The following is a 57,671-nucleotide window of genomic DNA, read 5'->3' as shown; positions in this document are numbered from 1 at the left end:
GCCATCGTCCTGAGCCTGGTGCTGTTTGCCGTTTTCCATATCCTGCTGACCCGGCCGCTGTTCCGGATCATCAGCTCGATTTCGCGGGTTAACCCCGACAACCCTGGCGGCACGCTCCTGGACATGCCGCGGGGTCATCGAAACGACGAACTGGGTCTGTGGGTGAACGCCACCAACAACCTGCTGGTGGCCATCACCGAGAACCAGGAGAAACAGGCGGAAGCCGAGGCCCGGGTCAATCGCCTGTCCCGCTACGACAAACTCACCGGCCTGCCCAACCGGGAACTGTTCCTGGTTATGCTCAGCAACGCCCTGGAAGAACACCGGCGCAACGACCAGACCCTGGCTGCGTTCTGTTTCGGCATTGACGACTTCAAGAGCATCAACGAGCAGCATGGTTACCACATGGGCGACCAGCTGCTGCAAACCATCGCCGATCGCCTCGGCGGTGACGGTCCCAATGGCCCGTTAATCACTGCGCGCCTGGGGAGCGACCAGTTTGTCGTGGTTGAGCAGCACCTGCGTGATGGCTACCAGTGCGCCGCCACGTCGGAATGGCTGCTCAACGAAATCAACGCTCCCATTCGCCTGGCCGGTCGCGATGTCTCGGCCACGGCCACCATCGGTATCGCCCTGTTCCCGGACGATGCCGAACACAGCGAACAACTGCTCCAGCGCGCCGAGCAGACCATGACGCTGGCCAAAGCCGGCGGCGGCAACCAGTTCCAGTTCTATGTGGCCAGCGTCGACCAGGAAATCCGTGACCGAAAGCGGCTGGAGAAGGAGCTTCACCAGGCCCTGGTGGAAAATCAGTTCCACCTCGTCTACCAGCCCCAGATCAACCTGGAAACGCGCCGAGTCATTGGCGCCGAGGCACTGCTGCGCTGGGAACACCCCGTCCACGGCCTGATCCCGCCAGATCATTTCATTCCGCTGGCGGAACTGAGCGGCTCCATCGTGGAAATCGGCAGCTGGGTCCTGGACGAAGCCTGCGCCCAGGCGGCGCTCTGGTCCAGTGAAGGCATGCCGATCCGGATTGCCGTCAACCTGTCAGCCGTGCAACTTCGCCAGGACGACATCGTCGAGACCGTACTCAAGACCCTCAAACGGCACGCCATTCCTCCTGGCCGGCTGGAGCTTGAGGTGACCGAGACCGGCTTTATGGAGAACCTGGACAGCGCCGTGGAAAAGCTGGTGCAACTGCGTAATGAGGGGATCAATATTGCGGTGGACGACTTCGGCACAGGCTATTCCTCGCTCACCTACCTCAAGCGATTGCCGGTGCAGCACCTCAAGATTGACAAGCAGTTTATTCACGACCTGCTGGTCAACGAGGAAGACACCCGCATTGCCAATACCATCATCGACCTGGGCAAGAGCCTGAACCTGGACGTCATCGCCGAAGGTGTGGAAACCGAAGAGCAGGAATTCTACCTTCACAACCGCGGCTGCCAGCTGGCCCAGGGCTACTTTTTCAGCAAGCCCCTGAAACCGGACGATTTCGCAAGCTTTGTGGTGGCGTTCCACCGTAAAATCACCGCCAATTCGACTGAAAACTGACGACAAGGACCCTTCATGACGACAACGCTGATCGGCCTGGCGGTCATCGCCGCCGTGGTTATTCTGATCGTATCCATCTACAACCGGCTGGTCTCCCTCCGCAATCGTTTCAAGAACGGCTTTGCCCAGATCGACGTCCAGCTCCAGCGACGTCACGATCTGATCCCCAACCTGGTGGAAGCGGCCAAGGCCTATCTGTCCCACGAGCGCAACACCCTGACCGAGGTCATGGAGGCACGAAACAACGCCGTGAGCGCCCAGAAGGACGCCGCCGGCGACCCGGCCGACGGCCAGAAGATCCAGAAGCTGTCGTCTGCCGAGAACATGCTGTCCCGCGCCCTGGCCAACTTCTACGCAGTGGCGGAGAACTACCCTGAGCTGAAAGCCAATGAAACCATCCAGCAACTGATGGAAGAGCTGTCCAGCACCGAGAATCGTGTGGCCTTCTCCCGTCAGGCCTATAACGATGAGGTGATGTTCTACAACACCTTCCGGGAGAAATTCCCCAACAACATCATTGCCGGCCTGTTTGCCTTCAAACCGTCCGAGCAGCTGCAACTGGAAAACCCGGAAGCCCGCCAGGCACCGAAAGTCAGCTTCTGATTCCGGGCACACTGACCCGGCAACGACCTTATGGCCAAACTTGGATTCTTCGAGCGCCAGGAGCGCGCGCGGCGTAACACCACGCTGCTCGTGTTCCTGTTTACGGCAGCCGTCCTGCTGATCACCCTGGTGGTCGATCTGGTCGGCTATCTGGTGACCCGCAATGTCGAGCCCACCGCCCACTTCGGCGTCTGGCTGACATCCGAGCAGGGCATCTTCACATCCATCGCGGTCGTCGCCGTGATCGGGCTGGGATCACTGATCCGCTGGATTGACCTGGCCGGCGGCGGCGAGCGGGTGGCCCGGATGGTGGGCGCCCGACTTCTTGATCCCTCAAGTCAGGACCCCCAGGAACGCCAGCTTCGGAACGTGGTGGAGGAGATGGCGATTGCCAGTGGCGTGCCGGTTCCCGATCTCTACGTGATGGATAACGAAACCGCCATTAACGCGTTTGTCGCCGGGTATTCTCCGGGCGAGGCCGTCATGGTGGTGACGCACGGCACCCTCACCCAGCTGAACCGGGACGAACTGCAGGGCGTGGTGGGCCACGAATTCAGCCACATCCTCAATTCCGACATGCGCATTAACGTGCGGCTGATCGCCCTGTTGGCCGGCATTCTGATGATTGGCCAGATCGGTCAGTTCCTGCTGGGCAGCGCTGGTCGACGCCGCTCTTACAGCTCCCGCGACAACAAAAGCCAGGGGCTGGCCATCGGCCTCGGACTCGCTCTGATGCTCGTGGGCTACATCGGACTGTTCTTCGGACGCCTGATCCAGGCCGCCATCTCGCGGCAGCGGGAAATGCTGGCCGACGCCTCCTCGGTGCAGTTCACCCGCAACCCCGAAGGCATTGCCAGCGCGCTCTATCGTATCGGCGAGTCGAGCAGTTATTTCCAGTCCACCGGCCACGCCAGCGACGTCAACCACATGTGTTTTTCGGAAACGGTGCGCATGCGCTTCGCGGGCTGGCTCGCCTCACACCCGCCGCTGGAAGACCGGATCAACGCCATTGGCCCGGGACTGCTGGCGCGCTTCCGCAACCGCCGCCGAGACGATGTCCGGCAGGCTCGGCCGACGGTTGAGGACGACGCCCGGGGTTCCCTGTTCCGCGATGGCCTGCAGGACATGGTCGCGCCCCTGGCCGGACGTCACACCACGCCGGTGGCCCCACACACCCGGCTGTCCGATAGCGCAGGCGTCGTGACGACCGCCAACGAGGAATACGCCCAGCAACTGCTGCGCCAACTACCGGACAATGCCCGCACACTGCTCTACACCCGAACCGGTGCGGTGCAGTATTGTTACAGCCTGATATTCCACAGCATGTCCGCGGAAGAGCGGGAACAGGCCCTCTCCGGGATCCGCGAAGCGCGCGGCGTGCTCGGCTTTGATCCGGCGCTGATCGAGCGTTTCTACCCCACCCTTGAGCAGCTTGGCGAAGCCATCCGACTGCCGGCACTGGAACTGGCCATGCCGGCCCTGCGCAAGCTCGATCCGGAAGAGCGACGCGGCCTGGAAAAGGTCCTCACTCACCTGGTCCGAGCGGACGGACGGGTCACCCTGTTCGAGTTCGCCCTGCTGAGCTTCATCCATCGCCACCTGTCCCCGGCCGGGCGACGCGCCGACAAGGTGCGCTTTCGTCGGTTTGCCGATGTGGCCGACAGCCTGGGGATTCTCCTGAGTCTTGCGGCACGATCGGCCACAGAGTCGCCGGAAGAGGCGCAGAAGTGCTACACAGAGGCGGTTGCCGGCTTTGAAGGGCGAACAGTGGATCTGGGGCCGCTGAGGGACAACGTCTCGTCACGGGCGCTACAGGAGGCCCTGATCCGACTGCGCGCCCTGTCGCCAATGCTGAAGCCGGCAATTATCGACGCCTGCGGCCACTGCATCCTGCGGGACAACCAGGTGGTGGTCAGGGAGTATGAAATTCTGCGCCTGGTCGCGGATCAGCTGGACTGCCCGATGCCGCCACTGCCAGTGGCGGCAGTCTAGTCGCCGTCGCCCGCAGGAATAGCTCACAGCAAAAAGAAAGGCCGGCAAATGCCGGCCTTTCTTTTGGATTGCGGACTTACTGCTGTGGCTGCGACTCGAAGTATTGTGGCTGCAACCGATTACGCTCAAACAGCGTGTCGATCGGCGGTCGCTTGGTATTCTCAGGGATCTTGTGCCCCAACTTCCTGCTCAGCCCCAGGTTGATGTTCCAGAGCCCCTGATACTTCTCGTCGGTGATGGTCGCCACATCGCCCTTGGCCAGGATGATCTTGGGCCGCAGGAACACCAGCAGGTTACGCTTAATCTTGTTCTCCGATTCGGAGCGGAACAGGGCGCCAATATAGGGGATATCCCCGAGGAACGGCACCTTGCTCTTGGTGACGCTGTAGTCTTCCCGAATCAGGCCGCCCAGCACGATGGTCTCGCCATCGTCCGCCAGGACCGTGGTCTTGATCTGACGCTTGTTGGTGACCAGGTCCGAGGCGGATTCGACGCTATCGGCAATGTTCTCGGTGGTCTGCTCCACGATCAGCTTGACCAGACCGTCCTCGCTGATTGTCGGCGTGACCTTCAGCGTCAGCCCCACGTCACGCCGCTCGATGGTCTGGTACGGGTTCGACACCCCGTCACTGGTGGTGGTGGTCGAGCCGGTTACGAACGGAACGTTCTGACCCACGACAATCTCGGATTCCTGATTATCCAGGGTGATAATACTCGGCGTGGACAGCAGATTGGCGGCGGTCGAGCTGGACAACGCCTGAATCAGCAGGCCCCAGGTAATGCCGTTCTCGTTGCGTTCGCCGAAGCCGAGCGACATACCGCCGGTGGCCGGTGAAATCACCTCATTACTGGCGATGGCCCCAATGATGTCGCTCAGGCTCAGCCCGACATTGCCGAAGTTGGTGCCCGCTACCGGCGTCGAGCCGCTGCCTTCATCACCCACGGCAAACTGTACGCCCACGTCCTTACCCAGTTCATCACTGATCTCGACAATGGCCGCCTCAATCAGCACCTGGGCACGCCGGACATCCAGCGCGTTCACGATGGTATCCACTTCCTGCATGATGGACGGCTCACCGCGGACCACCAGCGCATTGAGACCCTCGTCGGCGAAAATGGCAAAGCCGGTGTTACCGCCTGAACTGCCCCCCGTGCTGGTCTGGCCCTGCTGGTTCTCCTTGGCCACTTCACCCATAACACCTTTCAGGATTTCAGCCAGCGACTTGGCATCGGCGTGCTTGAGTCGGATGACCTTGGTGGTGCCTCCGGAGGCGGACGGCTGATCCAGCTTCTTGATCAGTTCCCGCATCTTGGTGCGGAAGTTCTCGTCACCGCGGAGAATCAGCCGGTTGCTGCGCTCGTCCGCGGTGACGCTGTATTTGTTGGCGGCATCGTTAGCCTGCTTACCCAGCTCCGAGGGCGCCAATTCCTGCAGCAGGCGCACCATGTCGCCCACCCAGGCTTCCTTCAGCTGGATGACCTCCACCTCATACTTCGACGGGCTGTCCAGTTCCTTGACGATCTGTTCAATGCGATGCACGTTCGCCGAATGATCGCTGACGATCAGCGCATTGGCTGCCGCCACACCGGCCAGGTGACCGTACTTGGCCACCAGCGGCCGCAGGATGGGCACCAGCTCCAGGGCGTTGGCGTTGTTGACCTGGATGACCTTGGTGATCAGTTGCTCGGAGGGAATGGTGTCGAAGCGCTTCAGTGACTCCGCAGACTGCTTGGCGTCCACCTGCTGGACGATCTTGATGACCTCTTCGCCGGGTATCGCCGTAAAGCCGTGAACTTGCAGCACCGCCAGGAACAGGTCGTAAATCTCGTCCTTGTTCATGGGCGCCGAGGACAGGACGGTAACCTTACCCTTGACCCGCGGGTCGACCACGAAGCTGTAACCGGTGATATCAGCAATCTGCGTGACGAAGGCGCGTATGTCCGCATCCTTGAGGTTGAGCTTCCAGGTGCCCTCTTCCTGGGCATGGGCCATCATGCTCAGCGGGAGAAGCAAAGCCAGAACCAGAGCCCGGATCAATGGCGTGTTCAGATTAGTCATGCAGTGCTGGTTTCCTGTAACTGAGAAACTGACGGAAAGCACACCGGCCTTCCTTTTTATAATCGTTGTACTCTAAGACCGCCGCCAGCGGTGACAACATCCTTATTGGGGCAACGCGTAGTTTACGGTAAAACTGGCGCCATCCCGCATCACTTCCACTTGTATCTGTGGCTGGTTCCGCCAGTCCTCGAGCAATTGCCGATCCTGCTCGATATCCCCCAGCGGCTGACCGTTGATGGCTGTAATGACATCGCCTTCTTTCAGGTTCAGTGCGGACAACATCGGGTTGGAACCGTCATAAACGTATCCCTGCTGGCTGCCGGAGGCCACGGGTTTGAGTCCGTAACGCTGCAGCGCCGCATCGCCTTCGGCGGCCAGCTGGGCCTGAGCGTCCTCCACAAAGGCCTCGGGAGACATCCCGCGCGTCTCGTCCTGAACCTCCGATACCATACCCTCAGCGTCGCCGTCTTCAAAGGCCAGCGACTCCACTTCTCCGTTTCGTCGGATCAGGATGCGCAGTGGGTCGACTTCCACCAACTCGATATCGCCGGGCATCACGTCACCGACGCGATAATAAGCCGTTGAGCCATCCGTTCCTGAAACTATAGCACCGGACTCTTCGGATCGCGCCGCTACCATGACGCCTTCCAGGTGCATACGCAGATTGGTTTCCGGCGCGGTTTGCTTGACCGCTTCCGCCACCGGGGCGCCCACCGGAGGCCGACCAAAGAGATCATAAGCCGCCAGTGGCGTCTGCTCCACCGCAGAATCCAAAGACGCCGCGGTCGCCGATGCGGTGGGACCCGCCATGACCGGGTCCTGCCAGGCGATCATCCAGGTCAGACGCCCCATCACCCAGGCGAAATAGATCACCAGCCCTACCAGTAGCAAGTTCGCCACCCAGCGCGGCAGACGCCCGAATGGCGTTGTGAATGTCACCGATGCCATACGCTACCCCGCCGGCAGCACGCGCTGCCTCACACTGAAAACCACATCGCCCGGCGCCGCGTTGCCTGACCAGGGTTGATTCACCAGATCCAGCAGGCGTCGATAGAGCTGGATCTGCATCATGCCATCGGGCTGGACCTGGGCGGAAATCACCGGGTCCGGGCTTTCTGCACTGCTGATGTCCAGGGCAATCCGGCCCTGGTCGCGATCCAGCCGGGCTTGCATGGGCGGCAATACCGCCCGCTCCCGGGAGGCGCCCATGGGCCAGCTCACCTCGCCACCGGGCCAGCTCGCACGCCCCGACAGGGCCTGCAGGGCACCGTCGGTCGCCGCCAGTGAAAAGCGGTCAATGGTGACGTCACCCTGAATAATCGCGCCGCCGCTGCGCTGGATCTCGCGGCTGAACTCGGGAATATTGATACGGCCATCGACCGAGAGTGCCATGGCATTGATACCGGTCAGGTGAAACTGACCCTGGAGGTGGGATCTTGGGGTGCGCAACTGCCAGCCCAAGGGCAGGAAGTGACCGCCATCCATGAGGCCTTCGAGATGCCAGCCCGCCTGCAGGGAGTGCCCCATCACCTGCGCCTGGACCTGGCCATTCCAAAGCTGACCAGAGACTTGCTCGATCGCCACGCCGGGCGGCAAGGGAACCGAATCACGACACAGATGCCAGACCCATCCCGCCGGTAACCAGAAAATCAGGGCAGCCAGGTAAATCACGATCCCCAGCAGGGTCAGCATGACCACTTTTCCGGGTCGCAGGAAGGGTGAATCCAAAGTCTCGGCCATAGGGTGTCAGGGCATGTATGGGCGCGGAATCGCGCGAATTTTCCGGAGTCTAACAAACCCCCTGTACAAGTGCATGACACAGTCCAAAAAAAAGGCCCCGCGTCGAAACGCGGGGCCTTTTTTGACCGGGAACGGTCCGGGTATTGAACGGGGCCGGCTTACATCATGCCGCCCATACCGCCCATACCACCCATGCCGCCCATATCCGGCATGCCGCCACCGGCTTTCTCGTCTTCCGGCTCGTCCGTCACCATCGCTTCGGTGGTGATCATCAGACCGGCAACGGAAGCCGCAGCCTGCAGGGCTGAGCGAGTGACCTTGGCCGGATCCAGGATGCCCATCTCCAGCATGTCACCGTAGCCTTCGGTCGCCGCGTTGTAGCCGAAGCTGCCTTCGCCCTGGCGTACCTTGTCGACCACAACAGACGCTTCACCGCCTGCATTGGTGACGATCTGGCGCAGCGGCGATTCCATCGCACGGCGCAGGATGTTGACGCCCGCCTTCTGCTCTTCGTTCTCAGCCTGGACGCTGTCCAGAGCTTCCAGAGCGCGGATCAGGGTCACGCCACCGCCCGCAACGATGCCTTCTTCAACGGCAGCGCGGGTAGAGTGCAGCGCGTCTTCAACGCGAGCTTTCTTCTCTTTCATTTCCACTTCGGAACCGGCGCCTACCTTGATGACGGCAACACCGCCAGCCAGCTTGGCCACACGTTCCTGCAGCTTCTCTTTGTCGTAGTCGGAGGAGCTTTCTTCGATCTGCTTGCGGATCTGCTCAACGCGCGCTTCGATATCAGCCTGGGCACCGGCGCCATCGATGATGGTGGTGTTTTCCTTGGTGATGTTAACGCGCTTGGCTGTACCCAGATCGTCCAGAGTGGTGTTTTCCAGGGTCAGGCCCACTTCCTCGGAGATCACGGTACCGCCGGACAGGATCGCGATGTCCTGCAGCATTTCCTTGCGACGGTCACCAAAGCCCGGCGCCTTGACGGCGGCCACTTTGACGATGCCACGCATGTTGTTGACAACCAGGGTCGCCAGCGCTTCGCCTTCGATGTCTTCGGCGATGATCATCAGCGGTTTGCCCGCCTTGGCCACGCTTTCCAGCACCGGCAGCAGTTCGCGGATGTTGGAGATCTTCTTGTCGACCAGCAGGATGAACGGGTCATCCAGCTCGGCGGACATGCTGTCCTGGTTGTTGATGAAGTACGGAGACAGGTAGCCGCGGTCGAACTGCATACCTTCAACCACGTCCAGCTCGTCTTCCAGGCCACGGCCTTCCTCAACGGTGATCACGCCTTCTTTACCCACGCGCTCCATGGCGTCGGCGATGATCTTGCCGATGGTTTCGTCGCCGTTGGCGGAGATGGTGCCCACCTGCGCGATGTTACGGCTGTCGTCGCACGGCTTGGCCATGTCACGGATGGACTTGACGGCCGCCTGGGTCGCCTTGTCGATGCCGCGCTTCAGATCCATCGGGTTCATGCCGGCAGCAACGGCCTTCAGACCTTCGTTGACGATGGACTGGGCCAGAACGGTTGCGGTGGTGGTACCGTCACCGGCGGTGTCGTTGGTCTGGGAAGCGACTTCCTTGACCATCTGGGCGCCCATGTTCTCGAACTTGTCTTTCAGCTCGATTTCCTTCGCAACGGAAACGCCGTCCTTGGTGACGGTCGGTGCGCCAAAGGACTTGTCCAGAACCACGTTGCGGCCTTTCGGGCCCAAGGTGACCTTAACGGCGTCGGCCAGAATGTTGACGCCTGCAACCATACGCTTGCGGGCTGAATCGCCAAATTTAACGTCTTTAGCTGCCATAGTTGTCTTTCCTGTATTCGTTTATGCGTTAACCAATCTGCAAATGACGTGAGCTAACGAGTCGGCTGGACTCAGCCTTCCAGCACGCCGTAGATTTCGCTTTCGCTCAGGATGAGAAGATCTTCACCGTCGACCTTCACCGTGTTCCCGGCGTACTGACCAAACACCACGGTATCACCGACGTTGACCGCCAGAGCACGGGTCTCGCCATTGTCGAGAACGCGGCCGTTACCCACGGCGATCACTTCGCCCTGGGAGGGCTTTTCCTTGGCGTTGCCCGGCAGGACGATACCACCAGCGGTCTTCTCTTCCTCTTCCTTACGGCGTACGACAACACGATCGTGTAGCGGACGAATTTTCATTGCTCGTATTCTCCAGATAGTCAGATTGTCTTTGGCAATGAGGTTTGCTCAAAACGCCTCGGATTCGTAAGCACCTGTTTTGGCAGGCTCTTCGTCACCCTCAGCAAACTTGTGATCCTTATGTGGGGGTTTGCACCTACATTTCAACACCCACCCGGGAAAAATTTTTCACTTTTTTTCCAGCGAATCCCGCGTGTCGGAAGGCTTACGCTCTTCCTCGCGACGGTATTCCCCTTCAATGATGTCATCGCCTCCCGGCCGGGCCTGACCGAACGGGTTCTGCCCGCCCATGGTGAAGTGAACACTGCTGCGCGATGAGCCCGCTACCACCATGCGTTTGAGCGCGTAGGAGGCGAACATCTGACGGGTCCAGGGCAACAGACACAGGAAGCCGATCGTATCGGTCACAAAGCCCGGAGTCAGCAGCAGTGCACCACCGACGGCCAGGATCAGCCCCTCGGCCACTTCACGGGCCGGCAGCTCGCCGCTGTTCAGTCGCTGGTTGGCCTTGAACAACGTCGCCAGTCCCTGCTGGCGTAACAGGGCGGCGCCCACGACGGCGGTCAACAGGACCAGGCCGATGGTGGGCAACACCCCGATGATGCCGCCCACCTTGATCAGGACCACCATCTCGATGATGGGCAGCACGATGAATGCGAAAAACAGGAAACCCATGTATGGCTCCTCAGAAAAATGACTTTGCCAGCCGGGCCCTCAATGACGACGATTGGCCCTCTGGTATACTGCGCTTCGCCTTTTTGACAGCGACAAACAAAGATCAACTCACAACAAACAATTAGGGCACAGCATGAAACTTCAAGATTCCGTGATTGCAATTACCGGCGGCGGCCAGGGGCTGGGCCGTGCCATGGGTGAATACCTGGCCGCGCGCGGCGCCCGTGTGGCGCTGATCGACCTGATTCCTGAAAAGCTGGATGAGGCCGTTAAAGCCTGCAAGGCCGCCGGCGGTGATGCGCGGGCCTACACCTGCAACGTGGCCAGGGAAGAGGAAGTTGAAGCGACGTTTACCGCGATCGTCGAAGACTTCGGCCAGCTCAACGGTCTGGTCAACAACGCCGGCATCCTGCGCGACGGCATGATGGTCAAGGTCAAGAATGGCGAGATCGAAAAGCGTATGTCCCTGGCCGAATGGCAGGCGGTGATCGATGTGAACCTGACCGGCGTTTTCCTGTGCGGCCGTGAAGCCGCCACCCAGATGATCAAGCACGGCAACCAGGGCGTGATCGTCAACATCAGCAGCATCTCCCGCGCCGGCAACATGGGCCAGAGCAACTACTCCGCCGCCAAGGCCGCCGTGGCCGCGCTCGTGCCGGTCTGGGCCAAGGAGCTGGCGCGCAACGGCATTCGCGTGATGGGCATCGCCCCGGGCTTTATCGAGACCGAAATGGTGGCCTCCATGAAACCGGAAGCGCTGGAGAAAATGACCGCCGGCATTCCGCTCAAGCGCGTGGGCAAGCCGGAAGAAATCGCCTCCGCGGCGGCGTTTATCTTCGAGAACGACTACCTGTCCGGACGCATGATCGAGGTCGACGGTGCCCTCCGCCTCTGAGCCGAACGACGTCTCCCGCGAGCAGATCATCTGGCAGGTGGTCTGCTCGATTCCGCCCGGCTATGTGGCCAGCTACAGCCAGGTGGCCGAGCTGGCCGGCTTCAAGGGGCTGGCCCGCTTTGTCGGCCGTGCCATGGGCCAGCTGCCGGAAGGCTCGGACGTGCCCTGGCACCGGGTCCTGAAACAGGATGGGCGTATTGCCTTCCCGCCGGAATCCAACCGCTTCTACTACCAGTCACGCCTGCTCACGGAAGAAGGCGTGCTGGTAAAAAAAGGGCGTGTGCCCATGGCCCGGTTTCGCTGGCAGCCCTGATTCAGACGGACTGGCGCTCGCCTTCCCCGCTCGTGTCATGGGCGTCGGCCGGCGCCAGGGCGTCCAGCCGTTTCCCCTGTTTCATCATGTAGCCCGCCAGCAGGATGGCGGGCAAGCCCATGACCGCCGAAATCAGGAAGAACTCACTGTAGCCGTAACCTTCCACCACCAGCCCCGAGAAGCCGCCGATAAACTTGCCCGGCAACGTCATCAGTGAACTGAACAGGGCGTACTGGGTGGCGGTGAACGAGGCGCTGGTCATGCTCGACAACCAGGCAATCAGCGCCACGTTGGCGATCCCGCCGCTCAGGTTGTCCGCACTGACGACCACCGCCAGGGTCCAGATGTCCGGCGGGTACTGGGTAATCAGCATGAACAGCAGGTTGCTGAGCGCGGTCAGGATCGCCCCGGCGAACAGGATCGTGCGAACACCGTAACGCGCCACCAGCAAACCGCCGATACCGGAGCCGAGGATGGTCATCAGGAAGCCGAAGATCTTGGTCACGTCGGCGACGTCGGTCTTCGAGAACCCCATGAATTTGAGATAGAACGGATTGGCCATCACCCCCATGGCGATGTCGCAGATCCGGTAGGTGGCCACCAGCACAAGGATCAGGACAGCCAGCTCCCGGTAGCGCTTGAAGAAATCCATGAAGGGGCCGGCGACCGCGGCGGAAAACCAGCCCGCCAGCCGCGCCAGCTGCGGCGACAGATGAGCCCGTTTGGCGACTTCCTGCTCCACGCGATGGGCCAGGTCAGCGGCGGCCGCATGATGATTGACCTTCGGCTCGCGCACCACCAGCACCGTGACGATGCCGATACCCACCAGCAGTGCCATCACGTCATAGGCGATCTGCCAGGACCAGAATTGCGCCAGGTAGAGCGCGCCGGCCCCCGCCACCAGAAGGGCCAGGCGATAGCCGAAGATATAGGCCGCCGCCAGCGCTGCCTGCAAGCGGGGTTCGGCAATCTCGATCCGGTAGGCATCGAGGGAAACGTCCTGGGTTGCCGACGAGAACGCCACCAGCAAACCGCACCAAGCCATCAATACCGGCGATGCGGCGGCATCCACCCGAGCCATCAGGAACAGCCCCGTGGCAATGCCCACCTGGGCCAGCAACATCCAGCTGCGCCGTTTGCCGAACAGCCGGTCCAGCAACGGCAGCGAGACCCGATCCACCACCGGCGCCCAAAACACCTTGATGGAATAGGTAATCCCCAGCCAGCTGAAGAAACCGATGGTGGCCGTATCCACACCGACATCGGCAAGCCGCGCGTTCAGCGTGGAGAAGACCAGCAGGAAAGGCAGACCCGCCGAGAAGCCCAGCAGCAACATGGCCAGGACTTGCCAGCGGGTAAACGTGTAGAGCGCGTCCCGCAGGAAATCGCGCCGTTCCCTTGAAATGATGGCAGCGGCTCCGTCAGTCGCGGAAGTTATTGTACTGAAGCGGCAGGTCCAGATCGGACTCCTTGATCAGGGCGATGGCGGCCTGCAGGTCGTCCCGCTTCTTGCCGGTCACCCGGACCTTGTCGCCCTGGATGCTGGCCTGCACCTTCATCTTCGCATCCTTGAGGAGTTTGACGATCTTCTTGGCGTCAGGCGTCTCGATGCCCTGGCGCAGCGTCAGGTGCTGTTTCATCAGCTTGCCGGCGCGGCTTTCACCGTCTTCGGACAGGGCGCGGGTATCCACGTTGCGCTTGGCAAAGGCCATCCGCAGCATTTCCATCAGCTGTTCGAGCTGGAATTCCTGCTCGGCGCTGAGGGTGATGCCCTTGTCGTCCAGTTCGAAATCCGCCTCGACATTCTTGAAGTCCCAGCGGTTGCCCAGCTCGCGCTTGGCCTGGTCGACCGCGTTGGTGACTTCGTGCATATCAATTTCTGAAACAATATCAAAGGAAGGCATGACTCCGGCTCCGGAAATGCGGAAACGATCACGCAATGAAAGGCCATTGCGGGACGGGTCCGCAGGTTTGCAAATTGGGCCGAGGAAGCCCGGCAAATTCAGGCTATAATGGCCGCGATTCGAGTTTGAACAGCCCGGAGGCGCGATGCCGTCCCGCTGCTGGACGCAAGAATAACAAGTTGGCTCTAGAGCCGCACCCTGGATCGGACCTGAGAGTAGTATATCAGCATGCCTAACCTGGACCTCCCCGTACTGGTCGTCGATGATGCCAAATTCAGCAGCATGGTGGTCGCCCGGACACTGCGCAAAGCCGGCTACCGCGATGTCCGCATCGCCAACAACGCTTCGGACGCATTGCAGCTCATGGAGCAGAGACCGGTCAGCGTCCTGATTGCAGACTGGCTGATGCCGGAAATGGACGGGCTCGAACTCACCGCACGGGTGCGACAGATCGACGAGCAGGAAAACCACTACACCTATGTGATGCTGCTGACCGCCCGCGAGAGCGTCGAGGCGCTGGCGGAAGCCTTCGACCATGACGTCGACGATTTCATCTACAAGTCCGACATGAGCAAGCAACTGCTGCCACGGATTTTTGCCGCCGACCGGATGGCCGATCGCCAGAACACCCTGCTCCGGGCCAACGCCCTGCTGATCGAGAACAACCGCGAGCTGGAGTCCCGCAATATCATCGACCTGGAAACCGGCCTGTGCAATAACCTGTATGCGCGGCAACGGTTGGAGCGCAGTATCCGTCATGCCGAGTCCCGCGGCGGGGCGTCCGCCTACGTGCTGGTGGGCATCCGCAACTGGCAGAGCCTCAAGCGCCAGCATTCGCCCGGCATCATGAGCGAACTGGCCCTGGGCATCGGCCGGCGCCTCAGCCACCTGATCCGCCCGATGGATACCTTGTGCCGGGTGGGCGATAACCAGTACGCCCTGATCGCGCACTTCGAGAATCCCGAACACTGCACCACCAGCGCTTTCCGCCGGATCTACGACGGCATCAACCACAAAGCGCTGAAAACCACCGCCGGCTATATTTCCGTCGAGGCCGGCATGGTGCTGTGCCGCACCGACATGCAGGACGGCACGCCGAGCATCGAAGAAGTCGAAAAGGCCGCCATCCAGGGCCTGGTGGACGCCTACGAAACCCGACTGTTCACCGAAACATCGCCGGTTCTGCTGGAAGAAGCCTGATCGATTGCCGGTCGGCGCCTGACCCAACAATTCGTTACACTGCGACACAGATCACGAACAGACAGGCGAACGGGTCACGCTTATAGTTTGAATCGTGGATGTAAGCAGTATCCCCCCACGGCGGAGGAGTGAGCAGTCCTCCAAGTGAGCAGTCTGGAGAGTCAGATGTCCCTCCGCCGGTAAATGGGGTCAACATCCTCACGGATTAACGAATTTTTCAGGCACTTTCGTTCTTTCCTTATTTTTCAGGCGGGTCGGGTTTTCCGATCCGCCTTTTTATTTGCCCACCGTTTACCGTTTTCACTCCGCAAGACATTCCGGCCATTGAACTGATCCGCTCTCCCCGCTATTAATGCGGTTATACCCATAACAACCAATGAGCATGACCGACACACCGCCACTGGGCACCGCATCGATAGCCGCCCTGCGTCAGTACGTGCGAGCTGCCGGGCACAAAGGCATCGACACGACGCCGCTGCTGACCCGGGCCGGCCTCGACCTGTCATCGGGCCACTCGGACGACGAACGCATCGACGGCGAGCGCTTCCAACGGTTTATCCGACTGCTGGTCGAAGCGACCGACAATCCCATCCTGGGCCTGGAAACCGGGGACTTCGTGCAGCCCGGCTCCTACACGGTGCTGGGCTACATCACCATGAGCTGCGCCACGCTGGGTGAAGCCATCCAGTACATCATTCCCTACGAAAAGCTTGTGGGCGATATGGGCCTCACCCGTTTCCTGCTGGACGGCGACCGCATGCACCTGATCTGGCAGTGCGCCTACAACGATCCGTGGGTACGCCCGCAGATGATCGACAACGTGATTGCCTCCTGGATCCAATACGCCCGGTGGCTGAGCGATGACGCCGATACGTCCCCGGAAGCGGTACACCTGGAACGACGCTCTCCGGGTGCGGCGCTGGAATCAGCCTATCGGGAGCGGTGGGGCTGCCCGGTGGTGTTCGAGGCGGCGGATAATCGTGTCATCGCTTCCCGCACGTTGCTGGAACGGCCGTTACGCCAACCGGATCCCGGTCTGCGCCGCACGCTGGAAGCCCATGCCCGTAGCCAGATGGCCGCCATCACTGCCGATACCGCCCTCCTCACCCGGGTTCGGGAGGCCATCCGCCAGCAACTCCTGCAGGGCGTCAGCCGGCAGGACATTGTGGCCGGACAATTGCACATGACCGCTCGCACCCTTCAGCGGAAACTGAGTCAGGAAGGCAGCAGCTACCAGTCGTTGCTGGATGAAGTGCGCCAGTCCCTGGCGGAAGATTTCCTGTGCCATACGCGGATGGCGATTCCCGACATCGCCCTGCGGCTGGGTTTCAGTGAGCCGGCCTCCTTTCATCGCCGTTTCAAACGAAACACTGGCGTCACACCCGGCGACTACCGGACCACTCACAGCCACACCCCGGCGACCGATTAACCTTTCTTTGAAAGGCGCTCCAGAACCGGGGCCGTATCCGCTCCCAGCGTGCGCCCGGTGAAACGGGCCTCGCAAGGCGTCCGACTGAACTTGATCGGGTGGCCGATCTGACGTTGCGTGCCGCCCTGTTCCCGGGGCACGTCGATCACCATCGCCCGGGCTTCCAGCTGCGGGTGCGCTGCGGCTTCCGCCAGGGTCAGTACGGGCTCCACGCAGGCATCCTGTTCCGCAAAAACCGCCTCCCAATCGGCCAGCGGTCGCTCGGCGATGGCGCTCTTCAGCGCCTGCTTCAATTCCCGCTGATGTTCTGGGTTCTGACTCAACCCCAGGCTTTTCATATCGGCCAGGCCCAGGACATCGCACAGCCGGGCCATGAATTGTGGCTCCAGGCTGCCCACGGACAACCAGCGACCGTCCGCCGTCTCGTAGTAGTCGTAGAAACTGCCACCGTTGAGCAGCGACTGCTCCGGCCCGGGCCGTTCGCCGCCGGCCAGGTGGGCAGCGCCGGCCATGCCGTTCATCGCAAAGGCGGCATCGGTCATGCTGACATCGACAAACTGCCCTTCTCCGGTCTGCTGGCGATGGACCACCGCCGCCAGGATGCCCATCACCGCGTGATGGGAGCCACCGGCCACGTCCGCCACCTGGATGCCCAACGGCGGCGGACCGCTCTCTTTGCGACCGCAGTGACTGCTGACGCCAGCGAGGGACAGGTAGTTGATATCGTGGCCCGCCCGCTGCCGGTAAGGGCCGGTCTGACCGTAGCCGGTGATCGCGCAATAGATCAGCCCCGGATTGATGGCGCACAGCGTGTCGTAGTCGATCCCCAGCCGTTGCATCACCCCGGGGCGGAATTGCTCGATGACGATGTCGTACTCGGCCACGAGTCGCTTCACCGTCTCGATACTGTCCGGCTGTTTGAGATCCAGCGCCAGCGAGGCCTTGCCCCGGTTCAGGTAGGTGTGTGCCGTGCCCACGCCGTCCACATGGGGCGGCATCAATCGGGTCAGATCCATCCGGTCCGGCGCCTCCACACGCAGGACCTCCGCACCCATGTCAGCCATCAGCATGGTGGCGTAAGGGCCGGGTAAGAGCGTGGTGAAGTCCAGGATCCGAAGCCCATCGAGCGGTCCGGCCATAGTTGCGTCTCCCTGTGTGATTCCGCGCCCCAGATTGCCGGCCCATGGCATCGCCGCCAACGGCGAGTTCCGCCAATCTGATTGGCCGTATCTACCATACCCCGACCGCACCCTGTCCCCCAATGATGTTGCAAACCCGGAGGACCTTCTTATGATGGGCGAATCCTTACAGCATACAGGTCAACGGATGGCGAATCTGACGGTTTCCGGACACTTCGTCCTGGCCGCACTCAGCGGTGCCGAGTATCAGCAACAGGATTCCAGCGCCATGCTGCGGCGGGCCGGCATCTCGCCGGAGCTGATCCGCACGCCCGGAGCCCGCGTCAGCAGCGCCCAGTTCACCCGGCTGATGCAGGTGATCTGGGAGGCCATGCAGGACGAGTTCATGGGGATGGGACCACGCCGCTGTCGTCCCGGCACCTTCGCCACCATGTGTACGTTGATCCTCGAGCATTCGACCCTGGAGAGCGGTCTGGAACGGGCAGAACACTTTTCCCACCTGTTCGACAGTACCGTCTGCATGGGACTGGAACGGGCCAGTGACCGGGCGTCGCTGGTGCTCCACCTGGACCCACCCGTCCACGACCCGCACTATTTTCTGCGCGAGAGCATCCTGGTGATCTGGCATCGTCTGTTCAGTTGGCTGATTGGCCAGGCCATCACCCTGAAGGAAGCACGCTTTGATTACCCCGCCCCACGCCATGCCGACGAATACCGGCACATCTTCCACTGCCCGCTGGCCTTTGACGCCGACCGGACAGAACTGATTTTCGACGCCCGCTTCCTGACCGCACCGATCATCCGCGACCGCCCGGAGATGCGACGCTTCCTGAAAACCTCGCCGGCGGACCTGCTGGCACGCCCCGACGAGGGCAACAGCTACACCGGACGCATCCGCGCGTTGATCGGCCGGGATTTCTCCCAGGCCCTGCCGGATTTCGAGTGGATTGCATCAGAACTGCACGTCAGCCCGCAAACCCTGCGCCGACGGCTCAAGCAGGAAAATACGTCGTTCCAGGAAATCAAGGATCTGCTGCGGCGGGATCTGGCGATCTATCACCTGGGCCGGGGCGAGCGCTCCATCAACGAGATCGCCCATCTCGTGGGATTCACCGAGCCGTCCACCTTTCATCGGGCGTTCAAGAAATGGACCGGGATGACGCCCGGCGCCTGGCGAGAGGAGGAAGTCGGTGCCGAGTCGTAACCAACCGGCACCGCCATCCTATCCTATGATGGGGACTGGAGGCGCCGGATCAGATCGCCGAGGGTGCGGGCCAGAGCCTGAGTGGTATCCGCCTGGCCGCCCAGCTTGAGCCAGCGCGAGCCATCCCGCGGATCGTAGATCCAGCAGGTGCGGCCATCATCCGGGCAGTCCCACTTGAGCAGCGGATTAATGCCGTAGACCGGCAGGCGCGAAGAGACCACTTCCGAGCGACCGTCATCCAACTTGCGGGTTTCCTGGACCTGGAGGGCACCGGTATCGCTGGACACCTGATACACCACATCGGGTGTCTGATTGGCGTTGATCACCCGGCCATTGCCCGCGCGCCAGGCGTTCTGGGAGAGCAGGCTGTTGGCGTGGCGTTCCAGCGCTTCGCGGGGCGTGCTGGCCAGATACAGTTTCTGCAACTGCTCGACGGAATTGCCGTCGGCCGGCTCAATCTTGGCCACCGGCTCGCCCTGGGACTGGGCGGCACTGGCCACATCCCCTTCCTCTTTACGGGCCTGCTCCACCGACGTGATCAGCTCCAGGGCCTCGGTGTAATGCTCGCCTTTTTCACCCGCCTGTGTGACGTAGGCCTCCAGCGCCGCCATGGCTTCGTTGTAGTGCCCGGCCTCGTACATGACCCGGCCCCGATAGAAGGCATAATCGTCCGGCTTTTTGGTGTCCAGCGCCTGCAGGCGATTCAGGTATTCACCGGCCTGCCCCCACTGCTGGTTCTCGACCGCCTTCTCGACCGCCAGCATCAGCCGGCGCGTTTCGTGCTCTGGAGGCAGGGCCCAGGCGAGTTGGGTGAACAGCATGCTACCGACAACAACACCCATCCATCTGCTTTTCATTCCTGAATTCTCCGCAGGGAACATCACTGTTTTCAGTGCGTTGGGCCAACGCCGATTCCACCGGGTTGGCGCAGAACGCATGGCAAATTCGTCCCTAAAGTGTCTGCCATTACCCCGGATGATTCAAGGAGATGCCGCGACAAGCTGTGAAAACCCACTCAGCGGGACCGGGTCTGTGGATCAGTCAACAACGATGGTATCGCCGCTCTGATCCCCATCGTCATCACCGCCACCGGCCATCGCGGCCCGGGACAGGGTTAAGGCCAGTGAGTTTTGCCAAGGATATGTGTTCAACACGCAGGGCTCCCGAAGATGCGGATCTTGGATGTCGTGTTGATCATTCTAGGCCACGATGGCGTGGCGTCACTGTGACCTGAATTCCATTCATCGGGAGCCGTTTCGACGAATTTCAGTCGTTTTCGTCGTCCGTCTCGTCGTCCTCGTCATGACCGACGCCTGCCTGCTCGCGGATCGACTTGGGCAATTCCTTTTTCACCCGCACGCCCAGTTCGACGAACCGGTTGGCCTGCGAGATCAGGTTGCCCTTGCCGCGGGTCAGCGTGTTCATGGCGCCGTCATAGGTGCCCTGCGCGGTCTGCAGCTGGCTACCCAGCTTTTCCATGGATTCCACGAAGACCCGCAACTTGTCGTAGACCGCTCCGGCCCGGTCGGCGATCTGCCGTGCATTCTGACTCTGGCGCTCGTACCGCCAGATGTTCTCGATGGTGCGCAGGGTCGCCAGAAGGGTGGTCGGCGTGACCACGATAATCTTGCGCTCGAACGCTTCGGCAAACAGGTTCTCATCCTGTTGGAAGGCCGCCACGAAGGCCGGTTCGATCGGCATGAACAGCAGCACGAAGTCCGGCGAATGCAATCCGTTGAGCTGGCTGTAGTCCTTCTCGCTGAGACTGCGGATGTGCTGGCGCACCGCCTCGACGTGGGCCTTGAGGGCACTCTCGCGGGCGTCGTCGTCTTCGGCGGTGACCCATTCCTGGTAGGCCAGCAAGGACACCTTGGAATCCACGATCAGGTTGCGCTTGTCCGGCAGGTGGACCACCACGTCCGGGCGCAGCAACTGACCCTCGGCATCCCGGTACGAGCCCTGGGTTTCGTACTCGACGCCCTTGCGCAGGCCGGATTTCTCCAGCACCCGCTCGAGGATCAGTTCCCCCCAGTTCCCCTGGATTTTCTTGTCGCCCTTGAGCGCCCGGGTCAGGTTCGCCGCTTCCTCGGTGATCTGCTTGTTCAGCTTCTGCAGGGCGTCGATTTCGCTGCGCAACGCCTGACGGTCCCGGGTTTCGGTGGTATAGACATCCTCCACCCGCTTGCGGAAGTCCTGCAGTTGTTCGCGGAACGGGTTCAACAGCGAATCGAGATTGGTGCGGGTCTGCTGCGAAAAACGCTCGCTCTTCTGCTCGAAAATGCGGTTGGCCAGGTTCTCGAACTCCTGTTTCAGCGCATCGCGATTGCGCTCCAACAGTTGCAGCTTTTCGCCGGTAGTGCGGCGCTCCTCTTCCAGCGTCACCTCGTATTCGCGCAGCGACACCCGGGCGTCGGACAGGGAGCGGTTAACCGCCTCGTAACGGTCATTCAGCTCGGACAGATCCTGCTCCAGCTTGCGCTCGCGCTTCTGGGAACCGTCCCGCTCCGCCACTAACGTGGCCATCCGGTTATCCAGCTCCGTGGCCTTGTCACGCCAGCTTTCCCGGGCGGCCTCAAGATCTCGTTGATGGCGGTGCTGCTCCGTCGCCTGCTCCCGCAACTGGTCGCGTTCCTGCTCCAGGAGCGCCCGGTCCCGGCTGACGTGGTAAGCCTGCTCTTCGGCCGCTTCGGCGCGGGTGGTCATGGCATCCAGGCGGGACTGGGCCTCCTCGCGCACCTGTCGCAGGCGACGCTGATAGAACAGCACCAGTGCAAAAGCGGTAACCAGCGCCACACCAAGAGCGACGGTAACAAGCACCGGAAGCATTTCCCGGGGAATAGTAAGCGGCACATTCAACTCCTGTCTCTGGAAAGTGACCGTCGCGACTCACTCTGCAAGCCCGGACGTTGACGGGTAAGGCATTATCCAGAAAACCGACCGCCCGGGCCAAGGAACTTACCCGGACCCACTTCGACTAAAGGCGAAGTGACACCCTCGCAGCAGGTTGATATCCGTACACATTGGGTGATCCTGCACGCAGCCGATATGACACACAAGTCTCAAAATTCCGGAGACATGTAATAAGAGCGCATCCAGAGATGGAAGCCGCTCGTAATCTGAGCTACAACAGTCGGTATAACGATAATTAAAAAGTGCTCAAGGGCGGCCTGTCATCGCCGCACTGCCAGCGCTGCGGGGTTCACCCCGGACAAGGGATTTTCGAGACACAGCCATGTTAAAAGCACTCTGGCGCAGAACGACCGGACAGGCATGCGCCCCGGAGGACGGTGAGAGCAACACCGGGTTCAGCCTTACTGAACACCTGACCCACACCGGCCAATATCACCTCGAACGCCTGCATACGCTGGTGGAGCTGCGCTATGACCAGCGGTTCGACGATGCATCCGACAGCACCATTCGCAGCCTGATTCACTACGCGTCCCGCATCCAGGATCAGGACATCCAGCGCGAGCTGCTCCTGCTGTACCTGAATTGCCCGCCGTCGGTCCAGGCCTACCTGCGCTCCGACGACATCCTCGACGCCGATCACTACATCCGGACCCAGCACCCGCCGACCGAGTGAACGCCCCGCTGGCAGGCCCGTAACGCCAACCGGATCACAGGCCCGCAGGGGTTACAGATCGGTAAATCGGCGTAATGTCGTAATAATGTATACTTCGCCCTTCATTTTCGGACAATCCCGATCAGTCACACACGGTTTATTGCGGACAGAGGTTTGTCATGCCTATGCGCGCGCTTCGCACGCTTTCACGATGGGTTCTGGTCCCGGCTCTCGGGACACTCCTGGCCGGATGCTCCGGCTCGGCCCTGGTCAAACGGGACGATCTGAGCACACTCAAGCAGGCTGAGACCGTCCAGTCCGGCGAACTCCGGCAACTGAGCGAAGACCTCAAGGCCCACCATCGCGGCATGGTGCGCAACAACAACGAAAATACCCGGGCCCTGATCGAAACCATCCGCGAACAGATCAAGCCCCCCAGCTGCCCCAAGCGACCGCAGCCCGTTTGCTCTTCGGTCAGCAGTGGTGAGACCGCATCCTCCTCGCACTTCCAGGACATGCTGGTGGTCGGGGAACTGGAAAAAGTGCATTTCCTGGAGCCCGGCTTCACCTATGAAGCACGGGTCGACACCGGCGCCGAGACCTCGTCGCTGGACGCCCGCAACGTGACCTATTTCGAACGCAATGGCGAGGATTGGGTCCGCTTCGACGTACCGGTGCCGGGCACCAAGAACGAACTGAAAACACTGGAGCGCCCGCTCTCCCGCAATGCCCGTATCATTCAGGCCTCGGCCGACGACAGTGAGCGCCGGGCCGTGGTCGAACTGCAATTCGCCATCGGCGATCACGTACAAAAAGCCGAATTCACGCTGTCCAATCGGGAAGCCCTGTCCAATACGGTCCTGATCGGCCGCAACATCCTGCGTGACATCATGCTGGTGGATGTCGGCAAGGATTTCGCCACCCAATTGCCCGCCAAGTTCACATCGAAGGCCGGGAAAAACCAGTCCGCCAAGGAAGCGCCGCAGTGAAGTCCCGTTACCCGTTTTACATCGCCATTGCCCTGCTGATCTTTACCGGCGTGGGCATTGCCACCCTGCGTCATTTCGAACTCGGCATTCCCTGGCTGTCCGGTGAGGAACGGCCGGTCTGGCTGGTGGAAGCGCGGGTGGATTTCCGAGCCAGTGGCGATCCCGTACTGGTCAGCCTGAACCTGCCGGACGATCCGCCCGGCTTCCACGTGCTGTCGGAGCAGGCGGCGTCACCGGGATACGGCTTTTCGATCGTCGATGATCAGGGCGATCGCCGGGGCGAATGGTCGATCCGTGAAGCCAACGGTCCGCAAACGCTGTACTACAAAGCCCAGTTCATTCCCGACCCGGACGCCCAACCCAGGCCACCGGAACAGCCGCCCGAGCCCGACACCGTCTACTGGGAAGAACCCCAGGCGACCGCCGCCCACGAAGTGTTGGCGCTGGCTGCCGCCAAATCCAGTACGCCGGAAAGCATGACCCGGGAACTGATCAAACTGATTCGCTCCACCGATCCGGACCAGAACACCGCCCTCCTGCTGGCAAGCCACGACGATGTGGATGTGTTGGTCAAACTGCTCAATTATGCCGATATTCCGGCCCGGGTCTCCGAGGGCGTCAAGCTGGAAGATGCCCGCAGGCGCCAGCCACTGCGGCCTTTCCTGGAGATCTACGACGGCGATCACTGGCTGACGTTCAACCCGCAGACGGGCGAACAGGGCCTGCCCGACAACGTCCTGCTGTGGAGCCGGAATACCCAGTCCCTGCTTGACGTGATGGGCGGCAGCCAGTCCGTGGTGAGCTTTGCCATGCTGCGCCAGACGGTGCCGGCGTTGCAACTGGCCCGGGCCGAGTCGATGGAGAACGGGCTGGGCTTCCTGAGCCTCTATCAGCTTCCCATCGAGGAACAGAGCATGTTCCGCATGCTGTTACTGCTGCCTTTGGGGGCGATGGTGGTCGCTTTCATGCGGGTGATCGTGGGCATTCGTACGTCCGGCACCTTCATGCCAGTGCTGATTGCGGTGGCCTTCCTGCAAACCTCGCTCGGCCCGGGACTGGTCACGTTCATCACGGTGGTGGCGCTGGGGCTGCTGCTGCGGGGCTACCTGTCGAACCTCAACCTGTTACTGGTGTCGCGGATTGCAACGCTGATCATCCTCGTCATCTTCATGTGTACCGCGATCAGCATCGTGGGTTACCAGATGGGCTTTAACACCGGCATGACGGTGACGTTCTTCCCCATGGTCATCCTGGCCTGGACCATCGAGCGGATGTCCATCCTGTGGGAAGAGGAAGGCCCGCATGAGGTCTTTGTGCAGGGCGGCGGCAGCCTGCTGGTGGCGATACTGGCCTATCTGGTGATGAGCCTGCCGATTGCCGGCCACCTGACCTTCAACTTCCCGGAACTGCACCTGATCATCCTGGCGGTGATCCTGCTAATGGGTCAGTACACCGGCTACAAGCTCAGCGAACTGCGTCGGTTCCATCCCATGCAGGAGTATGACTGATGCGATGGATCTCGCCGGCCGCCCTCACCCGCCGCGGCATGCTCAATATGAACCGGCGCAATGTGGATTACATTGCCCGTTACAACGACCGCAGCGCCTACCCGCTGGTGGACAACAAGCTGAAAACCAAGCTGGTGGCCGAGGAATACGATGTGGCTACCCCGGCCCTGCGCCAGGTGGTTTCCCAACAGCACCAGATCTCCCATTTCCGGGAACGGGTGGCGGACCTGAACGGCTTCGCCATCAAACCGGCCAAGGGCTCCGGTGGCAAGGGCATCCTCGTCATTACCCGGCGCGAGGACGACAGCTTTATCAAGGCCTCCGGTGCGGCGGTGTCCCTGCGACACCTGGAGCGCCACCTGTCCAACATCCTGGCCGGCCTGTACTCATTGGGCGGTTCGCCCGATGTGGCGATCGTCGAGGATCTGATCCAGTGCAGCAGCGCCCTCACCGACTACTCGTTCCAGGGCGTGCCCGACATCCGCATTATCGTTTTCCGCGGTTATCCGGTGATGGCCATGCTGCGCCTGGCTACCCGGGCTTCTGACGGCAAGGCCAACCTGCACCAGGGCGCCATCGGTGTGGGCATCGACATCGCCACCGGCCGGAGTCTGAACGCCGTGCAATTCAACCGCCCGGTCAAGACCCACCCGGACACCGGCCTGGCGCTGGAGCACATCCATATCGAAGACTGGCATACGATGCTGGTGATGGCATCGCGCTGCTACGAGGCTACGGGCCTCGGCTATATGGGTGCGGATCTGGTGCTCGACCAGAACAGTGGCCCGACTCTACTGGAGTTGAACGCCCGGCCCGGCCTGGCCATCCAGATGGCCAATGGCAAGGGCCTGCTGCCACGCCTGAAGTACATCGAAAGCCTCAAGCGCACCCACCTCACTCCAGAAGCCCGGGTGGAATACGCCATGTCCATTTTCAGCCACTCCGGCAACCTGTCCGCTCCACTCCAGACAAGTTATCAGAAGCCGGTCTACGCCTGAGTCTTTAGCCGATCCCGCATACCTGCCCCGTTGTTTCGGGCATAAAAAAACCCGCCTCGTTCGAGGCGGGTTTTTCGGATCAGGCCGGGAGTTTATTTCATGCCGGCGTTGATCAGTGCACGCTCGTTGTTCAGACCTTTGTAGAGGCCATAGCACATGACGAGCAGTACGAAGGTGAACGGCAGGCCCACACTGACCGCGCCGGCTTGCAGGGACTTCAGCGCGTCAGAACCGCCGCCGAAGACCAGTGCCGCTGCAATCGCACCTTCCATGACCGCCCAGAAAACACGCTGCTGGGTCGGTGCGTCCAGCTTGCCGCCGGCGGTGATGCTGTCGATGACCAGCGAGCCTGAGTCAGACGAGGTCACGAAGAAGACCATGACCAGGATGATGCCCAGGAACGACGTGATGGTGGTCAGCGGGATGTTGGCCAGCATCTGGAACATCGCCAGAGAGACATCGGTCAGACCGTCGGTTGCCAGTGAGCCGACGCCCGCCTGGATCTGCTCCAGGGCCGAACCGCCAAATGCGCTCATCCAGACAATGGTGATTATGGTCGGGATAATCAGTACGGCGGTCACGAACTGGCGCACGGTACGACCTTTGGACACCCGGGCGATGAACATGCCGACGAACGGTGACCAGGAAATCCACCAGGCCCAGTAGAAGACGGTCCAGCCGTGGAACCAGGTCTCGTCTTCACGACCGAAGGGGTTACTCAGCGGCAGGATATTACCGACGTAAGCGGACGTGGTGGTCCAGAACGCTTCGAACACACCCAGGGTGTGACCGGCGAAGATCACGAACAGCAGCAGTGCCGCCGCCAGCCCCATATTGATATTACTGAGCAGCTTGACGCCGCCATCCAGACCACGAATCACCGAGATCAACGCCACGCAGGTGATGCCGAAGATGATGGCGATCTGGGTGCTGATGCCGCTGTCGATACCGAACAGGTAGTGGAGACCGGAGGCTGCCTGTTGCGCGCCCAGACCCAGGGATGTGGCCAGACCGAAGATGGTCGCCAGCACCGCGAGGATGTCGATGACGTCACCGATCCAGCCCCAGACGCGATCACCAAAGATCGGGAAGAAAGCCGAACGCAGGGTCAGCGGCATGCCCTTGTTGAAGGCGAAGAAGGACAGGGACAGCGCAACAATGGCGTAGATTGCCCAGGGATGCAGACCCCAGTGGTACATGGTCGCCCCCATGGCGAGGCTCGCACCTTCCGGCGTATTCGGGGCCACATTGAGCGGCGTGCCGTACCAGTCGGTGTAATAGGCGACCGGCTCGGCAACACCCCAGAACATCAGACCAATACCCATGCCAGCAGCGAACAGCATCGCGAACCAGGACATGGTGGAGAATTCCGGAACCGCGTCGGTACCGCCAATGCGGATATTGCCGACCGGCAGCACGATGAGTGCCAGGCAGAAAATCACGAAGATGTTGCCGCTGATCAGGAACAGCCAGTCAAAATGATTGATGGCCCCGGCCTTGGCACCACTGAGCAGCGAATTCGAGACATCCGGGAAAATCAGGGTTCCCACCACGAAAAAGATGATCAATGCTGCCGTAACGAAAAACACCGTCTTGTGCAGGTCAAGCCCCAGTGGGGTGATGTTATCCTGACCCGCCTGATAGTCGGTGGAGTACTCGTCTTTAAGGACTTCGCTCACGTCAAGTCTCCTCGAACGGATTGTTGGGTCCATTTCGGACTCAAGATTACAGACCGTTAAGTCTATTCATTTGAGCTCGAAATATCAAAAGCGATTTCCGGATGGAACCCACTTTTCTAACCGTAGCCCAGATATTGCGGCTCTTCCCGGAAATTTTTTTTCGGCGCCTTTAAACAACAGGCTACCGGCATATAGAGATCGTAATCGTTGCCCGTCACCCACACTGTTTCCAGGTCGCTCCGGGCCACGAACAGCGGCATTTCAGCCACCCCGAACGGCGATTGGCCGCCCTTTATTTACTTACAGGTCTAAGGACTGAGAAAAAACGATTCTGCACATCTATCGTGCCAAGGGGCGCTGCCCAGACCCCGGTAAGTCTGTTAAAATAGGGTTTTCTCAACGGGGTGCCTGCGACCGTATCGACAGGCTGAGATCAGACCCGCGGAACCTGCTCCGGATCATGCCGGCGAAGGGATTGAGTGAAGACTCTGCCTGCGGTCTGTGGTCCCCCGGAATGCCTACACGACGACGGGAATCGACCACAATGGCACGCCTTTTCCTCCTGATTCTGTTCACGCTTTCCGCCAGTCTGGCCTGGGCTGGCCCAACGCTGACGGTCTACACCTACCCGTCCTTCGTCTCAGAGTGGGGCCCGGGACCAGCCGTCAAGCAGGCATTCGAAGCGCAGTGCAACTGCACCCTCAATTTCGTGGCACTGGACAGCAGCGTGGCCATCCTTCACCGGTTGCGCCTGGAAGGTGAATCCAGCCCGGCCGACGTGGTATTGGGGCTGGACGCCAGCATCATGGCCGACGCCCGCAAAACCGGCCTGCTGGCCCCACACGACATCGACACGTCGTCGCTCAACCTGCCTATTGAATGGCAGGACGACACCTTCGTGCCTTACGACTGGGGTTATTTCGCGTTTGTTTACGACACCCAGCAGCTTTCGGATCCCCCCACCAGTCTGGACGGGCTGATCAACACCCCGGACGATCTGAAAATCATCATCGAGGACCCGCGCACCAGCACACCCGGGCTGGGCCTCCTGCTGTGGATGCGCAAGGTCTACGGTGATCAGGCCCCGGCTAAATGGCAGGCGCTGCAAAAGCACATCCTGACCGTCACCAAAGGCTGGAGCGATGCTTACTTCTCGCTGTTCATGAACGGCGAAGCGCCCATGGTGCTGTCTTACAGCACCTCCCCGGCCTATCACATGGCAGTGGACAAGACCGATCGCTATCAGGCCGCTGCCTTCGATGAAGGCCACTACCTGCAAGTGGAGGTGGCAGCCCGCCTGCGGAATAGCCCTCATCCCGAATTGGCCCGGCAGTTCCTGGCGTTCATGCTGACCCCCGCTTTCCAGCGGGAAATTCCCCTGAAGAACGTGATGTATCCGGCGACGGACCTGGGCGACGAGCTGCCCGATGTGTTCAATCGGCTGATCGAACCCGCCCGAACCCTGTATTTCGATCCGCAAACCGTCGCCGACCATCGCAAGGCCTGGATTGACGAGTGGCTCAACGCGACCGCACAGTGACGCCCCCATTCAGCCATCCGCGCTGGCGAGCCTGGCCCGGCCGGGCGGTGGCACTGCTGCTGGTCGGCATCGTGGCGGCCGGTTTTTCCGGCCTGCTGGCGGAGTGGCAATGGCAGGCCGTCAGCGATCTCTGGCAAAGCGCCTACCTGCGTCAGGTGATCTGGTTCAGCGTGTACCAGGCCACCCTGTCTACCGGACTCAGCCTGCTGCTGGCCATTCCGGTGGCCCGGGCGCTGCACCGCCATCCGCGGTTCGCCGGTCGCGCCCTGCTGCTGCGGCTGACGGAGCTCAGTCTTGTGTTGCCCACCATCGTCGCGGCGTTTGCCCTGGTGGCGGTGTACGGCCGCTCCGGCTGGCTCAATACGGCGCTGGGCTGGCTGGGCCTGCCTTTCCGTTGGAACCTCTACGGGCTGCAGGGCATCCTGCTTGCCCACGTCTTTTTCAACGCGCCACTGGCCGCCCGCATCCTGCTGCAGGGACTCGAGCGCATCCCCGCCAACCAGTGGCGGATGGCGGCTCAACTGGGCCTGACCAGCGGCCCGCTGTGGCGCAACCTGGAGTGGCCGGCCCTGCGCCGGGTCCTGCCGGGACTGGCGGTATTCATTTTCATCCTCTGTTTCACCAGCTTTGCGATCGTGATGACACTGGGTGGCGGCCCACGGGCCACCACGATCGAAGTCGCCATCTATCAATCACTGCGCTATGAATTCGACTTTGCCCGCGCCGCCCTGCTGGCGATGGTGCAGTTGCTGATTTGTGGCGCTCTCTGGCTGGTGGCCTCCCGGCAGGGATCGACCCGCAGCCTGGTTCCCGGAAGCCATGAACAGTCCGGCACACGGCGCCGGGACGCCCGCCCCCGGGATCGCATCCTGCTGCAGCTGTTCCTGGCTTTCCTGGCCCTGCCGTTGCTGGCGGTCGTGGTCCGCGGGCTGCCCGGACTGCTGGGTGAAGCTGGTCAGGGCCAACTTTGGTGGAGCCTGGCCCGGAGCCTGAGCGTGGCCACGATCGCCGCGTTCCTGTCCTGCACCTGCGGTTTGGCCATCCTGGCCGCCAGCCAGTCGGCGCGCCAGAGCGGACGCCGCCTGATGGCCCGCCTGCTGGAATCCAGCGGCCACCTGACGCTGCTGGTGCCGGCCCTGGTGCTGGGCACCGGCCTGTTTATCCTGTTGCGCCCCCAATTGGGCCAGACCCACCAGGGCCTGGCGCTGGTGGCGATGATCAACGCACTGATGGCCCTCCCCTTCGTGCTGCAGGTGTTGCGCGGCCCGTTTGCCACATTGCCGCCAAACAGCCTGCGGGTCGCCGACCAGTTGAACCTGCGCGGCAGCTATCGACTGCGGTTTCTCCTGTTGCCGCTACTCCGGCGCCCCCTGCTGCTGGCCGCAGCCTACGCCGCCGGCCTGTCGCTGGGCGACTTCAGCGTCATCGCGCTGTTCGGCAGTCCGTCCGCACCCACGCTGCCGCTGCTGCTGTTCCAGCAACTGTCGGCCTATCGGATCGAAGCAGCGTCCGGTACCGCGTTCGTGATGCTGATCCTGCTGTTCGTCGTCTTCTACATTCTCAATCACTGGGGAGATCGTCGCCGACACCTGCGGGCGTCGAACCGTCTCACCACCGGAGCGCGTGTCCATGCTTGAGTTCCAGGATCTGAGTTTCCGTTATCCGGACACCGACTGGCCGCTGACCTTCAGTGGCAATGTGGCGCCGGGACAGTGCCTGGCCGTGACCGGTCCCAGCGGGTGCGGCAAGAGCACCCTGCTCAACCTGATCGCCGGCTTCCTGAGCGCCGAATCCGGCAGCCTGCGCTGGCAGGCGCAGGACATCCAGTCCCTGCCGCCCTGGGACCGACCGGTCACCTCCGTGTTCCAGGAAGACAACCTGTTCGATCACCTGAGCGTGCACGACAATCTCGGCCTGGGCATTCATCCGGGTCTGAAATTGTCCCGGGAGGACAAGGCCGCCATCGACGCCATGCTGGACAAGGTCGGTCTGGACGGGCTGGCACGCCGCGTCCCTACGGAACTCTCGGGCGGCCAGCGCCAGCGCGTGGCCGTAGCACGGGCACTGCTGCGCAGGACACCCCTGCTGTTGCTGGACGAACCCTTCACCGGACTGGATCCGGACACCCGCCAGACCCTGCGTCAACTCATCCGCGACCAGCGCGACCAGGGCACCGCCATCGTGCTGGTCAGTCATGACGAAAGCGATGTCGAGAGCCTGGCCGACCGCCATCTGCGCCTGACAGCCTGACCCCGCTGTGCTGCAATAGAAGGCATCACAAGTCATCCGCCCGGGGGCATGCGGCTCGACCTGTCGGCGCTGCTGCCCCTATCATGCCTCTTTTGCTGTCAAACGGGAGTCTGCTCGCGCATGTCCAAGTCGTCATCCTTCTTTCCCGCGCGCTACCTGGCGTACTACATTGCCCTGGCAGGTTTTGTGGCCACACTTGTGCTGGCCTGGTTCTATCCGTCGACCCTGATCCTGCCGATCCTGCTTGGGGTGCTGGTGGTGCTGGGAACCTACGACATCCTGCAGAAACGGCACACGGTCAGCCGGCTCTACCCGATCCTCGCGCACATCCGCTACTTCCTGGAATCCATCGGCCCGGAAATCCGCCAGTACTTCATCCAGCGTGACACCGAAGAAACGCCCTTCTCCCGGGAACAGCGAGCCATCGTCTACCAGCGGGCCAAGAACGTCCTGGACAAGCGACCGTTCGGCTCCATGCATGACATGTATGCCGAGGGCTATGAGTGGATCAACCACTCCATCGCGCCAGTGGACCACCAGGACAGCGACTTCCGTGTGGTGGTGGGCAAACACTGCAAGCAGCCCTACAGCGTCAGCATCTTCAACATCTCTGCGATGAGCTTCGGCTCGCTCTCGGCCAACGCGATCCTGGCGCTCAACAAGGGTGCCAAGAAAGGCAACTTCTACCACGACACCGGGGAAGGCTCGATCTCGCGCTACCACCGGGAATACGGCGGCGATCTGGTCTGGGAAATCGGTTCCGGTTATTTCGGCTGCCGCAACAAGGACGGCTCTTTCAACGAGGAGCTGTTCGTGCGCAACGCCACCCGCGATCAGGTGCGCATGATTGAAATCAAGCTGTCGCAGGGAGCCAAGCCCGGCCACGGCGGCATCCTGCCGGGGCCCAAGGTCACGCCGGAGATCGCGGAGGCACGCGGTGTGGATCCCTGGGAGGATGTGGAATCACCGGCCAGCCACAGCGCGTTCCGCACGCCGCTGGAACTGATGGATTTCATCGAGCATCTGCGGGAGATCTCCGGCGGCAAACCGGTCGGCTTCAAGCTGGCAATCGGTCATCCCTGGGAATGGTTCGGGTTGGTCAAAGCCATGCTGCAGACCGGCAAGAAACCGGATTTCATCGTGGTCGACGGCGGAGAAGGCGGCACCGGCGCCGCGCCCCTGGAATTCACGAACCGCCTGGGCATGCCCATGACGGAAGCGCTGTTGCTGGTGCACAACACACTGGTGGGCGCGAATTTGCGCGAAGACATCGCCGTGGGAGCGGCCGGCAAGATTACGTCCGCCTTCAACATTGCCCGCACCCTGGCGCTGGGCGCCGACTGGTGCAACGCGGCCCGGGGCTTCATGTTCTCGCTGGGCTGCATCCAGTCCCAAAACTGCCACACCGGGCGCTGCCCCAGCGGCGTTGCCACCCAGGATCCCAAACGCAGCCAGAAGCTGGACGTGGCCGACAAGAGCGAGCGGGTTTACAACTTCCACCGCAACACCATGGACGCACTGACAAACCTTCTGGGCGCCGCCGGCCTTCGCCATCCCCGGGAACTCGGGCCGGAGCATATCATCCGGCGAGTGGATGAAAACGAAGTACAGCCTTACATGGATCTGTTCCGATTCCTGGAACTAGGCGCGCTGATTGACGGCCACATCGATATCCCGATCTTCGCAAAATACTGGGATGTGGCCCGGGCGGAATCCTTCGAAGCGCCCGAATTCGTCAAGAAGCTGCGGGAAACCAAACTGCGCTAATCGCCACCATCCGGCGCATCCACACCCTGCCCTGCCTGCAGTTCCGCTGCGGGCAGGCGATCCGCTCCCCAACTGCGATGGACCCGGTCCATGACATCCTGCAGTTCTTCCGGCCGCACATTGGCCAGCGCCCCATGCTCCAGCGGATCGTAGTGGAAGATGTAGAGCCGCGAGGCAAACTCGCCGAACGGCAACGAGGACTCGCCGTGGCGCTCATCGTGCCCGGAGATGCTGACCTTGATGCCGTCTCCCCAGTCCTGGGCACTGTCGTTATTGGGGTTGAAGAAATACACCCGCATCACGTCCTCGGGGTCCAGCCCGACCCGCAGGATCGAGATGGCGTGCCAGCCAATGAATCGGGCGGCGCTGTCAGTCACGGCGATGCCCGCCGGCTGCGGGTGAATCAACGGTTGGTTGCCGTTGTAGTAAGGATGATAGCTGGCGTAGAAATGGCGTAGAAAGGTGTCTTCGTCGTGCAAATGCCCCGTCGCCACGTCCACATTGATGCGGAAACCCCGGCCGCACCACCACCCGTGGAATTCGGGGTTGATCCAGCGGTGCGGGTCGCCGTCACGATCATCGCACAGCCGGCCCATTTCGCCATAGATCCGGTCCAGGTGAGGCACGAGGATCAGCGAGACCGCATCCAGGTCCAGGTGCAATTCCTTGGCAACGCCGCCCGCGCTGGCGACGGAAGAAACCGGCTTGCCTTCGAAATGCATGATGATTTCATCATCCCGGGCGGCCCATACCAACAACTGCAACAGGTAATCCGGATCGCTGTACGACCACATGGAAATCGCCCGCGCCGACTGGCAGGTCGGGTTGTTCCCCTGCCCCACACCTAACGGCTGCCCCAGCACACAAATGACGCCCTCAAGGAGCCGGGCACGCGGTGATGCCGACTCCCCGAAAACCAGCGCCAACTGTTCCCGCGTGGTACGCGATAACGGCAGATTGACCTGCCGCCACAGTGCCGGTCCCATCGCCGGGTTGTAGAGAATGCCGCGCTCCAGCATCAACGCGAGGCCATAGACGGTCTGCGACGTCTCCGGATGAACACTTTCCTGGATCAACGCATGCACCAGCTCGCGATAGCACAGCAGACAGTCCCGACCGGTACTGGACAGACCCAGCGCCTCGGACAGCAACTGGTCGCCCTGGTCCAGGAGAAAACGCACCAGCACCGCATGGTAGGCGGACACCAGACCGGTGTCGTGCATGGCCCGGGCACAGCCCATGGCCTCCGCCTGCAGGCGCCGCTGGTCCATGGCGGCCAGTCGTTCCTCGTAGACGGATAGTCCGGGATCTTCACGGCAGGCTTCGGTCGGCCCGAACAGGCTACTGACCAACCGATGCGCGCCCTGACCACTGGCGCCCAGATCGATGTCCGGGTTGCTGTTGCAGATCGCAATCTGGGTGATCATCTGCTTGACGGGACCGGTAAGAATCGGGCGCTGCTCAATGATTCGCCAGATCTCGGCAATCAGCTGATCGATCACGTGTTCGTAACCGATGCGATCGGCCAGATGGCGCACCAATGCCCGGGACAACCCGGCCAGGCGCCCCTGCTGTTCCCGCTCTGCTTCTCCGGGCGCGCCGAACAGCAGGGCGAGGTTCATGGCCAGGACCTGAGCCAGGAAGTGATGCGCCTGCTCGGAGGAAACCTGCGGATGCCGATAGCGGCCCATGGCCACCGCCAATAGCCGCAATTCACTCAAAGCCTCCACCGCCAGGGTGTCGGCGACAGGACTCTTGAGCGATTGCGGTGTCAGGGAAGGCACGAGAATATGGGGATGGGCCCAGTCGGTCCCCTCGAAAACGCCGGCTTCTTCCAGCGCCTGAGCCCGCTCCTCAACCGCCGCACAACCACCCGGCTGCAACAGGACGCGTCGCACCAGATCAAAGACGACGGGCACCTTGCCGGGCTTGGCAAACGCCCGGGTCCCGGCCAGCTGATTGGTAGCTTCGTCCAGTTTGGCCAGCAGCCCCTCGAGTTTTCCGGGGGCCGCCTGCGGGCTGATGTGGTTGTCCACTCGACGTCCTCGCGATCGGGAAAAGTCGACAGACTACACGTAAAAGTCCAACTCTTCCTGATGTTTCAGGAGGTCGCGCATCTTGTGGGGGTCGTCACCCTTGAAGTACAGAAGCCCCCAGTGTGTGCCGAAGGCCGTACGCTTGGTCACCGTATCCTGCATCGGCGGCGCCAGGTCGTTGGACTCGTAGTACGGGTGATCCTCGGTTTCCTCCGGAATTTCCAGGCGGCTGACCACCCGCAGTCGCGGATAGACCCCGAAACAACCGGCATAGCACTTGGCATCCACCACCTCTTTCGGGAAGAACGAGGTGATCTCCTCTTCGGTGGTCTTGGGATCGAACGCCAGGATCATGCCCTGGTAGGCGTTGAACCCGTACACCCGTTCGAGTAGCTCGAACACCTTGAAGCCCGGTGGGCGATACGCCACCTCGCCGAAATACATCTCGCCGTCGTTGGTGACGAAATATTCCGGGTGAACGAAACCGAAATCGATATCGAACGTCTTGATCAGCTTCTCGATCTGCTCGGTAATCTGTGGCCGGTATTTTTCCAGCTCCGGCGAGGCCGGTACGAAGACCGAGTAGCCCAGGGTGACGTACTCGGAAATGTTAAGGAAACGGATCTTGCCGTTATGAATCCAGGCCTCCACCGCAAACTCCCAGCCGTCCAGATGGGATTCCATCAGCACCGGGAATTCTTCCTCGGGAATGGTATCGACTTCGTCCGGCGTGCGGATCACCCGGTGGCCGAGGCAACCGGCCTTGTCGAAGGCCTTGAGGTGAATCGGGTCGTTGGGGTCGCCGTCGAGTTTGAGCAGCGTCTGGTTGACCCGTTTCAGGAAGCGGATGACATCCTCACGGTCGTGCGCCTCCTCGAAAATGCCCACCCGGATACCCCCGAGCTGGGCACGCCGTTTCATCAGCGCCTTATCGCGCAACAACATGGCCTGACCAAACAGGCGGGGATTTTCCAGCAGTACAGCGTTGATCGCGCCGGCCCATTCCACGGTTTCTTCAAACAGCGGTATCGCCACATTGACGCCCATATCCTTCAGCGTCTGCGCAATTTCCATGGAGCGGTCGTTCAACCGTTCAAAATTCCAGGGCACGTACGGAATACTGTGCTCCTGACAGTAACTCTCGGCCCATTCCGGCGCCACGACCACATAGCGGCGGTTGAATTGATCGGCGGCTTCCACCGCGTTCAGACTCCAACCGAGCAAGGCTACATACCCCTTGTCCGGATCGTAGGAACCACTGACTTGATCAGACATCCCTCGTTCTCTTTTTTGGGTACCGGTCTTTTACCCTACACCAACCTGGCATGGATAAAAAATAGTCAGACCGGACGGAAAACGACGAATTCGGGGGAAAGGGCCCCGGCCGCCACGAGGAAAAGCCGGCCGGGGCAAGGGCTGGATCAGATGTCGATGCGCGCTTCCTTGCCGGCCTCAAAGTAGACCGCACGGCTGAGATCGATCATCAGTTCGGCCGGTTCACCGGGATCCACGGTATGGTCCGGATCCAGTCGACAGTGCACTTCGGTGTCGTTGATCTTGATCAGGGCCATCACGTCCGGACCGGTCGGCTCGGTGACCTCGATCCGGAATTTGCCGGAAGACGTCGCCTCCTGCCCGGCTTTGTGCGCCAGCGGCTGGGTAATGTGCTCCGGGCGGATACCCAGATGGATTTCCTTGCCTTCGTAGGCGGCCAATGTCTCCGGCAGCGGCACGTAGATCTGCTCGCCATCAGCACTGCGCAGGCTGGCGCGCAAGTTGCCGCCGTCGCTCTCCACCGTCAGCGGGATGAAGCTCATGGCCGGTGAACCGATGAAGCTGGCCACATAACGACAGGACGGACGTTCATAGATTTCCTTGGGAGAGCCCAACTGCAGCAGCTCACCGTCCTTGATCACGGCGATTCGGTCCGCAAGCGTCATGGCCTCGATCTGGTCGTGGGTCACGTAGACGATGGTGGTCCCCAGGCGCCGGTGCAAACGCTTGATTTCCGTGCGCATTTCCACTCGCAGTTTGGCGTCCAGGTTGGACAGCGGCTCGTCGAACAGGTAGAGCTTGGGACGACGCGCCAGCGCGCGGCCCATGGCCACCCGTTGCTGCTGGCCACCGGACAGTTGCGAGGGTTTGCGGTCAAGCAGTGGCTCGATCTGCAGCAGCTTGGCCACACGCTCGACTTCCGCGTCGATCTCTTCCTTGGGCATGCGCCGGATCTTCAGGCCGAACGCGATGTTTTCGCGCACCGTCATCGTCGGATACAGCGCGTAGGACTGGAACACCATCGCGATGTCGCGATCCTTGGGTTCGGCGTTCGTCACATCGCGCCCGTCGATCAGTATGCTGCCCTCGGTGACGGTTTCCAGGCCGGCAATACTGTTCATCAGCGTGGACTTGCCGCAGCCGGAGGGCCCTACGAGGATCAGAAACTCACCGGACTCGATGTTGATGTCGATGCCCTTGAGCGTTTCCTGGACGGCATTGCCGTAGGTCTTGCGGATACCCTTGAGTTGTAATTGTGCCATTGTCAGACCTCTAACCTTTTACAGCGCCGGACGTCAGTCCGCGAATGAAATACTTCCCTGCCAGGACATAGACGACCAGTGTTGGCAGGGCGGCGATCATGGCGGCGGCCATATCGACGTTGTATTCCTTCACACCGGTACTGGTATTCACGAGATTGTTCAGGCCGACGGTGATCGGCTGGCTGTCACCGCTGGCGAACACCACCCCGAACAGGAAGTCGTTCCAGATCTGGGTGAACTGCCAGATGAAGCACACCATGATGATCGGCACCGACATGGGCAGCAGGATACGCACGAAGATCGTGACGAATCCCGCGCCATCCAGGCGAGCTGCCTTGATCAGCGCGTCTGGCACGCCCACATAGAAGTTGCGGAAGAACAGCGTGGTAAAGGCCACGCCATAGACCACATGGACAATCACCAGGCCGGTGGTCGTGTTGGCCAGGCCCATCTTGCCCAGGGTCGCCGCCATCGGCAGCAGGATCACCTGGAACGGCAGGAAGCAGCCGAACAGCAGCAGGCTGAAGAAGATGTCCGACCCGCGGAAGCGCCACTTGGACAGCACATAGCCGTTGATCGCGCCCAGCGCAGTGGAAATCAGCACCGCCGGAACGGCCATCTTGATGGAGTTCCAGAAGAACCCGCTGACGCCGTTGCACTGGACCCCGGTGCAGGCCGTGGACCAGGCCTTGGCCCAGGCTTCAAACGACCAGACTTCCGGGAAACTGATCAGGTTGCCCGAGCGGATATCACCCGTGGTCTTGAAACTGGTGATGATCATGATGAACACCGGAATCAGGTAGGCCACACACGCCAGCAGCAGAGTGGCATAGATCAGGATCCGGCTGGGGGTGAGTTTTTTCTCGATCTGACTAGCCATTGCGTTGTCCCCTCAGTTCCGAATACAGGTAGGGCACCAGAAGCGCCAGCAGCATGGCCAGCATCATGATGGAACTGGCGGCACCCAGGCCCATCTGGCCGCGAGTGAACGTAAACGAGTACATGAACATGGCTGGCAGGTCGGAGGCGTAACCCGGTCCACCGGATGTCATCGCCATGACCAGGTCGAAGCTCTTGATGGCGATATGCGCCAGCACCATCACCGAGCTGAAGAACACCGGACGCATGGCCGGTAGCACGATACGCAGGTAGATCCGCGGCAGGCTCGCACCGTCGACGCGGGCGGCGTTGATGATGGCCGGATCAATGCCCCGCAGGCCCGCCAGGAACAATGCCATGACGAAGCCGGACGCCTGCCAGACGGCGGCGATGACGATAGTGTAGATCACCATGTCCGGGTTGGTCAGCCAGTCAAACTTGAAGCTGGTCCATCCCCAGTCGTGCATGAGCTTCTCCAGCCCCAGACTGGGATTGAGAATCCATTGCCACACCGTCCCGGTCACGATCATGGACAGGGCCAGTGGATAAAGGTAGATCGTGCGGATCACACCCTCGTTGCGGATGCGCTGATCCAGCAGGATCGCCAGAAAGCAGCCAATAACCAGGCAGCAGAAAATGAACAGCAGGCCGAAGATGGCCAGGTTCGCACACGCGGTTGCCCAGCGGGCATTGCTGAACAGGTGCGCGTATTGCTCGAAGCCCACGAATTCGTAGCTGGGCAGGAAGGTGGAGCCGGTGAAAGACAGGACACCGGTCCAGAACATAAACCCGTAGATACCGACCAGCGCCATGGCAGCCGTCGGCGCGAGCGCCAGTTTGGGCAACCATTGTTGTAAACGCTGGGTCAGTCGGCCACGGGCGGGCTGGGATGCCGTTTCCGACACCACACCAGAGTGAGCCATGGTGAGAACTCCTCAACCGTTATCGGTCAGCGGATGAGGCGCTGGCCAGCGCCCCATCCGGTCTTGCAGGTTAGATCAGAGAGCGGACTGGACGGCAGAAGCCAGCTGCTTGGCGGTGGCTTCCGGATCCGCATCCTTGGTGTTGAAGAAGTTCGTGATCACATCGAAGATCTGGCCCTGGATGGCACTGGTGGTCGCCATGCCGTGAGCCATGCTCGGGACCAGGCCGCCGGTATCGGCGGTGGACTTGAAAGCCTTCATGGATGCCTTGGCACAATCGTCAAAGCTGGCCATGTCGACATCGGTCCGTACCGGGATGGAACCCTTGGCCTTGTTGAAGATGGTCTGGAACTTCGGACGCAGGATGGTGCGCGCCAGATCCATCTGGGCTTTTTCATTGGCCTCGTTGTTCAACTTGAACATGGCCAGTGAGTCGATGTTGAACGTGAAGGCGTCCTCGCTGCCCGGAGCCGGTACACAGAGGTAGTCCTTGCCAGCCACCTTGTCGGCCGCCGTGAACTCGCCCTTGGCCCAGTCGCCCATGATCTGCATGGCGGCATCGCCGTTGATGACCATCTTGGTGGCCACGTTCCAGTCACGACCAACCGCGTTCGGATCGATGTAGTCGCGGATCTTGTGGAACTTGGTCAGCGCCTCGACCATTTTCGGGCCGGACAGCACGTCCATGTCGTGATTGACGAAAGCCGCGGTGTAGTCCTTGGGCCCCAGAACCGCCAGGGCGACGGCTTCAAAGACAGTCGCATCCTGCCAGGCCTGGCCACCGTGGGCCAGCGGGATAATGCCGGCAGCCTTGATCTTGTCAGCGACCTCAAAGAATTCGTCCCAGGTGTGCGGGACTTCAACGCCGACTTTCTTGAACACGTCGGGGTTGACCCACAGCCAGTTGACCCGATGGACGTTGACCGGAACGGCGACGTAATGGCCCTCGTACTTCATGATGTCGGAAACGATCGGCGGCAGGACCTGATCCCATTTCTCTTCCTTGGCCACGTCATCGAGATTGGTCAGGAAGCCCAGCTTGGCCCACTCCTGGATGTCGTGGCCCTTGATCTGAGCCGCGGCCGGGGGATTGCCGGATACCGCGCGAGTCTTGAGGACGGTCATGGCGGCTTCACCACCACCACCGGCAACGGCGAAGTCTTTCCAGGTGTGGCCCTGCTCTTCCATCATTTCCTTGAGGACGCCCATGGCCTTGGCCTCACCACCGGAAGTCCACCAGTGGAGCACCTCAACCTGGCCGGCGTGCGCCGGGGAAAGCACAAAACTCAGGCCGATAGCGGCCAGTAAATGCCTGATCGGTTTCATAGGTTGGCACCTTGTTGTTGTTGTGAATGTCATTTTTTCGCTGTCAGCGCTCGACAACGTCATTCGAGTCTATGGCAAGGGGCAAAAGCCTGACGTATCAAAGTGCAAGGTCAATGTAACCGGGTCGATACATTGACCTGAAACGCAGCAACCACAAGGCTTGGCCCCAGACAGGCCAGAGGATTAATCCGGATTCCGCGGCAGGATCAGCGTCAACCGCAACCCACGCTGCTCCCGGTTGGAGGCTTCAACATCCCCCCCATGGGCGTGGGCGATCGCCCGGGCAATGCCCAGGCCAAGCCCTTCTCCCGGCGCGCTGGGTGACGCCCGGTAATAGGGCTCGAAGATCTTCTTGAGCTGGTCCGGCGGCAGCCCCGGCCCCTCGTCCTCGAAATGCAGGGTCAAGGTCGTGGGGGAATCCTCGATACGGATCGTGACCCGTTCCCCGTATTTTAGCGCATTATCGAAAAGGTTCCCGATGCATCGTCGAAGCGCCAACGGCTTGCAACGATAGGGCCGCCGGGCCCGCCCTTCCAGAGAGACCTTGCCGGGCGTGCGGGCGGCCGGCTCAGTGACCTGGTCGATCAGACCGTGAACGTCCACCGACTCCATATTTTCATAGATGTCGTTGTCCTTGACCGACTGCAGCGCGCTTTTGACCAGCAGATCCAGCTCCTGGAGATCCTTCTCGAACTTGGAACGCAGCATGTCGTCGTCAAGCAGTTCGCTGCGCAGGCGCAGGCGGGTGATCGGCGTTTTCAGATCGTGGGAAACGGAGGTAAACAGCTGCTCACGATCCTTCAGGTAGCGCTGGATCCGGTCCCGCAGGGTGTTGAAGGCCCGTGTGACGGCGACCACCTCACTACTGCCCCGCTCCGCCAGCGGCGGGCGATCGTCATCGAACGGCATTTCCCGGGCGGCCCGGGCCAGCCGGCGCAGCGGCCGGGCCTGCCAGCGCACCAGCAAAGCGATGAAGGTCAGCAGAAAAATGGTCAGCAGGCCAATGAAGAAGATCTGCTGTTTAGGCAGGCCGCTTTCGTCCTCCAGCGACACATACGGCGCTGGCAACGGCGTTGCCAGGTACAGCCACTCGTCGGGGGCAATCTCGATCTGCGTCACCAGCACCGGCGGGTTGATCGGATCGAGGTTGAGCGCGTAATTGGCCCAGGAGGGCGGCAGGTCGGTGAGCTTCATCTGGCTGTTGAGGATGCGCAAATCCTCCGGTGCCACGAATTCCACCCGGATGGGCAGCGCGCCGCCGATGCGTTCACGCAGAACCTCGGACACCGCATCCACCACATCCGCCTTGCGGGACGTATCCGGCAACGGCTTGAGGGCGATTTCCCGCTCGTTCAGGGACACGAAAAAGCGCGTACCGCCCATGTTGCGCAACTGCTCCAGCACGATATGCCGGTATTCCAGTGGCAACGACTTGAAAAAGCGGACCGTCGCCGCCGCCGAATAGGCCAGGTTGCGACTGCTGTTGATCAGCCCGGCGGTTTCCTGGGCGCGGAAGGTGGTGTACCAGAACGCCGTGGAGATCCCCTGGGCCAGCACCACGGCGACCAGGGTCAACAGGAGCATCCGCGTCAGCAGGGACTGGGGCCGGATGCGTTGGAACAGGGCCCGGACTTTATTCATTCTCGTAGCTGACGGTGGCCGTGAGCATGTAGCCCGCGCCGCGCACCGTGCGGATCAGCTTGGGCTGGCGACCCTTGTCCCCCAACCGGTGTCGAAGCCGCGACACGGCCACGTCCACCACCCGGTCCAGCGGATCGGCTTCCCGCCCGCGGGTGACGCCGGCGATGGTATCGCGATCGAGGATGCTGTTGGCGTGATCCACGAACAGCTTGAGCAACGCGAAATCCGCCCCGGACAGGCTGATGCGCTGCCCGCCCTGGTCATTCAGCTCGTGGGTCTGGCAATCCAGCCGCCACTGGGCGAACCGGACGTAGCGCCGGAACCCCTGCTGGCTCAACTGGGAACGCCGCAACAGCGCCTTGATCCGGGCCTGGAGTTCCCGGGCGCTGAAGGGTTTGGCGATGTAGTCGTCCGCCCCCAACTCAAGACCGATCACCTTGTCGGTTTCGTCGGAACTGGCGGTCAGCATGATGATGGGCAGGGCGAAATGATCCCGCACCCACCGACACAGAGTAAAGCCATCGTCGCCAGGCAACATGATGTCCAGGATCAGCACATCCGGCAGACAGTCATCCATGGCGGCCCGCATGGCCTCGCCATCGGAAGCGGTCCGCACGTGGTAGCCGGCCTGCCCGAGAAAGGTCTGTAGCAATTCGCAGATGTCTTCATCGTCATCCACGACCAATACGGAATGGGTTACTGCAGTCATTGCGCGAAGCCGATTGTGTCCGTTGTTATTTTGAGGTGCCTTCGGTCAGAGCCTGTTGCCACCGGCCCTGTGCCCGGCAACACACTATGTCCTGTGTCCTATCAGCTGTCCAGACTGGAAAACCATACAGGACAACGCCGCAAACTTGTCCTGGCGGACTCTGCGCATTCCGCAAGGTGATGAAAACTCGCGAAACGTCGAGGATGAGGAAATCACCAGCTTCGCCGAGCTTTCTCGAACAGCTGGCTGTGCAGGAAGATCAGCCAATTCACCTGAAGCTGAGCAACCCGGAGATCTCGATCCAGGAAAACCTGCCGAAGTTCAATGAACCGGCGCAGCGTTACTGCCCGGCGGGCGTGTACGAGGTGGTGGAAGCGGACGACGGCAGTGGCAAGAAGTTCCAGATCAATGCCCAGAACTGTGTCCACTGTAAGACCTGCGACATCAAGGACCCGGCCCAGAACATCACCTGGGTCACGCCGGAAGGCGGTGGTGGTCCGAACTATCCGAATATGTAGTACAACGCGATCTTCATTTGATCGACATCTATCTTACAACAGTGCGGGGATTGAATGCTTAACGACGTTCTGTGCAGACTGACCGTTCCTTTAAATTCGCCCGGGCAGTCATCACTCTATCGAGGTCGGAAGTGAAACTGCGGGCACCCGCAGGAGGCCGCATGTCTGGAATCAAAGGGACGGGCATCCGCCTGATTGGCGTTGTCACAATAATTCTCTGCTTACTATCGACAAGTGCGCAACCGGCAACGTCAGGTACCGTTGAACCGCAGGCCAGCGGCGAACCGGACTACGCTGCCCTCGCCGACGTCTTGGAGAACGAGGCGTCCAGGCAGGTTCTCATACGCCAGCTTCGAAGCATGCAGGAAACCGGCGATGCCGCGCCCAATACGTTATCTGCATCCGAGAGACAGTCCGGAGCAGGCGATCATGCGACCAACACGGACACGAAAACAGAGCATACCTCTCTCGCCCGACACGTCGCCACTTCGACAGCCCATGTCATGACTGACCTGCGGGATCAGTTCAGCACACTGACGAGCGCCCTCGACTCTCTGTTTTCATCAACGCTCACCAACCGCCAGCTGTCCGAAGTCATCAATACCGTCGCCCGCTTTATCGGCGTTGTCGTGGCGGCGTTCCTGTTACTTCTGCTACTACGCGTACCGGCCGCCAGGATCTTTATGAGACTGGATCGCAAGGCGGCCCGGGGTTCGGACAAGCTGGCCATGTTGCGAACTATCACAGCGGTGTTTATCGCCACGATTGTTGACGCCATGACCGTTGCATTGTCCTACATTGGAGGCTGTCTCGTAGCCAACCTACTGACGACACAGTCGCCGCTTCCAGGAACCCGGCTATTGTTGTTTCTGAATGCTTTTCTCATTGTCGAGCTTTTCAAGGTAGCGCTACGCATGCTGTTTTCAACGCGCTACGAACACCTACGGCTCATGCCTCTGAATGCTACTCAGGCGCAGTATACCCATCGGTTTCTGGCCAATCTGGCAGACTGGATTGGTTATGGCATGCTGGTAGCCGTTCCCATCGTCAACGCCAATGTGGCCCCCTCACTTGGGAACGCCGTTGGCACCCTGGTGATGCTGGTGGCATTGTTCTATGCCGTTTCAATCGTCATGAAAAACCGCAAGTCCGTCCACGATCGGATGATTCTGGCGGGCGAAAGCAGGCATGGGTTGGGCCGATTGCTGCTCAGAATTTTCGGACAGCTTTGGCACATTCTGGCCATGCTCTATGCGGTGAGCGTCTTTGGAGTAACAGTCCTTCGGCCCGAAACGGCCCTTCCCTACGTGGCAGCGGCCACCTTTAAAACATTGGTATACATCGGTCTTGGCACCCTGCTCGGTGTCGTTCTGGCCCAGCTTATTGGCAAAGAAATTCGTCTATCCGAGACTCTCAACACCCGTTTGCCAAATCTCCAGCCACGCATCAACCTGTACATACCCAACATTCTGAAAGTTGCGCGGGCGCTGATTCTGACACTGGTCGTCATTCTGGTTCTCGATAGTTGGCATTTTTATAGCCTTGCGGCGTGGTATGCGACACCGACCGGGACCCGGGTAGTTGTGACGCTAATTCATATAGCTCTGATCCTGTTGGCGTCGGCGTTGATCTGGATTGCTTTGGCGAGCTTTGTTGAAACTCGCCTTGCCCCAAAAGAAAGCGCAAGCCCTGCCGCAGCAGCCCGCTCGCAAACACTCATGGGTCTTTTCCACACAGCGCTCGCCATCGTCACGTTGGTCTTCACGGTCATGATCGTGTTGTCCGAAGTGGGCATTGATGTGGCGCCGTTGATTGCTGGTGCGGGGGTGCTGGGTCTGGCCATTGGTTTCGGTTCGCAAAAGCTTGTTCAGGATGTCATTACCGGCATATTCATTCAGCTTGAAAACGCCATGAACACTGGCGATTTCGTCAGCGCAGGGGGGAACTCCGGCACCGTTGAGCGTGTTGGCATCCGGTCCGTTGCTTTAAGGGATCTCTACGGCACATACCACATCGTGCCGTTTTCTTCGGTGGGCGCCGTTTCCAACTTCACCCGGGAGTTCGGCAATCACGTTGGCGAGTACCGCATCGCTTATCGCGAAGATATCGACGAAGCCATCAAGTATCTTGAAGCCGCGTTTGATGAGTTGAGAGCCGGCGAATTCGGTTCTGAGGTGCTGGACACAGTGACAATTGCCGGTGTTTCGGCGTTGGCCGACAATTCTGTGGATATCCGGGTCGTCATCAAAACCAGTCCCGGCATGCAGTGGGCGGTTGGCCGCGCCTACAACCGACTGGTTAAAATTCACTTTGATCGGGCCGGCATAGAGATCCCCGTGCCACAAACCATGCTTTATTTCGGACAGAACAAGGATGGCGACGCACCACCGGCAAGAATTCAGATGCTGGGTGATGCATCCGATACAGCAAGTCATAAAAGCGGACCAGCTGCCCCATCTGGTTAATTCCTTGCTTAAACTGAAGGAAATCGATGATCAGATATCCCCAAGCGAGTGGCGAACGCCATTCGTGGCATTTGGACGTCATCGATATCCGAGGATGGGCTACCAATCGATAGACCGGGCCATGGCCAGAAAGTCGGTCAGGTAATCCACGTCCTCGTCAGCCTGGCGGACCCCCAGGAAAATCTGCTTGGGCAATCCCGTCTGTCCCAACCGCACAGGCAACAGCGGCATCCGGTGCGCGTATTCCTCGACCAACCAGCGGGGCAAAGCGGCCACGCCGCGGGTCGCCGCCACCATCTGCAGCAGGATATCGGTCGTCTCGATGGTTTTGTGTTTACGCGGCAGAATTCGAGCTGGCAGCAGGAACAGGTTGAATATATCCAGGCGCTCGGTTTCCACCGGGTAGGTAATCAGGATTTCATCCGCCAGATCCTCCGGTTCCACCCATTCACGACCGGCCAGGGGGTGCTCGCGACTGACCACCAGCACCTGCTCGTAGTCATACACGGGCGTAAATACCAGTCCCGTCCTGTGCAAGGGGTCCGGCGTGACCAGCATGTCGATGTCATAACCCAGCAGAGCGCCCAGCCCGCCAAACTGAAACTTCTGTTTCACATCAACGTCCACCTGCCGCCAACGCTCAAGATAGGGGGCAACCACCTTCAGCAGCCACTGATAGCAGGGGTGACATTCCATACCGATGCGTAACGTACCGCGCTGGCCATCAGCCATCTGCCCGATCACCGCTTCGGCATGCTCCAGCTGCGGCAACAGACGATTCGCCACTGACAGCAGGTAATACCCAGCCTGGGTGAAATGCAGACTGCGCCCCTCACGCATCCATAACGGGGTACCCAGTTGCTGCTCCAGTTTCTTGATCGTGTGACTCAGGGCCGACTGGGTCACGAACAGCTTATCGGCGGCGGCCGTCATTGAACCCTGGCGATCGATTTCCCGGATGATGGCCAGGTGATGGCGGTCCAACATACCTACTCCATGAAAGAATCTAATCGATTTATGCGAAATTACCATTTTTAGTCATAAAAAGCGCTGTCTACGATATCGCCATCGATACAAGGAGACAGGCAATGGCAAAGACACACAACCTCGGTTTTCCCCGAATCGGCGCAAAACGGGAACTGAAATTCGGACAGGAAGCCTTCTGGAAGGGCGAGACCGGTGAACCGGAGCTGCTTCACCTCGGGGCGGACTTGCGCAAGCGTCACTGGCAACACCAATCGTCACTGGATCTGCTGCCGGTTGGCGACTTCTCTTTCTATGACCAAGTGCTCGACATGAGTTTCACCCTGGGCCACATTCCCGAGCGTGTAAAGGGGCTGACAGGGAGCGAGTTGGACAACTATTTCCGGATTGCCCGGGGCCGTTCCGCCAGTGACGGCGGATGCAACGGTGTCCATGCCGGCGAAATGACCAAATGGTTCGACACGAATTATCACTACATCGTTCCAGAGGTCACGGCCGACACCACCTTCTCACTGAATGCGGATCGCCTTCTGGCCCAACTGGCGGAAGCACGGGATGCCGGCTTCAGCGCCAAACCGGTCATCATCGGACCGGTCACCTATCTGTGGCTGAGCAAGGAAAAAGACAACTCCAGCCGCCTGGACCTTCTCCCCCGGCTGCTGCCAGTCTACAGCGAATTACTGGAAAAGCTCGCGGACGCCGGAGCCGAGTGGGTACAAATTGACGAGCCGGCATTGGTCACCGATTTGAGCAGGGACTGGAAGCAGGCCTTTGAATCCGCCTATCACACGCTGAAGACCTCGCGGCCAAAGCTCCTGTTGGCCGCCTATTTCGGCGCGATGCAGGACAACCTGCCGCTGGCGCGCAACCTGCCGGTGGCCGGCCTGCACATCGATGCCGTTCGCGGACATCAGGACGTTGCCAGGGTCGTGGACTGGCTGGCGCCTCACAAAGTGCTGTCCATTGGCGCCATCGACGGCCGCAATATCTGGAAGACGGATCTCAATGGGGCACTGGACTGGCTGGAGCCCATCGCAGCCAAGCTGGGTGACCGTTTGTGGCTGGCCCCTTCCTGCTCTCTTCTGCACGTGCCGGTGGATCTGGATAGCGAAACCAGGCTGGATGCGGACATCCGCAACTGGCTCGCCTTTGCGCTTCAGAAACTGGATGAATTGGATGTTTTGGCCCGAGCGTTAAACAACGGTCGTAACAGTGTGGCCGTCGCTCTCAACAACAACGCCAGGTCCATACAGAGCCGCCACGCCTCTTTGCGTGTCAACGATCCTGGTGTGCGCCAAGCTGTCGCTGCGATCACGCCGGATTTTGGGCAGCGGCAGGCCCCCTTTTCCATACGCAGAACCAGGCAAAGGGCCGCCCACCGATTACCCCTGTTTCCCACGACCACTATCGGATCATTCCCACAAACTGCAGATATCCGCAAGACCCGCAAACTCTACCGCAACGGTGATCTGGACGAGGCTTCATACAAATCCCTCATGAAGGATGAGATCCATCAGACTGTCCGCGAACAGGAAAATCTGGGGCTGGATGTCCTGGTGCATGGCGAGCCCGAACGGAATGACATGGTGGAGTATTTCGGAGAGCAATTGGAGGGTTACGCGTTCAGCCAGTTCGGGTGGGTCCAGTCTTACGGCTCCCGCTGCGTGAAGCCTCCTATTCTGTTTGGGGACATCAGCCGACCGCAGGCGATGACGGTAGAATGGATCCGGTACGCCCAGTCCCTGACTGATAAACCGATGAAAGGCATGCTGACCGGACCTGTGACTCTTCTTAACTGGTCTTTCGTCCGAGACGATCTGCCCCACCGCCAGAGCTGCTATCAGTTGGCCCTGGCCATCCGTGAAGAAGTTCAGGACCTGGAAGCCGCCGGGATCAACCTCATCCAGATTGACGAGGCCGCCCTGCGCGAAGGCTTGCCGCTACGCCGTTCGGAGTGGCCAGCTTATCTGGATTGGGCCATTGAGTCCTTCCGAATTGCAGCCAATGGCGTGAAAAACGAGACCCAGATTCACACCCATATGTGCTATTCGGAGTTCAACGACATCATTGAATCAATCGCAGCCATGGACGCCGACGTCATTACCATAGAAACGTCGCGCTCGGATATGGAACTGCTGAATGCCTTCGACGACTTCCAATACCCAAACGAGATTGGCCCTGGAGTCTACGATATTCATTCCCCGAACACTCCGGCTGAAGAACATATCGCGCAGATGATACAGGGAGCAGCAGCCCGAATTCCCGCCGAACGTTTGTGGATCAACCCTGACTGCGGCCTAAAAACCCGAACCTGGGAGGAAGTTGTCCCCGCTCTGAAAAACATGGTCCGTGCTGCGAAGGGCCTGCGCCAGTGATTCCCACTGTTCACGCTGCCCCGGGTGCGGTGCAGCGTGAAATGGATGTTTATCATCTAACCGATGCCACAGGATGTTTCATCCTGCCCAAGAGTCGTTGACCAGTATTTCAGCGTCCAAGCACTGGTTTCGGCCAGCTTGTGTCCCGTCGGGTTACTCGATCTTTCCCTAGAAGACAGTAAAATAACGCCATTCGTATCTTGATCTATTGCTTATTTGGGTTTTGCCATGCCCTCTACAAAGCCAGCCCCCCGCGATACCGCCGGGCCCCAACATCCAGAACAACTGAAAAAGCGTTGGCGTGGGGCTATTGCCTACCTTCCGCCGGGAAGCTTCGGCATCGTCATGGCAACCGGTATCGTTTCACTAGGCGCGCACCTGATGGCCCTGCCCTGGATCGCCCATTCCCTACTGCTGCTTAATCTGATTCTTTATCCCGTCCTGTGGGTGATGACCCTGATTCGACTCGCCAAATTCCCAACGCGAATGGTCGGCGATCTTACAGACCATGCCAGAGGGCCAGGCTTTTTCACTCTGATCGCCGGGTCGAACATCGTCGGCGCGCAACTTGTCGTGCTGCTGCCTGAATCCGGTGTGGGTGTGGTCTTGTGGTGGATAGGGAGTCTCTGCTGGATGGGCCTGACTTACGCCATTTTTTCCGCCCTGACGCTCAAGATCCAGAAACCAACGTTAGAGAAAGGGATATCGGGGACATGGTTGCTGAGCATCGTATCGACGCAGTCTGTGGCCGTCCTGAGTTCCCTGCTCGCCGCGGGCACCCTGCCTCACTGGAAGCTGGAGCTGAACTTTCTCGCCCTCGCCATGTGGTTGGTAGGCGGCATGTTGTATATCTGGATGATCTCGCTCATTTTCTATCGGTATACGTTCTTCCGACTGGAACCGGAAGACCTCGTGCCCTCCTACTGGATCAATATGGGTGCCATGGCGATCTCAACCTTGGCGGGCTCCCTGCTGGTGACCAGTGCGCCCGAAGCGCCGCTCCTGAACGCACTGGCGCCGTTCATCAAAGGCATGACGATTCTTTACTGGGTAACCGGAACCTGGTGGATCCCGATTCTGTTGATTCTGACACTGTGGCGATATGGCTACCGTCGATATCCGATCCGATATAACTCTCTTTATTGGGCCATCGTATTCCCACTGGGCATGTATGCCGTCTGCACACACATGCTGAGTGAGGCCCTTTCGATCGGATTCCTGGACCGGATATCACCGGTGCTGTTTTATCTGTCGCTCGCGGCGTGGGTCATCACGTTCTTTGGATTGATCCGACATATCTATCTACAGTGCCGCTGACAGGAATCCGGTTGGGAACGAACATTCAGGCGTCCCCCAGGATCTGCGGCGAGGTAGGTAGGCGGAGTTGAACTCTTGCCGCCCCAACCCCAATAAGGGAAGACGAGCTAACGAGCAGACACGCTGGCTACTTCTCTCATCAGGTTTTCAATTCGCTGACCAGCGCTCACTATGTCACTGACCTGACCGCAACTCTGACCGCAATATAGCGCCATGTCATCGACGCGGCCCTCGGCATCCGCCAGCGGCGAATCCGTCGAGAACAGGTAGACCGGCTCATTGTCCTGGGAACCCAGTATGTGATTCGGGTCTTCGATCCGATCGTAGTCACCGCGGGTCACTGCGTTCTCCAGAACGCGCACCGGCGCCGCAATGGGCCAGTTGCGGGCGAATCGCGTTGTGTAACACGTGTCATCGACACGGGCCTGCACAACCCGCCGTTTATGATGGTGATGGGCATTGGCCTCATGCGTTGTCAGAAAGGCGCTTCCAAGACTCACGGCCTGCGCCCCCACCGCCAGGGCCGCCGCTATCGACGGACCGGACGCCATCCCGCCTGAAGCCGCCACCGGCACGTCACTCATAGCGACGACCGGAGCCAGCAACGCCAGTGTGGAGGTGAGCCCGTGGACGTGACCACCGGCTTCGTGGCCCTGAACAATCAGCGCTTCCACGCCGGCTTTCAGCGCCTGCTCCGCCGCCCGCTCGGTGCCCACTTGGTGAATGACCCGGAAGCCGTCCTGACGAACGGCGTCTATCAAGGGGCGATCCACGTCCCAGAAAAACACCAGCGTCTCCACGGCCAGCGCACGGCACGCGTCGATCTGTTCCATCAACTGTTGCCGTGGCGTGGCGGCCGGTATCAGGTTCACCGCAAACGGCTTGTCGGTAAGCCTCCGCATGGCGCTGACTTCATATCGCAACCGTTCGACCGGTTCGCGCACCATACCGAGCACGCCATACCCGCCGGCATTCGAGACCGCGGCCGCCAGACGATGCCGTGCAACGCCGCCCATGCCGGCCAGCATGATCGGATAACGACATCCCAGTTGCTGACAGAGAACTGTTTGTACACGATCCATTCAACTCACCAGTGCCAGATCTGGTCAACACTTTCATAGAGATCAACAAGCTGTCTACGCGAGATGACCTCTACGCCAGGATACACCGGGCTTTTGGACAGCCCTCGCTCCGCCAAATCCTCCGAAACTGCGTAAACGGGCACACCACTCTCGATCAGGCCGGATAGATCTCGCGTCAGGGTGGCCGGTTCGGTTTGCTGCCAGCCCGCGACCTGCAGTGCTGGCTGACGCCGGGTCTGGGTGACATAATAGCTGGCGTGACCACTTAACAGCACGCGGAGATCGCCGCCCGCACCCCGCATGGACTGGGTAAGCCAAAGGATCGTGTCGTCCTGTTCTTCAGTCGTTGTACGGAACGCTTGGTCGATAACCTGCAATACTTTCATCGCTCACCTCGTCCCAATTGTCAATGTGTTGAAAGCGCTCTCGGCGTAACGCCAGAGATCCGGAGGCCCCCCACGACCACAACCCTCGATGACTTCGTTGACGCCCCGCTCATCCACACACAGTCCGCAGTTGATCCACTCGAAGCTGACTCCCTTCTGCAGCGCCTTTGTCTGTAACGCAGCTATCCAGTTTTTGGTGAGCGGGTGATCCTCTTCTTCCGTGTTCCGGCCATGCACGGCGTTGCCATGCGGCGATTGCCTGGAGAACGCCAGGGCCACGGCACCTTCGTAGGCAAAAACCCGCACGTTGGCCCGACGCTCCAGCGCGGCATCCAGCAAACGGAAGAACGAGACGGTTCTCTCGCTTTCGAACGGCGGCTCCATAAAAGCGAAGGCCAGGGTTTTCGGTTCACTCATGTTGCTTGCTCCTAGTTCCAGATCACCTTGTGGCCTTCGAGTAACGACTCCACGGCCACATCGATGTCGCTAATCCACACCGGGTATTTGAGATCGTCAGGGCCGATTTCCCGCTGTTTCAAAGAAAAACCATCCGCCAGCACCGTGATACCCCACGCCAGCAGTGAATCAAAATGCGTCAGCCGGGCGCCTTTACGTGCCGGCGTCACTCCATTCTGGATCAACAGGATACGGACGTTATGACCCGCGTCGTGCAGTTGGGCGGCTAGCTCGAACTGCTGCTCGGCACGAGCCTCCGTGTATGGATCCTGACTCTGTATAAAGAGGTAATCAGACATCTCGATCTCCTGAATTAGGTCGACGGAACCGATACCAGCGAGGTATCAAGCCGCTCGGTACGGACAAGAAAGTCCCCAAAACCCTCGGCCTCATGCCGCCCGCTCTCATACTCGTTGAACAGCTCAGCCATGATGTCGAGGAACTGTGATTCGCTGACGTTGGCGGCAAACAGCTGAGCCAACCGATCCCCGTGAAAACTGCCCCCGAGGTAGAGGTTATAGAGCCCCGGGGCACGGCCGGTCAGCGCGATTTCCGCCAGGTACGGCCGGGCGCAGCCATTGGGACATCCTGTGATCCGGAAGGTCATCGGCACCGCGTCCAACCCGTACTGTGCCTTCAGTCTTTTGAACACCGTCAGCAACCGGGGCATGTATCGTTCGGCCTCCGCCATGGCCAGACCGCAGGTGGGCAGTGCCACACAGCTCATCGTGTAAGCATCCTGCAGTTCCGGCGACAGGCGATGTGACAGTTCAAGATCCTCCAGGCGCCAGCCCACCTGATCGAGTTCAGCACCATCCACCTGTGTCAACTGCAAATTCTGATTGGTGGTCAGCCGGATCTGGCCGCCGTACTGCTGAAAAAAGCCCGCCAGGCGCTCCCGCAACACGCTATCCACCCGGCCATTGTCGATGGCTAACGTGCCATACCAGAGCCCGTCATCCCCCTGCTGCCACCCCAACCGATCGCCATTCTGGGTAAACTCGAATGCACGCGCTTCCGCCAATGGCACTCCTCGGCGCTGCGCCAACTCCTGCAGGAACCAGTCGTTTCCGAGACGGTCCAGCGTGTATTTAAATCGTGCCCGATGCCGGTCCTTGCGATCACCGAAATCCCGTTGTATCCCCATGACGATTTCGGCGAACGCGGGTGCTTCATCCGCGCTCACAAATCCCAGGACCTCCGCAGCGCGAGGATAACTGTCCTCACGGCTATCGAGTTGTCCCATGCCACCACCAAAGCAGACGTTGAAGCCCGCCAGCTTGCCGTTCTCGACGATGGCAATGAACCCCAGATCTTGCCCGTACACGTCGATATCGTTCACCGGCGGAATCACATAGCCCACTTTGAACTTACGGGGCAGGTAGAGGGGCCCATATAAGGGATCTTCGCGCTGAGGGTCGATGTCCCGGGGCTGATCGCCGTACCAGATCTCGCCGTAGCCCGCGGTTCTGGGGATAAGCCGCTGGCTAGTTTCCCGGGCCAGTTGGGCCACTTGCCGATGTACCGCCGATATCGCCGGATGGCTGCCGCAAACGACGCCCCGACTGTCGTCACCACAAGCGGCAATCGTGTCAAGTCCGACGTCTCGAATGCCCTGCATCAGCACTCTCAGATGGCGCTTGCGGATCCCATGGAGCTGAATGGTCTGGCGGGTCGTAATGCGGATACCGCGCTCGGCATATCGGCGCGATAACTGATCGATGCCCTGCCATTGCTCTGGCGTCAGCAGACCGCCCGGAATCCGCAATCGCACCATGAACTGATAATTCGGCTCCAGGTGCCGCTGTTTGCGCTCAGCCCGCAAGTCGCGGTCGTCTTGCTGATAGATGCCGTGAAACTTCATCAACAGGGGATCGTCGCCCGGCACGGCTCCGGTCAATCCATCCTCAAGGCCGTCGGCAATATGACCACGCAGGAACTGACTGCTGGCTTTCAGTTTTTCATTGTCGTGCAGTTCACTGACGGGCTGGGTCAGATCGGTTGTTCTATCCACCATGATCCTGCTCCGCTTTAATAGACGTTTCGATGGAGACGTTTTTGCTTGTTCAACGCTTTCCAAGCGCCGTCACCGATAGACAGATCGACCCGCGCACCCAGGTCGGATTCACACGCCTGCAGCCGCCCCTTGTCGCCACAGAAATACAGATGCGCCCCATCCTCAATCCAGGTCACCAGTTGTTCGATGTGATCGACCAATCGATCAGACAGCGACACGCCCGGTTCATCCGCGTAGAACACCGTCGTAACTCGGGATAGCGCGCCGTCCGCATGGGCTTTCTGTAAATCCTTCTGGTAAAGGAAATCCTGCTCGAACGACTGCTCCGCGAAAAACAGCCAGCAATGACGCGGCGTTTCCCGATGGGCGTTGGACTCGACAAACGCCCGGTAAGGCGCTATTCCGGTGCCTTCAGCAATTAGAATGACCGGAATGTCGGCTTCTTCAGGGAGATGGAACCGGTTGTTGGTGTGGGCATACAGACGCACCGGATCGCCGGGTTCAAGAGCCAACAGATAACGGGACGCAATTCCAGACTCAGTGCGCGCCTGGAAGTTGTAATGAAAGTGTTTAACCGTCAGGTGCAACTCGTCGGTCTGCCCATCGATCTCATTAGCAACGTCGTACAAACGCGGCTGCAAAGGTCTCAGCGCGTCCAGAAACGCCTGAGCTCCGGGTACCGCCGGGTAGGCTGTCACCAGATCTCGAATCTGAACGGTTTTCAGGAACTGACGCTGCTCGCGGATAGGTGCGTCGGTGAACGCTCGCAACGTTTCCGAGCCGCTCAGCTCCGCCCAGTAGTTCAGGAACTGGGCGCCCGGTATGGTGACATCCACCTGCTGACGTAGCGCTTCCACCAGAGTCATCGGCCGATCGCCGACACTGACACAGGCCTCAGCAGAGAGCTGAATGGCATCCAGTATCGCGGCCACAAGGTCCGGCGGATTATCGACCAGGATGCCCACTGCATCTCCCGGCGAGAGAGCGAGCGCGCCTTCGGGCATTTCCAGCTCGATGTGATGAATGGCGCTCCGGCGGTTTGCATTGCTGAGCCGTCGGTTCTCCAATACCTCGACGCTGAGTGGATGCTGCTTGTCATACACCGTTGTCGTTGCCACGATTTCCTGCTTGGCAGGCAAAGCGTCGGAGGCCCCGGTTCGGGGCAGCTTTTTGAGGACAGCCGCCTCCCAGGCAGCAGCCGGAACCGCGAAGTCAACATCGCACTCGACACGCGGATGCAGACGGGTTGCCCCCAGCGATTCCAGGCGGCGGTCGATCTGCTGGCCGGTCACGCAGAACTGGTCGTAGCTGCTGTCGCCCAAGGCGAGCACCGCAAATTGCAGGTTACTCAGCGTGGGGGCCGAGTCGGACATCAGAGCTTCAAAAAAGGCCTCGATGGGTTCCGGCGGATCACCATTCCCATGGGTGCTGCAAACGATAAGAAGCCACTCGTATTTCCTGAGTTGGCGAACCTTCGTCGTCGCCAGATCAACGACCTCGACCGGAATACCGGCCATACGGGCAGATTCGGCAGAGGAAAGAGCAATCTGCCGAGAATTTCCGGTCTCGCCGCCATGAGCGATCAGCACAGGTGCTACCGAGGGTTCTTGCGCGCTCGGCTTTGCGTCCTGAGCGGCCAAATAGCCACTCACCCATGCGATCTGGCGACTGTCGAAGTCGCTCAGCAGCTTCTCGATCAGCTTCCATTGAGGCGCAGACAGCGGCGATGTCTTCAGAGCCTGTGTCATATTCAGACCTTATTCGTAAATCACGACAGGCCATCAGTATGAATGGCGTTTTATATCTGGAATAATGAATTGTTATTGAATTTAATATCGATACTTTCGATGAAAACAGAAGAAATGGCAGGTGACGACAGTGGATATCGAACTGGCCCGCACTTTTCTGGAGATTGTGCGTACTGGCAGCTTCATGGCGGCTGCCGAACGGCTACACATTACCCAGACAACGGTTACCGCTCGGGTTCAGAATCTGGAGAGCCAACTGGGCTGTCGCCTTTTTATTCGCAATCGCAGTGGCGCGACACTGACGACTCACGGGGAACGTTTTGCCAGCCGTGCCAGCCAGCTCGTTCAGACCTGGGATTCAGCCCGTCGTGAACTGCCACTCCCAGAAGGCTCGGATAGCGTGGTAACACTGGGGGCAGAGACCAGCCTTTGGAATCCACTGCTACTGGATTGGCTGTCCGCGCTGAAGGACGATGCGCCCCACCTGGCGTTGCGCATTGAGGTCAGCGAGCCCCGTACGCTTCACGAACGACTCGAACAAGGCGTCATGGATGCGGCCCTGATTCACCAGCCCAATTATTGGCCCGGCATGCAGGTCGAACAACTGCTGGAGGAAAAATTGATCCTGGTGAGAACAACCGGCCAGCCGGGCCCCTATATCTACGTAGACTGGGGAGCTCATTTTCGGCATCAGCATGATGCAGCGTATCCGGAAAATGCGCGCCCACGCCTGAACTTCAATCTGGGACCGCTCGCCATTCAGCATCTGCTCCGCAACGGCGGGAGTGGTTACTTCAGAACCCGGGTTGCCCAGCCATATCTGGAAAACGGATCACTTGAGCGCGTCGCTGAAGCTCCCGAGTTCAGCTATCCAGCTTATTTGGTTTATCCTCGTGCCTCGGATGCTTCGACAATGAAAATCGTTACCGGCTCGCTGTATCGGACGGTGGTAGAGAACAGTCGGCACTAGTGTCCCGTCTGGTTAATTCGCTGATCTTCTGAGCGCCTGAACGCTTTGAGAGCAAGGCGCGGTAGCGAAGGTTTGGTGGTTCCAAATCGAGCTGCCGCAACACCGCTATCAAAGCGTTCAGGC

General features: G+C 60.4%; 47 protein-coding genes, 1 pseudogene and 1 riboswitch (1 of these 49 running past the window's edge). Of the genes and pseudogenes, 21 read left to right on the top strand and 27 right to left on the bottom strand.

From position 1 onward, the window contains the following. The 3 genes in view from EB809_RS02225 to EB809_RS02215 are tightly spaced (at most 30 nt apart) and all read left to right on the top strand, a layout consistent with a single transcriptional unit that may run on beyond the window. Positions 1 to 1,560, top strand: partial view of a putative bifunctional diguanylate cyclase/phosphodiesterase gene (locus EB809_RS02225; RefSeq protein WP_123633145.1) — the 3' portion only. It extends 507 nt beyond the left edge of the window; the window shows 1,560 of its 2,067 coding nt (coding positions 508-2,067); the start codon falls outside the window, past its left edge; its stop codon occupies positions 1,558 to 1,560. Between the two features lie 15 nt (positions 1,561 to 1,575). Next, on the top strand, positions 1,576 to 2,163 hold the full coding sequence (locus tag EB809_RS02220; protein WP_123633143.1) for a LemA family protein: 588 nt from the start codon (positions 1,576 to 1,578) through the stop codon (positions 2,161 to 2,163). Between the two features lie 30 nt (positions 2,164 to 2,193). After that, positions 2,194 to 4,155: a M48 family metallopeptidase gene (locus EB809_RS02215; RefSeq protein ID WP_123633141.1), complete on the top strand. Its 1,962-nt coding sequence runs from the start codon at positions 2,194 to 2,196 to the stop codon at positions 4,153 to 4,155. A 76-nt stretch (positions 4,156 to 4,231) separates the two neighbouring features. Here the strand turns inward: EB809_RS02215 and gspD are convergent, their stop codons facing one another. From gspD to EB809_RS02185, 6 genes are all read right to left on the bottom strand, one after another. Continuing rightward, a complete protein-coding gene (gene gspD / locus EB809_RS02210; RefSeq protein ID WP_123633139.1) occupies positions 4,232 to 6,214 on the bottom strand; it encodes a type II secretion system secretin GspD in 1,983 nt (660 codons plus the stop codon). A gap of 102 nt (positions 6,215 to 6,316) precedes the next feature. Continuing rightward, complete coding sequence (locus tag EB809_RS02205; RefSeq protein ID WP_123633138.1) at positions 6,317 to 7,162, bottom strand: type II secretion system protein N; 846 nt, start codon at positions 7,160 to 7,162, stop codon at positions 6,317 to 6,319. A gap of 3 nt (positions 7,163 to 7,165) precedes the next feature. Beyond that, positions 7,166 to 7,954 carry a type II secretion system protein N gene (gene gspN / locus EB809_RS02200; RefSeq protein ID WP_123633136.1) on the bottom strand — a complete coding sequence of 263 codons (789 nt, stop codon included), beginning with the start codon at positions 7,952 to 7,954 and terminating at the stop codon, positions 7,166 to 7,168. Between the two features lie 158 nt (positions 7,955 to 8,112). Beyond that, positions 8,113 to 9,765, bottom strand: a complete 1,653-nt coding sequence (gene groL / locus EB809_RS02195) for a chaperonin GroEL (RefSeq protein WP_123633134.1) — start codon at positions 9,763 to 9,765, stop codon at positions 8,113 to 8,115. A gap of 71 nt (positions 9,766 to 9,836) precedes the next feature. Continuing rightward, positions 9,837 to 10,127, bottom strand: a complete 291-nt coding sequence (groES, locus tag EB809_RS02190; protein ID WP_123633132.1) for a co-chaperone GroES — start codon at positions 10,125 to 10,127, stop codon at positions 9,837 to 9,839. 168 nt (positions 10,128 to 10,295) lie between these two features. Continuing rightward, complete coding sequence (locus tag EB809_RS02185; protein WP_123633130.1) at positions 10,296 to 10,802, bottom strand: FxsA family protein; 507 nt, start codon at positions 10,800 to 10,802, stop codon at positions 10,296 to 10,298. Positions 10,803 to 10,935: 133 nt separating this feature from the next. Here EB809_RS02185 and EB809_RS02180 point away from each other — a divergent pair, with 133 nt between their 5' ends. Together EB809_RS02180 and EB809_RS02175 are read left to right on the top strand one after the other, a co-directional pair. Further along, the gene (locus EB809_RS02180) at positions 10,936 to 11,697 is read left to right on the top strand and encodes an SDR family oxidoreductase (RefSeq protein WP_123633127.1); all 762 of its coding nucleotides are present in this window, start codon (positions 10,936 to 10,938) and stop codon (positions 11,695 to 11,697) included. Next, positions 11,681 to 12,010, top strand: a complete 330-nt coding sequence (locus EB809_RS02175; RefSeq protein WP_123633125.1) for an MGMT family protein — start codon at positions 11,681 to 11,683, stop codon at positions 12,008 to 12,010. The genes EB809_RS02180 and EB809_RS02175 overlap by 17 nt, the downstream gene beginning before the upstream one ends. Position 12,011: 1 nt before the next feature. Here EB809_RS02175 and EB809_RS02170 read toward each other — a convergent pair whose 3' ends face one another. Together EB809_RS02170 and EB809_RS02165 are read right to left on the bottom strand one after the other, a co-directional pair. Further along, positions 12,012 to 13,391, bottom strand: a complete 1,380-nt coding sequence (locus EB809_RS02170; protein ID WP_411711038.1) for an AmpG family muropeptide MFS transporter — start codon at positions 13,389 to 13,391, stop codon at positions 12,012 to 12,014. Positions 13,392 to 13,431: 40 nt separating this feature from the next. Further along, complete coding sequence (locus EB809_RS02165) at positions 13,432 to 13,914, bottom strand: YajQ family cyclic di-GMP-binding protein (protein WP_123633121.1); 483 nt, start codon at positions 13,912 to 13,914, stop codon at positions 13,432 to 13,434. Between the two features lie 228 nt (positions 13,915 to 14,142). Between EB809_RS02165 and EB809_RS02160 the strand changes: the two genes are divergently transcribed. Beyond that, positions 14,143 to 15,114 (top strand): response regulator, encoded by a 972-nt coding sequence (locus EB809_RS02160; protein ID WP_123633119.1) that lies wholly within the window; start codon positions 14,143 to 14,145, stop codon positions 15,112 to 15,114. Positions 15,115 to 15,490: 376 nt separating this feature from the next. Further along, positions 15,491 to 16,543, top strand: coding sequence for an AraC family transcriptional regulator (locus EB809_RS02155; RefSeq protein WP_223807776.1), 1,053 nt, complete (start codon positions 15,491 to 15,493; stop codon positions 16,541 to 16,543). On the opposite strand, the gene EB809_RS02150 is transcribed toward EB809_RS02155, so the two are convergent. Beyond that, the gene (locus EB809_RS02150; protein ID WP_123633115.1) at positions 16,540 to 17,682 is read right to left on the bottom strand and encodes a CaiB/BaiF CoA transferase family protein; all 1,143 of its coding nucleotides are present in this window, start codon (positions 17,680 to 17,682) and stop codon (positions 16,540 to 16,542) included. The two genes, EB809_RS02155 and EB809_RS02150, sit on opposite strands and share 4 nt — an antisense overlap. A gap of 187 nt (positions 17,683 to 17,869) precedes the next feature. Between EB809_RS02150 and EB809_RS02145 the strand changes: the two genes are divergently transcribed. Further along, the gene (locus tag EB809_RS02145) at positions 17,870 to 18,886 is read left to right on the top strand and encodes an AraC family transcriptional regulator (RefSeq protein ID WP_123633114.1); all 1,017 of its coding nucleotides are present in this window, start codon (positions 17,870 to 17,872) and stop codon (positions 18,884 to 18,886) included. A 23-nt stretch (positions 18,887 to 18,909) separates the two neighbouring features. Here the strand turns inward: EB809_RS02145 and EB809_RS02140 are convergent, their stop codons facing one another. Then, on the bottom strand, positions 18,910 to 19,743 hold the full coding sequence (locus EB809_RS02140) for a hypothetical protein (RefSeq protein WP_123633112.1): 834 nt from the start codon (positions 19,741 to 19,743) through the stop codon (positions 18,910 to 18,912). 409 nt (positions 19,744 to 20,152) lie between these two features. After that, the gene (locus tag EB809_RS02135; protein ID WP_123633371.1) at positions 20,153 to 21,409 is read right to left on the bottom strand and encodes a DNA recombination protein RmuC; all 1,257 of its coding nucleotides are present in this window, start codon (positions 21,407 to 21,409) and stop codon (positions 20,153 to 20,155) included. 709 nt (positions 21,410 to 22,118) lie between these two features. On the opposite strand from EB809_RS02135, the gene EB809_RS02130 reads away from it, so the two are divergent. From EB809_RS02130 to EB809_RS02115, 4 genes are all read left to right on the top strand, one after another. Further along, positions 22,119 to 22,469 carry a hypothetical protein gene (locus EB809_RS02130; RefSeq protein ID WP_123633111.1) on the top strand — a complete coding sequence of 117 codons (351 nt, stop codon included), beginning with the start codon at positions 22,119 to 22,121 and terminating at the stop codon, positions 22,467 to 22,469. Between the two features lie 158 nt (positions 22,470 to 22,627). Next, positions 22,628 to 23,437, top strand: coding sequence for an ATP-dependent zinc protease (locus EB809_RS02125; RefSeq protein WP_123633109.1), 810 nt, complete (start codon positions 22,628 to 22,630; stop codon positions 23,435 to 23,437). Then, positions 23,434 to 24,945: an inactive transglutaminase family protein gene (locus EB809_RS02120; protein WP_123633107.1), complete on the top strand. Its 1,512-nt coding sequence runs from the start codon at positions 23,434 to 23,436 to the stop codon at positions 24,943 to 24,945. Before EB809_RS02125 ends, EB809_RS02120 begins: the two co-directional genes overlap by 4 nt. Next, a complete protein-coding gene (locus EB809_RS02115) occupies positions 24,945 to 25,943 on the top strand; it encodes an alpha-L-glutamate ligase-like protein (protein ID WP_123633105.1) in 999 nt (332 codons plus the stop codon). Before EB809_RS02120 ends, EB809_RS02115 begins: the two co-directional genes overlap by 1 nt. 92 nt (positions 25,944 to 26,035) lie before the next feature. On the opposite strand, the gene EB809_RS02110 is transcribed toward EB809_RS02115, so the two are convergent. Next, entirely contained in the window at positions 26,036 to 27,622 is a 1,587-nt protein-coding gene (locus tag EB809_RS02110; protein WP_123633103.1) for a BCCT family transporter, read from the bottom strand. Between the two features lie 390 nt (positions 27,623 to 28,012). Then, a riboswitch (TPP riboswitch) is annotated at positions 28,013 to 28,114 on the top strand. A gap of 52 nt (positions 28,115 to 28,166) precedes the next feature. On the opposite strand from EB809_RS02110, the gene thiB reads away from it, so the two are divergent. The 4 genes from thiB to EB809_RS02090 all read left to right on the top strand — a co-directional run bounded on the left by thiB (position 28,167) and on the right by EB809_RS02090 (position 33,179). Continuing rightward, positions 28,167 to 29,162 carry a thiamine ABC transporter substrate binding subunit gene (gene thiB / locus EB809_RS02105; RefSeq protein WP_123633101.1) on the top strand — a complete coding sequence of 332 codons (996 nt, stop codon included), beginning with the start codon at positions 28,167 to 28,169 and terminating at the stop codon, positions 29,160 to 29,162. Next, positions 29,138 to 30,799: a thiamine/thiamine pyrophosphate ABC transporter permease gene (gene thiP / locus EB809_RS02100; RefSeq protein WP_223807775.1), complete on the top strand. Its 1,662-nt coding sequence runs from the start codon at positions 29,138 to 29,140 to the stop codon at positions 30,797 to 30,799. The genes thiB and thiP overlap by 25 nt, the downstream gene beginning before the upstream one ends. After that, the gene (locus EB809_RS02095; protein ID WP_123633099.1) at positions 30,792 to 31,412 is read left to right on the top strand and encodes an ATP-binding cassette domain-containing protein; all 621 of its coding nucleotides are present in this window, start codon (positions 30,792 to 30,794) and stop codon (positions 31,410 to 31,412) included. The genes thiP and EB809_RS02095 overlap by 8 nt, the downstream gene beginning before the upstream one ends. Before the next feature lie 120 nt (positions 31,413 to 31,532). After that, positions 31,533 to 33,179, top strand: a complete 1,647-nt coding sequence (locus EB809_RS02090) for an FMN-binding glutamate synthase family protein (protein WP_123633097.1) — start codon at positions 31,533 to 31,535, stop codon at positions 33,177 to 33,179. On the opposite strand, the gene EB809_RS02085 is transcribed toward EB809_RS02090, so the two are convergent. From EB809_RS02085 to EB809_RS02050, 8 genes are all read right to left on the bottom strand, one after another. Then, entirely contained in the window at positions 33,176 to 35,215 is a 2,040-nt protein-coding gene (locus EB809_RS02085; protein WP_123633095.1) for a hypothetical protein, read from the bottom strand. The genes EB809_RS02090 and EB809_RS02085 overlap by 4 nt on opposite strands. A 33-nt stretch (positions 35,216 to 35,248) precedes the next feature. Then, entirely contained in the window at positions 35,249 to 36,490 is a 1,242-nt protein-coding gene (locus EB809_RS02080; RefSeq protein WP_123633093.1) for an acetyl-CoA carboxylase biotin carboxylase subunit family protein, read from the bottom strand. Between the two features lie 146 nt (positions 36,491 to 36,636). Next, entirely contained in the window at positions 36,637 to 37,752 is a 1,116-nt protein-coding gene (locus tag EB809_RS02075) for an ABC transporter ATP-binding protein (protein WP_123633091.1), read from the bottom strand. Between the two features lie 10 nt (positions 37,753 to 37,762). Next, the gene (locus EB809_RS02070) at positions 37,763 to 38,632 is read right to left on the bottom strand and encodes a carbohydrate ABC transporter permease (protein WP_123633089.1); all 870 of its coding nucleotides are present in this window, start codon (positions 38,630 to 38,632) and stop codon (positions 37,763 to 37,765) included. After that, entirely contained in the window at positions 38,625 to 39,554 is a 930-nt protein-coding gene (locus tag EB809_RS02065; protein WP_123633087.1) for a carbohydrate ABC transporter permease, read from the bottom strand. The genes EB809_RS02070 and EB809_RS02065 overlap by 8 nt, the downstream gene beginning before the upstream one ends. 75 nt (positions 39,555 to 39,629) lie before the next feature. Beyond that, positions 39,630 to 40,880 (bottom strand): ABC transporter substrate-binding protein, encoded by a 1,251-nt coding sequence (locus EB809_RS02060; RefSeq protein ID WP_123633085.1) that lies wholly within the window; start codon positions 40,878 to 40,880, stop codon positions 39,630 to 39,632. 183 nt (positions 40,881 to 41,063) lie between these two features. Beyond that, a complete protein-coding gene (locus EB809_RS02055) occupies positions 41,064 to 42,521 on the bottom strand; it encodes an ATP-binding protein (RefSeq protein ID WP_190294806.1) in 1,458 nt (485 codons plus the stop codon). Then, positions 42,514 to 43,230 (bottom strand): response regulator, encoded by a 717-nt coding sequence (locus EB809_RS02050; RefSeq protein WP_123633083.1) that lies wholly within the window; start codon positions 43,228 to 43,230, stop codon positions 42,514 to 42,516. Before EB809_RS02050 ends, EB809_RS02055 begins: the two co-directional genes overlap by 8 nt. A gap of 221 nt (positions 43,231 to 43,451) precedes the next feature. On the opposite strand from EB809_RS02050, the pseudogene EB809_RS02045 reads away from it, so the two are divergent. Together EB809_RS02045 and EB809_RS02040 are read left to right on the top strand one after the other, a co-directional pair. Next, positions 43,452 to 43,748, top strand: a pseudogene (locus tag EB809_RS02045) (4Fe-4S dicluster domain-containing protein); the annotation flags it as partial. A gap of 161 nt (positions 43,749 to 43,909) precedes the next feature. Continuing rightward, the gene (locus EB809_RS02040; RefSeq protein WP_123633080.1) at positions 43,910 to 46,213 is read left to right on the top strand and encodes a mechanosensitive ion channel domain-containing protein; all 2,304 of its coding nucleotides are present in this window, start codon (positions 43,910 to 43,912) and stop codon (positions 46,211 to 46,213) included. 99 nt (positions 46,214 to 46,312) lie between these two features. Here the strand turns inward: EB809_RS02040 and EB809_RS02035 are convergent, their stop codons facing one another. Beyond that, entirely contained in the window at positions 46,313 to 47,200 is an 888-nt protein-coding gene (locus EB809_RS02035; protein WP_123633078.1) for a LysR family transcriptional regulator, read from the bottom strand. 101 nt (positions 47,201 to 47,301) lie between these two features. Between EB809_RS02035 and metE the strand changes: the two genes are divergently transcribed. Together metE and EB809_RS02025 are read left to right on the top strand one after the other, a co-directional pair. Continuing rightward, positions 47,302 to 49,572, top strand: coding sequence for a 5-methyltetrahydropteroyltriglutamate--homocysteine S-methyltransferase (gene metE, locus EB809_RS02030; RefSeq protein WP_123633075.1), 2,271 nt, complete (start codon positions 47,302 to 47,304; stop codon positions 49,570 to 49,572). Between the two features lie 228 nt (positions 49,573 to 49,800). Then, a complete protein-coding gene (locus EB809_RS02025; RefSeq protein WP_123633073.1) occupies positions 49,801 to 50,889 on the top strand; it encodes a tellurite resistance/C4-dicarboxylate transporter family protein in 1,089 nt (362 codons plus the stop codon). 107 nt (positions 50,890 to 50,996) lie between these two features. Here the strand turns inward: EB809_RS02025 and EB809_RS02020 are convergent, their stop codons facing one another. From EB809_RS02020 to EB809_RS01995, 6 genes are read right to left on the bottom strand one after another with little or no spacing between them, the layout of a single operon-like run. Next, on the bottom strand, positions 50,997 to 51,971 hold the full coding sequence (locus EB809_RS02020) for an NAD(P)H-dependent flavin oxidoreductase (protein WP_123633072.1): 975 nt from the start codon (positions 51,969 to 51,971) through the stop codon (positions 50,997 to 50,999). 5 nt (positions 51,972 to 51,976) lie between these two features. After that, positions 51,977 to 52,357, bottom strand: coding sequence for a DsrE family protein (locus EB809_RS02015; protein WP_123633070.1), 381 nt, complete (start codon positions 52,355 to 52,357; stop codon positions 51,977 to 51,979). Between the two features lie 3 nt (positions 52,358 to 52,360). After that, entirely contained in the window at positions 52,361 to 52,774 is a 414-nt protein-coding gene (locus EB809_RS02010) for a DsrE/DsrF/TusD sulfur relay family protein (protein WP_123633068.1), read from the bottom strand. A gap of 11 nt (positions 52,775 to 52,785) precedes the next feature. After that, positions 52,786 to 53,112, bottom strand: a complete 327-nt coding sequence (locus tag EB809_RS02005; protein ID WP_123633066.1) for a DsrE family protein — start codon at positions 53,110 to 53,112, stop codon at positions 52,786 to 52,788. Positions 53,113 to 53,126: 14 nt separating this feature from the next. Beyond that, positions 53,127 to 54,830, bottom strand: coding sequence for an NADPH-dependent assimilatory sulfite reductase hemoprotein subunit (locus EB809_RS02000; RefSeq protein WP_123633065.1), 1,704 nt, complete (start codon positions 54,828 to 54,830; stop codon positions 53,127 to 53,129). A 14-nt stretch (positions 54,831 to 54,844) separates the two neighbouring features. Beyond that, positions 54,845 to 56,578 (bottom strand): sulfite reductase flavoprotein subunit alpha, encoded by a 1,734-nt coding sequence (locus tag EB809_RS01995; protein ID WP_223807774.1) that lies wholly within the window; start codon positions 56,576 to 56,578, stop codon positions 54,845 to 54,847. Positions 56,579 to 56,708: 130 nt separating this feature from the next. Between EB809_RS01995 and EB809_RS01990 the strand changes: the two genes are divergently transcribed. After that, entirely contained in the window at positions 56,709 to 57,548 is an 840-nt protein-coding gene (locus tag EB809_RS01990) for a LysR family transcriptional regulator (protein WP_123633062.1), read from the top strand. Positions 57,549 to 57,671 lie beyond the last annotated feature (123 nt).

It is taken from the genome of Marinobacter sp. R17, from assembly GCF_003789045.1.
GTDB classification, from domain to species: Bacteria; Pseudomonadota; Gammaproteobacteria; order Pseudomonadales; family Oleiphilaceae; genus Marinobacter_A; species Marinobacter_A mangrovi.
This window is presented reverse-complemented; position numbering and strand designations above follow the sequence as displayed.

Excerpts from the sequence above, each read along its gene's own strand:
- EB809_RS02220 (WP_123633143.1), top strand. The coding sequence starts at position 1,576 with ATGACGACAACGCTGATCGGCCTGGCGGTCATCGCCGCCGTGGTTATT.
- EB809_RS02215 (WP_123633141.1), top strand. The coding sequence starts at position 2,194 with ATGGCCAAACTTGGATTCTTCGAGCGCCAGGAGCGCGCGCGGCGTAAC.
- gspD (WP_123633139.1), bottom strand. The coding sequence starts at position 6,214 with ATGACTAATCTGAACACGCCATTGATCCGGGCTCTGGTTCTGGCTTTG.
- EB809_RS02205 (WP_123633138.1), bottom strand. The coding sequence starts at position 7,162 with ATGGCATCGGTGACATTCACAACGCCATTCGGGCGTCTGCCGCGCTGG.
- gspN (WP_123633136.1), bottom strand. The coding sequence starts at position 7,954 with ATGGCCGAGACTTTGGATTCACCCTTCCTGCGACCCGGAAAAGTGGTC.
- groL (WP_123633134.1), bottom strand. The coding sequence starts at position 9,765 with ATGGCAGCTAAAGACGTTAAATTTGGCGATTCAGCCCGCAAGCGTATG.
- groES (WP_123633132.1), bottom strand. The coding sequence starts at position 10,127 with ATGAAAATTCGTCCGCTACACGATCGTGTTGTCGTACGCCGTAAGGAA.
- EB809_RS02185 (WP_123633130.1), bottom strand. The coding sequence starts at position 10,802 with ATGGGTTTCCTGTTTTTCGCATTCATCGTGCTGCCCATCATCGAGATG.
- EB809_RS02180 (WP_123633127.1), top strand. The coding sequence starts at position 10,936 with ATGAAACTTCAAGATTCCGTGATTGCAATTACCGGCGGCGGCCAGGGG.
- EB809_RS02165 (WP_123633121.1), bottom strand. The coding sequence starts at position 13,914 with ATGCCTTCCTTTGATATTGTTTCAGAAATTGATATGCACGAAGTCACC.
- EB809_RS02160 (WP_123633119.1), top strand. The coding sequence starts at position 14,143 with ATGCCTAACCTGGACCTCCCCGTACTGGTCGTCGATGATGCCAAATTC.
- EB809_RS02155 (WP_223807776.1), top strand. The coding sequence starts at position 15,491 with ATGAGCATGACCGACACACCGCCACTGGGCACCGCATCGATAGCCGCC.
- EB809_RS02150 (WP_123633115.1), bottom strand. The coding sequence starts at position 17,682 with ATGGCCGGACCGCTCGATGGGCTTCGGATCCTGGACTTCACCACGCTC.
- EB809_RS02145 (WP_123633114.1), top strand. The coding sequence starts at position 17,870 with ATGGCGAATCTGACGGTTTCCGGACACTTCGTCCTGGCCGCACTCAGC.
- EB809_RS02140 (WP_123633112.1), bottom strand. The coding sequence starts at position 19,743 with ATGAAAAGCAGATGGATGGGTGTTGTTGTCGGTAGCATGCTGTTCACC.
- EB809_RS02135 (WP_123633371.1), bottom strand. The coding sequence starts at position 21,409 with ATGGCCACGTTAGTGGCGGAGCGGGACGGTTCCCAGAAGCGCGAGCGC.
- EB809_RS02130 (WP_123633111.1), top strand. The coding sequence starts at position 22,119 with ATGTTAAAAGCACTCTGGCGCAGAACGACCGGACAGGCATGCGCCCCG.
- EB809_RS02125 (WP_123633109.1), top strand. The coding sequence starts at position 22,628 with ATGCCTATGCGCGCGCTTCGCACGCTTTCACGATGGGTTCTGGTCCCG.
- EB809_RS02115 (WP_123633105.1), top strand. The coding sequence starts at position 24,945 with ATGCGATGGATCTCGCCGGCCGCCCTCACCCGCCGCGGCATGCTCAAT.
- thiB (WP_123633101.1), top strand. The coding sequence starts at position 28,167 with ATGGCACGCCTTTTCCTCCTGATTCTGTTCACGCTTTCCGCCAGTCTG.
- EB809_RS02095 (WP_123633099.1), top strand. The coding sequence starts at position 30,792 with ATGCTTGAGTTCCAGGATCTGAGTTTCCGTTATCCGGACACCGACTGG.
- EB809_RS02090 (WP_123633097.1), top strand. The coding sequence starts at position 31,533 with ATGTCCAAGTCGTCATCCTTCTTTCCCGCGCGCTACCTGGCGTACTAC.
- EB809_RS02080 (WP_123633093.1), bottom strand. The coding sequence starts at position 36,490 with ATGTCTGATCAAGTCAGTGGTTCCTACGATCCGGACAAGGGGTATGTA.
- EB809_RS02075 (WP_123633091.1), bottom strand. The coding sequence starts at position 37,752 with ATGGCACAATTACAACTCAAGGGTATCCGCAAGACCTACGGCAATGCC.
- EB809_RS02070 (WP_123633089.1), bottom strand. The coding sequence starts at position 38,632 with ATGGCTAGTCAGATCGAGAAAAAACTCACCCCCAGCCGGATCCTGATC.
- EB809_RS02065 (WP_123633087.1), bottom strand. The coding sequence starts at position 39,554 with ATGGCTCACTCTGGTGTGGTGTCGGAAACGGCATCCCAGCCCGCCCGT.
- EB809_RS02060 (WP_123633085.1), bottom strand. The coding sequence starts at position 40,880 with ATGAAACCGATCAGGCATTTACTGGCCGCTATCGGCCTGAGTTTTGTG.
- EB809_RS02055 (WP_190294806.1), bottom strand. The coding sequence starts at position 42,521 with ATGAATAAAGTCCGGGCCCTGTTCCAACGCATCCGGCCCCAGTCCCTG.
- EB809_RS02050 (WP_123633083.1), bottom strand. The coding sequence starts at position 43,230 with ATGACTGCAGTAACCCATTCCGTATTGGTCGTGGATGACGATGAAGAC.
- EB809_RS02040 (WP_123633080.1), top strand. The coding sequence starts at position 43,910 with ATGTCTGGAATCAAAGGGACGGGCATCCGCCTGATTGGCGTTGTCACA.
- EB809_RS02035 (WP_123633078.1), bottom strand. The coding sequence starts at position 47,200 with ATGTTGGACCGCCATCACCTGGCCATCATCCGGGAAATCGATCGCCAG.
- metE (WP_123633075.1), top strand. The coding sequence starts at position 47,302 with ATGGCAAAGACACACAACCTCGGTTTTCCCCGAATCGGCGCAAAACGG.
- EB809_RS02025 (WP_123633073.1), top strand. The coding sequence starts at position 49,801 with ATGCCCTCTACAAAGCCAGCCCCCCGCGATACCGCCGGGCCCCAACAT.
- EB809_RS02020 (WP_123633072.1), bottom strand. The coding sequence starts at position 51,971 with ATGGATCGTGTACAAACAGTTCTCTGTCAGCAACTGGGATGTCGTTAT.
- EB809_RS02015 (WP_123633070.1), bottom strand. The coding sequence starts at position 52,357 with ATGAAAGTATTGCAGGTTATCGACCAAGCGTTCCGTACAACGACTGAA.
- EB809_RS02010 (WP_123633068.1), bottom strand. The coding sequence starts at position 52,774 with ATGAGTGAACCGAAAACCCTGGCCTTCGCTTTTATGGAGCCGCCGTTC.
- EB809_RS02005 (WP_123633066.1), bottom strand. The coding sequence starts at position 53,112 with ATGTCTGATTACCTCTTTATACAGAGTCAGGATCCATACACGGAGGCT.
- EB809_RS02000 (WP_123633065.1), bottom strand. The coding sequence starts at position 54,830 with ATGGTGGATAGAACAACCGATCTGACCCAGCCCGTCAGTGAACTGCAC.
- EB809_RS01995 (WP_223807774.1), bottom strand. The coding sequence starts at position 56,578 with ATGACACAGGCTCTGAAGACATCGCCGCTGTCTGCGCCTCAATGGAAG.